Source organism: Pseudomonas marginalis (assembly GCF_001645105.1).
Taxonomy (GTDB): Bacteria; Pseudomonadota; Gammaproteobacteria; order Pseudomonadales; family Pseudomonadaceae; genus Aquipseudomonas; species Aquipseudomonas petroselini.
In genome coordinates this window covers 1-56,247 of record NZ_LKEG01000034.1, presented here as the reverse complement: position 1 = coordinate 56,247, position 56,247 = coordinate 1, and the positions used below count along the sequence as shown (strand labels likewise).

Sequence of the window (56,247 nt, the reverse complement as noted above, 5' to 3'; positions counted from 1 at the left end):
TTGCGCACATGCTGTGGCCGAATTTCGAATTTGCGTGGCCGTTGCTGAACAACCCCGATCCGAAAATGTACCCCGCGCCGGAAGGCACCATCAGCCCTTGGGGCCTGCCGCTGGTCAATACCATCCTGCTGGTGAGTTCCAGCGTGACCATCACCATCGCCCACCATGCGCTGCGCAAAGGCCATCGCGGTGCGCTGAAGATCTGGCTGGCGATCACGGTGCTGCTGGGCCTGGCATTCCTGGGGTTCCAGGCTGAGGAATACATCCACGCTTATAAAGAGCTGGGCCTGACCTTGGGCTCGGGCGTCTACGGCGCGACCTTCTTCATGCTCACCGGATTTCACGGCGCCCACGTCACCATCGGCACGATCATTCTGTTCGTGATGCTGATGCGCATCCTCAAGGGGCATTTCAATGCCGAGCACCAGTTCGGCTTCGAGGCGGCCAGTTGGTATTGGCACTTTGTGGACGTGGTGTGGATCGGGCTGTTTTTCTTCGTCTATGTGCTGTGAGGCGGTTTACCACGGCGCATGAGAAACCAGTTGGCCGCTGAAAAAGCCCCAGGTGATCAACGCCAGGGTAATCACGGCCAGTACGACACGCACGGTCAGGGCGGTGACGAGGCGATTGGAGTTGCCCTCGTCCTTGACCAGAAAGAACAAGCCACTGAACAGACTCACAACGGTCGCGATCAGCATCAGGGCAATGGTGGCTTTGAGCATGGTCGGGCTCCAATGGGATGGGCGGGCAATGAAAACAAGTATAGCCAGCGCCGCAAAACGCTTTCGTCCGGGGATCGCACCCACCTTAGTGGTGCTGGTGTTGCTGCCGTTGATGGTGGGGCTGGGGTTCTGGCAGCTGTCTCGCGGCCATGAAAAGCAGCGGCTGGTGGACAGTTACACCGAGCGCCGCGCGGCGGAACCGATCAGCAGTGCGCAACTCAACGATATGCCTGACCCGGCCTTTCGCCGTGTGCGGCTGCGCGGACAATTCGATGCCGAACACAGCGTTTTCCTCGATAACCGCATGCGCGACGGCAAGGCCGGCGTTGAGCTGCTGCAACCCTTCCACGACCAGGCCAGCGGCCTGTGGCTGTTGCTCAATCGTGGTTGGCTGCCCTGGCCGGATCGGCGCACGCCACCGGTCTTCAGCACCCCTGAGCAACCTGTGAACCTGGATGCCTGGGTCTACGTCGCACCCGGCGAAACCTTCCAGCTGCACGCCGACCCGGCGGGCGCGCAATGGCCGCGCCTGCTGACGGCGCTGCACCCGGCCGCGTTGTGGGCGGAGCTGGGACGCAGCGGTTTCGCCTACGAGCTGCGGGCCGAAGCCGGCCCCGGCACCTACGAAACCACTTGGCCGATCGTGGCCATGGGGCCGGAAAAACACCTGGCGTACGCCGTGCAGTGGTTCGCCATGTCGCTGGCCCTGCTGGCGCTTTACCTCTACCTCGGATGGCACAACAAAAAGGAGAAGCCCCATGGGAGCGGCCATGAATCCACTCAACATGTCTGAAGTGCCTGATCGGCGCAAAGGCCGTTGGCAGTTGATCCTGATCCTGATGATGGTGATCGGTCCGATGGCGCTGGCGACCTTCATGTACAAGCTGCAGTTCTGGGTGCCGGACAGCCGCAGTTACCATGGCGAAATGATCGGCAACGGCCAGACCCGCGCCGACATCGGCGTGCAGGCTGATGAACAGCGTTGGCAACTGCTGGTGACCGCGCCCGCCGCTTGCGCCGCGGATTGCCAGCAACTGGTGTACCTCGCGCGGCAATTGCAGATTGGCCTGGGGCGCGATGCTTCCCGCGCGAGCCATGCCTTGGCCAGTGCTCAGCCCCTGGGCAGCGACTATGACGCCAAGCTCAAGGCGGAGTACCCGCAACTGCAGCGTTACCCACTGGACCTCACGACCTTCAGCAAAAATGCCGGTGCGGCGGGTGATGCGCAGCTATGGATCGTCGATCCCCACGGCAACCTGGTGTTGCGCTACGACGCCAAGGTCAAGGGCAAGGACTTGCTCAACGACCTGCGCCACCTGCTGAAACTGTCCAACATCGGATAAGGGCATCGTCATGGCCAAACCTGGATTTCGCCTCGCGCTGTTTGCCACCTTGCTGGCGCTGATTGTCGTGCTGCTCGGCGCCTATACCCGCCTGACTCACGCCGGACTTGGCTGCCCGGACTGGCCCGGCTGCTACGGCTTTATCAGCGTGCCCAAGACCGAAGCCCAATTGGCCCATGCCGAGCTGCACTTCCCTGATACGCCGGTGGAGGCGGACAAGGGCTGGGCCGAGATGACGCATCGCTACTTTGCCGGCACCTTGGGCTTGCTGATCGTATTGCTGGCCGCGCGCTCGTGGGGCCATCGGCGCGATCCGGGGCAGCCGGTGAAATTGCCGCTGTTCGTGCTGGCGGTGGTGTTCGCGCAGGCGGCGTTTGGCATGTGGACGGTGACGCTGAAGCTGTGGCCGCAGGTGGTGACGGGGCATTTACTCGGCGGGTTTGCGACCTTGAGCCTGCTGTTCCTGCTGACCCTGCGCCTGTCCGGGGTGTTGCCCGCCTTGATCGTGCCCAAGCGCCTGCAGTATTGGGCAACCGCCGGCCTGGTGCTGGTGATCGGCCAGATTGCGTTGGGCGGCTGGGTCAGTTCGAACTACGCGGCGGTGGCCTGTATCGATTTGCCGACCTGTCATGGCGAGTGGTGGCCGGCAGCGGATTTTGCCAATGGCTTTCATCTCACCCAGCACATCGGCCCCAACTACCTGGGCGGACAGCTGGACAGCGAGGCGCGCACCGCCATCCACCTCACCCATCGTATGGGCGCCGTCATCGTCAGCCTGGTGCTGTTCGGCCTGGCCTGGCAATTACGCGCGGTCGGCATGACGCGATTGGCCGGCTTGCTGCTGATCGCCTTGGCGGCGCAAATCTGCCTGGGCCTGAGCAACGTGTACTTCCGTCTGCCGCTGCCGGTTGCGGTGGGGCATAACGCCGGCGGCGCGGCCTTGCTGCTGACGCTGGTACTGGTCAACTACCACGCCCGCACCAGCCTGGTCCGGGTGCGCAACCAGCTGCCGTTCGGCTGGCGCTTTATCCCGCGCAAACACGTATCGGGCCTCATCACCCTTAAAGGAGAGACGCCATGGCGACCTTGATCGGCGCGCGCCACCGCCAGGCGATCTGGCGAGACTATTTGGAGCTGACCAAGCCGAAGGTGGTGGTGCTGATGCTCATCACTTCGCTGGTGGGGATGTTCCTGGCGACCCGCGCCGGCGTGCCGTGGACGGTGCTGGTGTTTGGCAACCTGGGGATCGCCCTGTGTGCGGGGGGTGCGGCGGCGGTCAACCATGTGGTGGATCGGCGCATCGACGCGGTGATGGCGCGCACTCACAAGCGGCCGTTGGCGGAGGGCCGTGTGTCGCCGCTGGCGGCATTGGCGTTTGCATTGTTTCTGGCGGTTGCAGGATTGGCGCTGCTGCTGGCGTTCACCAACCCGCTGGCGGCCTGGTTGACGCTGGCCTCGTTGCTGGGTTATGCGGTGATCTACACCGGCTTTCTCAAGCGTGCCACGCCGCAAAACATCGTGATCGGTGGGCTGGCCGGAGCCGCGCCGCCGCTGTTGGGCTGGGTTGCCGTCACCGGCCACATCAGCGCCGAACCCTTGCTGCTGGTGCTGATCATCTTCGCCTGGACCCCGCCGCACTTCTGGGCCCTGGCCATTCACCGCAAGGAGGAATACGCCAAGGCCGATATCCCGATGCTGCCGGTCACCCATGGCGAGCATTACACCAAGGTGCATATCCTGCTTTATACCTTCGCCCTGCTGGCGGTGAGCCTGATGCCCTATGTTATTCATATGAGCGGCCTGCTGTACCTCGCGTGTGCGCTGGTATTGGGCGGGCGCTTTCTGCAATGGGCCTGGGTGCTGTACCGTGGTGCTCAGCCGCACGCGGCGATCAACACCTTCAAGTACTCTATCTGGTACTTGCTGCTGCTGTTCATCGCCCTGCTCGTAGACCACTACCTACTGTTGAACCTATGACTCGAACTCAAAAAACTGTCTTTATCCTGGTGGCCATTGTCGCGTTGATCATGGGCCTGACCGTCAACAAAGTGCTGAGTGGCAAAGGCCAGGGCGATCCCACCGCCTTGATCGACGCCGGCATCATCCTGCTGCCGCAAAGTCGCCAGCTGCCGCCGGTAACCATGACCAATCAGGAAGGGCAGCCGGTGGTGGTCAATGAGTTGAAAGGCAAGTGGAGCTTGTTGTTCTTCGGCTACACCTTCTGCCCGGACATCTGCCCGACCACCCTCGCCCAACTGCGCCAGATCAAGAGCGAACTGCCCAAGGACGTTGTGGATAAGTTGCAGGTGATCCTGGTCAGCGTCGACCCGAACCGCGATACGCCGACCCAGCTCAAGCAGTACCTGGGCTACTTCGACCCGCAGTTCCAGGGCCTGACTGGCGCGAATGTGGAGGATGTGCAGAAGGTCTCGAATGCCGTGAGCATTCCGTTCATACCTGCCGATACCAGCAAGCCGAACTACACCGTCGACCACAGCGGCAACCTGGCGCTGATCGGGCCGGATGGGACGCAGCGCGGGTTTATTCGTGCGCCGTTGAATAACCAGAAGCTGGTGGCGCAGTTGCCTGGGTTGTTGAAGCGCAACTAACCAGGCGACACATAACAAATGTGGGAGGGGGCTTGCCCCCGATTGCTGAGTGTCAGTCATTGCTTTGGTGGCTGACCCACTGCTATCGGGGGCAAGCCCCCTCCCACATTTTTTGATCTCCAGTGGTTGGGAGATCGGGTTACATCAGAACGCCGGCAGGATCGCGCCTTTGTACTTCTCGAGGATGAAGGCTTTCACTTCAGGGGTGTGCAGGGCTGCTACCAGCTTCTTCACCGCGTCGGAATCCTTGTTGTCTTCGCGGGTCACCAGAATGTTCACGTAAGGCGAGTCGTTGCCTTCGATCACCAGGGCGTCCTTGGACGGATCCAGCTTGGCTTCCAGCGCGTAGTTGGTGTTGATCAGCGCCAGGTCGACCTGGGTCAGCACGCGCGGCAGGGTGGCGGCTTCCAGTTCGCGGAATTTGAGCTTCTTCTCGTTGCCAGTGATGTCCTTGATGGTCGACAGGATGTTGGTCGGGTCCTTCAGGGTGATCAGGCCGTTCTTGGCCAGCAGCAGCAGCGCGCGGCCGCCGTTGGTGGCGTCGTTCGGGATCACCACGTTGGCACCGTCAGGCAGGTCGGCCAGCTTCTTGTACTTGCTGGAGTAGGCGCCCAGGGGTTCCAGGTGCACAGCGCCGACGCTCACCAGGTGAGTGCCCTTGGCTTTGTTGAACTCATCCAGGTACGGCTGGTGCTGGAAGAAGTTGGCGTCCAGGCGTTTTTCCGCGACTTGTACGTTGGGCTGCACGTAGTCGGTGAAGACTTTGACCTGCAGATCTACGCCTTCTTTAGCGAGGGCAGGTTTCACGAACTCCAGGATTTCCGCGTGAGGAACCGGCGAAGCGGCGACCGTGATGGTCTCGGCGTGGGCGGAAAACGCGGCAACGGCGGCGAAAGCAACCAGTAGTTTTTTCATCCAACAAGCTCCTTGTTCGGGCATGGGCCGGCGGGGGCCGGCCATGGCCGTTATTTTCGAGAAAAGTGCACCACCAGCTTGTCGCCGACGGTTTGCAGAATTTGCACCAGGATCAACAGCATCACCACCGTGACCACCATCACATCGGTCTGGAAGCGCTGGTAACCGAAACGGATTGCCAAGTCGCCCAGGCCACCGGCACCGACCACACCGGCCATGGCCGTGTAGGACACCAGTGTAATCGCCGTCACCGTAATCGCTGCGAAAATGCCCGGACGGGCTTCGGGCAGCAAGGCATTGGTGATGATCTGGCGCGTGCTGGCGCCCATGGATTGGGTGGCTTCGATGATGCCGCGGTCCACTTCACGCAAGGCGGTTTCCACCAACCGCGCAAAGAACGGCGTCGCGCCCACGACCAGCGGCGGAATCGCACCCGCCACACCCAGCGAAGTGCCCGTGAGCAGTACGGTGAACGGGATCATCACGATCAACAGAATGATGAACGGCAGCGAGCGCAGAATGTTCACAATCAGCGACAGCAGCGCGTACAGGCCCTTTTGCTCGAACAGTTGGCGCGGGCTGGTCAGGAACAGCAGCACACCTAGCGGCAGGCCGAGCACCACGGTGAAGAACAGCGAGCCGAACAGCATGGTCATGGTGTCGCCCGTGGCCAGCCAGATTTCAGACCAGTCGATATTGGCGAAGAAACTCATCAGGACTTCCATTAGCGCAGGACCTCCATGTGGACGTCGGCGGCGGTGAAACGTGCAAATGCGGCTTCCATGTCACCACCGGTGACGGCAAGGGTCAGTTGCCCGTAAGGGATGTCTTTGATGCGGTCGATACGACCGGCCAGGATGCTGTAGTCCACGCCCGTTTCTCGGGCAACGGTACCCAGCAGCGGCGCGTAGGTCGCTTCGCCCTGGAATGTCAGGCGCACGATGCGGCCCGGCACGTGGGCGAAGTCATCGTGTTGCTCGCCTTCGTCGACCTGCTCGGCTTCTTGCACGAAGCGTTTGGTGGTCGGGTGCTTGGGGTGCAGGAACACATCGGCCACCGAGCCTTGCTCGACGATCACGCCGGCGTCCATCACGGCCACTTGGTCGCAGACGCGGCGGATCACGTCCATTTCATGGGTGATCAGCACGATGGTCAGCTTCAACTCGCGGTTGATCTCGGCCAGCAGTTGCAGCACCGAAGCGGTGGTCTGCGGGTCAAGGGCACTGGTCGCTTCGTCGCACAGCAAAATCTTTGGCTTGGTCGCCAGGGCGCGGGCGATGCCGACGCGTTGCTTCTGGCCACCGGACAACTGCGCCGGGTATTTCTTGGCGTGGTCGGACAGGCCGACGCGGGCGAGCAATTCGGCCACTCGCAGGTCGATGTCCTTGCGCGACAATTCGCCGGCCAGGGTCAGCGGCAGCGCCACGTTGTCGGCGACGGTCTTGGAGGCCAGCAGGTTGAAGTGCTGGAAGATCATCCCAACCTGCTGGCGGAAACGGCGCAGGCCGTTGGCATCCAGGGCGGTGACTTCTTCGCCATCCACCGTGATCTTGCCGCCGCTCGGTTCTTCGAGGCGGTTGATCAGGCGCAGCAGGGTGCTTTTACCCGCACCAGAGTGGCCGATCAGGCCGAATACCTGGCCGTTTTCGACACTCAAGCTGGTGGAGTGCAGCGCGGGAATATCCTTACCGGCGACGCGGTAGGTTTTATGGACGTTTTGAAACTCGATCACGTAGCGAACCTTGTGGGGCGCATGGAAAAGGGATCAGCGGTTAGCCGGGCGCGCATTTTAGCCTGTCCGTATAGCGTTTCTTAGCATTTATTTCGCATTCAACCTTTGATTTGGCAATAACGCGATCAAAGGTCATAAAAAAGGAACGGCCCAAAACCCCATCAGTCACTACTTAAGCAACTCGATTTCCCAGGTGCCGTGCCTGGGGTTTTGCTCAAACGAGCCGGGGACCGCTCTGGCCACTTTGAATAAGGAGTTTTGTCTGATGAGTACCAAGAAGCCAGCCACCCCGCCGAAGAGTGAACTCGCGGGCACCGATACCCTGGACCGTGGCAACACCAACGCCAAGCTGCAGGCCCTGGAGGAATTCCGTTCCGATGCGACCGGCCAGGCCCTGCGTACCAACCAAGGCGTCAAGATTTCCGACAACCAGAACACGTTGAAAGTCGGCTCCCGTGGCCCATCGCTGCTGGAAGACTTCATCATGCGTGAAAAAATCACGCACTTTGACCATGAGCGCATCCCGGAGCGCATCGTGCATGCCCGTGGTACGGGTGCCCATGGCTATTTCCAGACGTATGAGAACCATTCGGCGCTGACCAAGGCCGGGTTCCTGCGTGATCCTGGGCATAAAACGCCGGTATTCACACGCTTTTCCACCGTGCAGGGCCCGCGTGGCTCGGGTGATACGGTGCGCGACGTACGGGGCTTTGCCGTGAAGTTTTTCACCGAAGAAGGCAACTTCGACCTGGTGGGCAACAACATGCCGGTGTTTTTCATTCAGGACGCGATCAAGTTTCCTGACTTCGTGCACGCCGTTAAGCCTGAACCGCACAACGAAATTCCTACCGGCGGATCGGCACACGATACGTTCTGGGACTTCGTTTCGTTGCAGCCCGAATCTGCCCACATGGTGATCTGGGCAATGTCTGACCGCGCCATTCCAAAAAGCCTGCGCAGCATGCAGGGCTTTGGCGTGCACACCTTCCGCCTGGTGAATGCCGAGGGTCAATCCAACTTCGTCAAATTCCACTGGCGCCCTACGGCGGGTACTTGCTCGCTGGTGTGGGACGAGGCGCAGAAGCTGGCCGGCAAAGACACTGACTACCATCGCCGCGATCTGTGGGAAGCCATTGAGATGGGAGACTACCCTGAGTGGGAATTGGGCGTGCAGGTTATTCCTGAGGACAAGGAGCATGCCTTCGACTTCGACATTCTCGACCCGACCAAGCTGATTCCCGAAGAGCTGGTGCCCATCACCCCATTGGGCAAGATGGTGCTCAACCGCAACCCGGATAACTTCTTTGCTGAAGTCGAACAGGTGGCATTCTGCCCAGGGCATATCGTGCCGGGTATCGACTTCTCCAATGACCCACTGCTGCAAGGTCGACTGTTTTCCTACACCGATACGCAGATCAGCCGACTGGGTGGCCCGAATTTTCACCAGCTGCCGATCAACCAGCCTGTGACGCCGCTGCATAACAACCAGCGCGACGCCATGCACCGCAGCACCATCGACAAAGGACGTGCGGCTTACGAGCCAAATTCCATCGATGGTGGCTGGCCGAAAGAAACCCCGCCGGCGGCGCAGGATGGCGGTTTTGAGTCTTACCCTGAGCGTATTGATGCGCACAAGATCCGTGAGCGCAGCGAGTCGTTCGGCGATCACTTCTCCCAGGCGCGCCTGTTCTTCCGCAGCATGAGCAAGCACGAGCAAGAGCACATCATCGCGGCTTATAGCTTTGAGTTGGGCAAGGTGGAGCGTGAGTTCATTCGCGCGCGCCAGGTCAACGAGATCCTGGCCAATATCGACCTCGAACTGGCCAAGCGCGTGGCCCAGAACCTGGGGCTGCCAGCACCGACCAAAGGCACTGTACCGGAGCGCAAAACCCAGCCGGAGCGCTCGCCAGCATTGAGCCAGGCGAACCTGCTGCCGGGCGATATCAAGACGCGTAAGGTGGCGATACTGGCTGCCAATGGTGTGGACGGCGTGGCGATTGCCGCGTTGAAGAAGGCGCTGGAAGCGGAAGGTGCTCACGCCAAACTGCTGGGGCCGACCTCGGCACCGGTGAAGACGGCCGATGGCAAGAGCCTGCCGGTGGATGCGTCGATGGAAGGCATGCCGTCCATTGCGTTTGATGCGGTGTTCGTGCCCGGCGGGAAAGAGTCGATCAAGGCGTTGAGCGGTGACGGTGTGGCGCTGCATTTCGTGCTGGAGGCGTACAAGCACCTGAAGGCGATTACCGTCGCCAATGATGCGAAGCCATTGCTGGATCTGTTGAAGCTTGAGGCGGATGCAGGGCTGATCGTCGGGTCGGATGCCAAGGCGTTCAAGGCGTTTTTTGCCGCGATCGGCCAGCATCGGGTCTGGGATCGGGAGCCTAAGGCCAAGGCGATTCCGGCTTAAGTCTTTGGTTGTTTGTTAGATCGTCATCGGGGGCAAGCCCCCTCCCACATTTGAGCGGTGAATACCTTCAACGTGTGGGAGGGAGCTTGCCCCCGATGTTTTTACTCCGCTTTGCGCGGAATCAACACAACCTGCGCCGGAATATTCTTCAGAATCTGCCGGTGAATCTTCAGGTCATACCCCGAATCGATATGCTTCACCCGTTTGGTCAGCAAGGTGGCCAGCCACGGGTAATCCTCTGTGCGCGGCGCCTGGATGCTCACATCGCACTGGTAATTCACCACATCGGTGGCAATTGCATCCAGCTGGTGGCGCAGTTCTTCGATATTGGTGAGGTTCAGCGCCACGGTCGTGCTCGGTGCCGCCGGGTCGATGACCTTGGCGGCGGGCTTGGCTTCGGCGGCTTTCAGGGCGGCCTCGGCTTTGTCCAGCTCGGCTTTGCGGGCGTGGGTGATGGCGCTGTTTACGCCGCCGGTGAGTGCGGGTGCCTTGGGCATCAGGGCGCGGGCACGGCTGAGGGCGGTGGCGGCGGCGTTTACGTCACCTTTTTGCAGCACGATCTGACTGCGCTGCAGATAGGCTTCGGCCAATTGACGCTGGTAGGTTTCCAACGCCGGGTCGTTGGGCGACTGGGCCTGTAGCGCGGCTAACTGGTCTTCGGCGGTGGCCAACTCGCTGCTGGCCAGGTTTTGCTCCAGCTGTGCAATGGCCACAGCGCGTGCGTCCGGGGCCTCGGGGGCAGCGGGCGGTGTGCTTTGACAGGCGCCCAGCAGCAGGGAAAATGCGGCAAGGAGCAGATAACGGGAGGTGAACAGCTTCATTCCTGCGACTCTCTATTTGCGCAAAAAGCGAGCAAGTCTACACCCCTCGACGGGGCAGGACAAAACTCAGCAAAAACAGGGCGGCGGCCGTGACCACAATCGATGGCCCGGCGGGCGTATCCTTGAACCAGGACAGCGCCAAGCCCCCGCACACTGCGAGCATCCCCAACAGGCTGGCGCCGATCGCCATTTGCTCCGGCGAACGGGCATGGCGCTGGGCAGCGGCTGCAGGAATGATCAACAGCGACGTGATCAACAATACGCCCACTATCTTCATCGCGACAGCGATCACCACGGCGATCAGCAACATCAGGGCCATGCGCAGGCTCGGCACCGGCAAGCCCTCGACCGTGGCCAGCTCTTCGTGCACGGTAATCGCCAGCAATGGGCGCCACAGGGCGACCAGCAATACCAGGACGGCCGCGCTGCCGCCGAGGATCCACGCAAGGTCGGTGGGGCTGATCGCCAACAAATCGCCGAACAGGTAGGCCATCAAGTCGATGCGCACTTCGTGCATGAAGCTCAGCACCACCAGGCCCAACGACAGGGTGCTCGGCGCCAGGATGCCGAGCAAGGTGTCGGAAGCCAGCGGCTGGCGCTGCTGCAGCGTCACCAGCAGCACCGCCAGGAGCAGGCAGCCCACGGTCACGGCGATGGTGGGGCTGACATCCAGCAAGAAGCCCATGGCCACACCCAGCAGCGCAGCGTGGGACAACGTGTCGCCGAAGTAAGCCATGCGCCGCCAGACCACGAACGAGCCCAGTGGGCCCGCCACCAGCGCCAAAGCCAAGCCTGCCAGCAGGGCGTAGAGCAGAAAATCAGCCATGCTTGCAGCTATCTCCATGAACGTGGGTGTGAGGGGCGACGGGATCGTCGACCACGGCGCCATGCAGATCGTGGGCGTGGTCGTGATGGTGGTGGTAGATCGCCAGGCTTTGGGCATTCTTGCCGAACAGCTCGACGAAGGCCGGGTCGCCGCTGACCTGTTCCGGATGACCGGAGCAGCACACGTGGCGGTTGAGGCACACCACTTGGTCGGTGGTGCTCATCACCAAGTGCAGATCGTGGGACACCATCAGCACGCCGCAGCCATGACGGTCGCGCAGCCGGGTGATCAGGCTGTATAGCTCGGCCTGGCCGGCGACGTCGACGCCTTGCACAGGCTCATCCAGCACCAACAGTTCCGGCTCGCGCAACAGGGCGCGGGCCAGTAGCACGCGCTGCATTTCGCCGCCGGAGATGCTTTGCACCGGGCTGTCGATCACCTGTTCAGCGCCGACTTCCTTGAGCGCAGCCTGGGCGCGGGCGCGATCCACGCCTGGCACCAGGCGCAGGAAGCGCAACACGGAGAGTGGCAGTGTGGGGTCGACGTGCAGCTTCTGCGGCATATAACCGACGCGCAGCTTGGGTTTGCGCCACACGCTGCCGGTGTCGGGCTTGAGCAGTCCGAGCACGGCGCGTACCAGGGTGGTCTTGCCGGCGCCGTTGGGGCCGATCAGGGTGACGATCTGCCCAGGCTCAACGCTGAGTGCGATGTTATCCAGCACGGTTTGCCCGGCGAACGTGACCCCGACCTGCTCCAGGCGGATTAACGCGTTGCTCATCAAGCCCCCTGGCAGCCCGAGCACAGGCCGACCACTTCGACCGTTTGCCCTTCGACCCGGAAGCCGACATCGGCGGAGCTTTTGATGATGGCGTCGCTGATGCTTTTTTGTTCAAGCTCGATGGCGGCGTGGCACTCGCGGCAGATCAGGAACTGGCCCTGGTGCGTGTGTTCCGGGTGGCTGCAGCCGACGAAGGCGTTGAGCGAGGCGATGCGGTGCACCAGGCCGTTTTCCAGCAGGAAGTCCAGCGCGCGGTACACGGTCGGCGGTGCGGCGCGGCGGCCATCCTGCTCGCTGAGCACGCCGAGAATGTCGTAGGCGCCCAGCGGCTTGTGGCTCTGCCACACCAGTTCCAGCACGCGGCGCCGCAAGGCGGTCAGGCGCAACCCCTTCTGTGTGCACAGGGTGTCGGCCTCCGACAGCGCGGTATGCACGCAGTGAGAGTGGTCGTGGGGACGGCTGGCAAGCGGTGTTTTAGGCATGAGCGGCGACAGATATTTGATAGAGACGTTATTATGTTACCCGTTCCTACGCCATTGAGTGGTCATCGTGTCCCGACTTTTTCCCGTTTTTGTCGTATTTGTCACCAGTTTGTTCATTACTGGCGCCGCTCAGGCCGAGGTCAAGGTGCTGACCAGCATCAAGCCATTGCAGTTGATTGCCGCTGCTGTGCAGGACGGCGTAGCGGTTCCCGAGGTGTTGTTGCCGCCGGGTGCATCGCCTCATAACTACGCATTGCGACCATCCGACGTACGGCGCGTGCAGTCGGTGGACCTGTTGTACTGGATCGGTCCGGATATGGAGAGTTTCCTACCGCGCGTGCTTAAAGGTCGTACGGCCGCAACGGTGGCGGTGCAGGACCTTCCGGGCATGAAGCTGCGTCGATTCGCCGAAGATAGCCACTCCCACGCCGACGATGCTGACGAACACGACCACGATCACCGACCAGGCAGCCTGGATGCGCACTTGTGGCTATCGACCGTAAACGCTCGGGTGATTGCCGCGCGTATGGCGGCTGACCTGGCGACAGCCGACCCGGCCAATGCCACGCGTTACCAGAGCAACGTGAAGGCCTTCGATGAGCGCCTGGATGCCCTGGACGCGCGCTTGAAAGCCCGCCTGGCGCCAATTGATGGCAAACCTTACTTCGTGTTCCACGAAGCCTTCGATTACTTCGAAGACGCTTATGGGCTCAAGCATGCCGGTGTGTTCAGCGTTGCCGCAGAGGTACAGCCTGGCGCCCAGCACGTGGCGGCGATGCGTACGCGTTTGCAGGAAGTGGGCAAGACGTGCGTGTTCAGCGAGCCGCCGTTGCGCCCGCGTCTGGCTGAAACGCTGGTGGCCGGGTTGCCGGTGAAGCTGGCGGAGTTGGATGCGCTCGGCGGGTATACCCCGGCGACGGCTCAAGGTTATGAGCAGGTGCTGGAGAAACTGGGGAATGACTTGGCGGGTTGCCTGGAATCGTTGTAAGACGTAGCGCAGATCTAAGGTGGGAGGGATGCAAGCCCCCTCCCACATTTTTAGAGCGCGAACGGCAGTTGGATCGTGACCTGCTGGCGCTGCGCCAACCGGTGTTCGAACTCGGCAGGATCGTGAATCAACACATCCTGACCGGCAAACGACTCAGCGGCGATCAGGCGCGACAACCAGAACCGCACGCAGGCCACGCGCAACATCATCGGCCACCATTCAGCTTCCTTCGCGGTAAACGGCCGCAGCCCGGCGTAGGCGCCCAGCATTGCCCGAGCGCGTTGCGCGTCAATCACGCCATCCGCGTCCGAGCACCAGTCATTCAGGGCGATTGCCACGTCGTAGAGCATCGGGCCCGAGCAGGCGTTGTAGAAGTCGATCAGGCCGGTGAGGTGCGTGCCTTCGAACATCGCGTTATCGCGGAACAGGTCGGCGTGCACATTGGCGCGCGGCAGGGCGAGGATCTGGGCCTTGTGCGCTTCGATCTCAGTCAGCGCGTCTTGCAGCAGGCGCTGCTGTGCGTCGTTCAAGTGCGAAATCAACTGCGCGCCTTCGTTGAGCATCCAGTCCAGGCCGCGATCGGTCTTGCGTTCCAGCACCTTCTCGCCTTGTGTCGCCAAGTGCAGGTGGCCAAGCAGGTCGCCGACCTGGGCGCAGTGCTGGGCGTTGGCGTCCTTGATGTGCTTGCCGGCCAGGCGCGGTTGCAGCAGGGCCGGTTTGCCTTTCAGCTCGCGCAGGGCCACACCGTCGGTGGTGCGCAGGGCGTAGGGCACGGGCAGGTCGGCGTCGTGGAGCACGTCGAGCAGTTCGATGAAGAACGGCATTTCCGCGACCGGGCCGCGTTCAACCAGGGTCAGGACGAATTCGCCCTGCTCCAGGCTGATAAAGAAATTGGTGTTTTCGCTACCGGCGGCAATCCCCTGGAAGTCGATCAGGCGGCCGAGCCCGTAAGGGGCGAGAAAGGTTTCCAGCTCGGGCCGAGCCAGGGGGGTGAACACAGACATGGTTAAAACTGCCAGTACGGGCGCCGCGGTGTGCGACGCCAATTGAAGTTAAGAAATCATTTCCATTCGAAGATCTTCCATGACGGGATCAGCATATCCGGCTGGTCAGAGCGGATGAAGTTCGCGTCGGTTCCGTCCGCGCGTACCAGGAAATACGGAGGTGCACCCTTCGGGGTGACCTTGATTGCGTACAGGAAACCGTTCTGACGGTATTCCTGGATGGTCTTGTCGCCTTCCGTGCGGATCGTAACTTCCGGATCACCCCCAGGGGCATCGTCTGCCGCCATGGCAGCCATCGGAGCGAGTGCAATCAAGCCGGTCAACAGCAGGCGATTGAATGTACGCATGATAACCTTGTCCCTTTGTCGTCATTGGTCCGGCTATTCTAGCGCCTGACCCGCCGAAAAGGTTGATTCTGCTCATGAGCCAAGCACCCCTCGTCCTGGTGGACGGTTCTTCTTATCTGTACCGCGCGTTCCATGCGCTGCCACCGCTGACCACCTCCAAAGGCCTGCCCACCGGCGCGGTCAAGGGGGTGTTGAACATGCTCAAAAGCCTGCGCAAACAATACCCGGACAGCCCGTTCGCGGTGGTGTTCGACGCCAAGGGTGGGACCTTTCGCGATGATATGTACGCTGAATACAAGGCCAACCGCCCGAGCATGCCCGATGACATGCGCCTGCAGATCGAGCCGCTGCACCAGAGCGTGATCGCCCTGGGCTTCCCGTTGTTGTGCGTCGAAGGCGTTGAGGCCGATGACGTGATCGGCACCCTGGCCCGCAGCAGTGCGGCCGCTGACCGTCCGGTGGTGATCTCCACCGGGGACAAGGACATGGCACAGCTGGTCGACGGGCACATTACCTTGGTCAATACCATGACCGGTAGCGCGATGGACATCGAGGGCGTGAAGGAGAAATTCGGTGTCGCTCCCGAGCAGATCATCGACTATCTGGCCTTGATGGGCGATTCGTCCGACAACATCCCAGGCGTCCCGGGCATTGGTCCGAAGACGGCTTCCGGCTTGCTGGTCGGTGTGAATGGTGGCCTTAAAGAGCTGTATGAACAGCTGGATATCGTGCCGACCCTGCCTATTCGGGGCGCGAAGACGCTGCCGGCCAAGCTGGAAGAGCATAAGGAGATGGCGTTCCTTTCCTACCAGTTGGCGACGATCAAGATTGATGTGCCGCTGGATGTGGGCCTGGATGACCTGCACCTGATTGAGCCGGACCGTGAAAAACTGCTGGAGCTGTACACGCTGCTGGAGTTCAAGAGCTGGTTTGATGAGATCCAGCGCGACGCCAAGCGGGTGGAGCTCAAGGCTGCGCCGGTTGTTGAGGACGTCGTTGAGGTAGTGGCGCCGGCGGAGGCGACTTACACCACGATCCTTGATCAGGCCACCTTCGACATCTGGTTGAAGAAGCTCAACGACGCGAAGCTGTTCGCCTTCGACACCGAAACCACCGGGATCGATGCCCAGCAGGCGCAGTTGGTGGGTGTTTCCTTCGCGGTGCAGCCCCACGAAGCGGCCTATATCCCGCTGACCCACGCCTACATCGGCGCGCCGGAGCAGTTGGATCGCGATACCGTGCTGCTGGCCCTCAAACCGCTGTTGGAAGACCCGACCAAGCTCAAGGTCGGCCAGCACGCCAAGTTCGACATGAACATCCTGGCCAATTGCGCCATCGGCGGCGACCCGGCGCACGGCATTACCGTGCGGGGCATCGCCTTCGACACCATGCTCGAATCCTATGTGTTGAACGCCACCGCAACGCGGCATGACATGGACAGCCTGGCCAAGAAGTACCTGGACTACGACACCGTCGCCTTTCAGGACATTGCCGGCAAGGGTGCCAAGCAGCTGACTTTCGATCAGATCGCGCTGGAGCAGGCTGGCCCTTATGCGGCGGAAGACGCCGATGTGACCTTGCGCCTGCACCAGGCGCTGTTTGCGCAACTTTCAGCCATTCCGAGCCTGGCGAGTGTGCTCACGGATATCGAGATTCCGTTGGTGCCGGTGTTGGCGCGTATTGAGCGCCAGGGTGCGCTGGTCGACAAGGACCTGCTGGGTATCCAGAGCATCGAACTGGGCAACAAGATGGTCGAGCTGGAGCGCCAGGCGTTCGAGATCGCTGGTGAAGAATTCAACCTGGGTTCGCCCAAGCAACTCGGGGCGATTCTTTACGAAAAGCTCGGCCTGCCGGTACTGAAGAAAACCGGTAAGGGCCAGGCTTCAACCGCCGAAGAAGTGCTGGCAAAGCTGGCCGAAGATGACTACCCGCTGCCCAAGGTGCTGATGCAGTACCGCAGCATGAGCAAGCTGAAAAGCACCTACACCGACCGTCTGCCGGAACAGATCAACCCGCGCACCGGGCGTATCCACACGTCCTATCACCAGGCGGTGGCGGCGACCGGGCGTTTATCGTCCAGTGATCCGAACCTGCAGAATATCCCGGTGCGTACCGCTGAAGGGCGGCGGATTCGCCAGGCCTTCATCGCGCCCAAAGGCTACAAAATGCTGGCGGCGGACTATTCGCAAATTGAGCTGCGGATCATGGCTCACCTGTCGAAGGACGAAGGTTTGATGAACGCCTTCCGTCACAACCTCGACGTGCACACCGCCACGGCGGCCGAGGTGTTCAAGGTTGAGCTGGGTGACGTCACGTCTGATCAGCGCCGCAGCGCCAAGGCGATCAACTTTGGTTTGATCTATGGCATGGGCGCACAGAAGCTGGGCAAGGATATTGGCGTCGATACCAAGACGGCCAAGGCGTACATCGATGTGTATTTCGCCCGTTATCCCGGGGTTCGTGAGTACATGGAACGCACCCGCGCCCAGGCGTCCGATCAGGGCTACGTAGAGACCTTCTTCGGTCGCCGCCTCTACTTGCCGGATATCCATTCCAACAAGCCCCAGGAGCGCGCGGCGGCTGAACGCACTGCGATCAACGCGCCCATGCAGGGCACAGCGGCAGACATCATCAAGAAAGCCATGGTGCTGGTGGATAACTGGCTGACGGATTCAGGCCTGGATGCCAAGGTGATCCTGCAGGTGCACGATGAATTGGTGCTGGAAGTACGTGAGGATCTGGTCGCGGAAGTCAGCGAGAAGATTCGCGAGCACATGAGTGCCGCTGCTCAGCTGGATGTGCCGCTGCTGGTGGAAGTGGGCGTCGGCGATAACTGGGACCAGGCGCACTGATCTCGGGGCTCTGCTGCCACCGAGGGGTGGTGGCAGAGTGCTTTAGTCCGGAAATCGCCGTCAGTTATTTCAAATAGTTTTTCGAACCTGCCGGAACTTAACCCGTGAATTGCCACTCAGAGTTACTGAATGGGTGGTGAAGCCCTTCAATGCTCCTATGTTGTGTTAAGTGTTGGCAGATATCTGGACCCCGCCCTAGCGGTCCGGAACTTGAACCCCGAACTTCCCCTCCCCATACGAAGTCCGGGGTTTTTTTTGCCTGCGCAAAAGTTACTCCGCGATTTCCGCGCCCTTGTCCGCCAATTCCATCCAGCCGGCCAGTACGGTGTAGGCGTCTTCCAGGCCCATGCGCTTGGGCGCCGAGAACAGTTGGATGGTGATCGCATCACCCCAGCCTTTACGGATTTCAGACTGCACTTTAAGCAGCGTGTTTTTGGCGGCGCCGTAGGTCAGCTTGTCGGCTTTGGTCAGCAGGATATGCATCGGCATGCCGCTGGCAACTGCCCAGTCGAGCATCAGCAGGTCGAAATCGGTCATCGGATGGCGGATGTCCATCATCAGAATCAAACCCTTCAAACTCTCCCGGCCACCCAGGTAGGCCTCCAGGTGACGCTGCCAGTGCAGCTTCAGCGGGATAGGTACTTTTGCATAACCGTAGCCCGGCAGGTCGACCAGACGCCGATCATCGTCTAGCTTGAAGAAATTGAGAAGTTGCGTACGGCCTGGAGTTTTCGAGGTGCGTGCCAGGCTGGCGTGAGTCAGGGTGTTCAGCGCGCTGGACTTACCGGCGTTGGAGCGCCCGGCAAAGGCGACTTCAAAGCCCTCGTCATCGGGGCATTGGTCAACTTTGGCGGCGCTGAGCATAAACGTGGACTGTTGGCACAGGCCAAGGATGGGATTCTTGAGTTGCATGAGATTTCCGATGTGGGCGATGCCGAGAAAGGGTGCGGCAAGCGGTGTCGTTTCCGTTTCAGTAGCGCCAGTATATAATGCCGCAGATTTTGTGTGTGCTTTGTCCCAGCGAAGGATGAAGTTCACGGGAGCGAAAGACCTTTATTGCGCATTAGAACGCAAAACGCTCTCAAACCCTGAAATGGTCGACGTATGACCAAGTGGTTGCTCGCTATCGGTGTCCTGCTCCCGCTTTATGGCGCTCAGGCTACACAGGATCCGGAAGCGGTGTACAACCGAGTTTGCGTGGCTTGCCATGCCGGCCAGTTGCCGAATGCCCCGAAGCGGGGTGATCAGGCAGCTTGGGCGCCAAGACTGGCGCAGGGCATGGACACGTTGGTGCAACACGTGACCCAGGGTTTCAAGGCAATGCCGCCGCGTGGTTTGTGCATGGACTGCAGTACTGAGGATTACCAGGCCGTCATTGAGTTGATGGTGAGTAAACCCGGTAGATAACTCTTAAACCCCTTAGCCGTAGTTGGATTAGCTGATGAACAAACTGATCGTGAGTCTGCTGTTGACCTTGGGCATCACAGGCGCTGCCGTCGCTGCAGAGGGCCCCCTTAAAGGTGATGCCACTGCCGGTCAAGCGAAGGCCGCTGTATGTGGTGCTTGCCATGGACCGGATGGTAACAGCCCGGCGCCGAACTTCCCCAAACTGGCCGGCCAGGGTGAACGTTACCTGACCAAGCAACTGCACGACATCAAGGACGGCAAGCGAACGGTGTTGGAAATGACCGGCTTGCTGACCAACCTCAGCGATCAGGAACTCGCGGACCTCGCAGCGTATTTTGCCAGCCAGAAAGGCAGTGTGGGAGCTGCTGATCCGAAACTGGTGGCCCGTGGTGAGAAACTGTTCCGCGGCGGCGACCTGGAAAAAGGCCTGCCAGCCTGCACCGGCTGCCATTCGCCCAATGGCGCGGGCATAGCCGCCGCCGGCTTCCCGCACCTGAGTGGCCAGCACGCGACCTACATCGCCAAACAGTTGACCGATTTCCGTAAGGAAGAGGCAGGCCGAGCTAACGATGGCGACGCAGCGATCATGCGTACCATTGCGCGCAAGCTGAGCGATGAAGACATTGCAGCGGTCTCCAGCTATATCCAGGGCCTGCACTAACATGCCTGCAACGTTAACACTCGATTAATCCAGCGATGCAAGCATAAAAAGGGTGGCTTAGGCCGCCCTTTTTTGTGGCCGGTGCCGTTACACTAACGAACTCATGCCCGCGCAGACCTGTCACAACAAAGGTCGCGTGAGGCGACTTTATTTGTCCAGGAGTAAAGCATGCGTAATCTGATCCTCAGCGCCGCTCTCGTCACTGCCAGCCTCTTCGGCATGACCGCACAAGCTGCCGACGTGCCGCTTGAAGCCGGTAAAACCTACGTTGAATTGGCTAATCCGGTTCCGGTCTCGGCGCCAGGCAAGATCGAAGTGGTGGAGCTGTTCTGGTACGGCTGCCCGCATTGCTACGCCTTTGAGCCGACCATCAACCCATGGGTCGAGAAGCTGCCTAAAGACGTGAACTTCAGACGTATCCCTGCCATGTTTGGTGGCCCGTGGGATGCCCACGGCCAGCTGTTCCTGACACTGGAAGCCATGGGCGTGGAGCATAAGGTCCACAACGCGGTATTCGACGCGATCCAGAAACAAGGCAAACGCCTGACCAAACCAGACGAAATGGCTGACTTCGTGGCCACCCAAGGTGTCGACAAGGACAAGTTCCTGGCCACCTTCAACTCCTTCGCGATCCAGGGCCAGATCAAACAGGCCAAGGAACTGGCGCAGAAGTACGGCGTGCAGGGCGTTCCAACCATGATCGTCAACGGCAAATACCGTTTCGACCTGGGCACCTCCGGTGGTCCTGAGCAGACCCTCAATGTTGCCGACCAGCTGATCGCCAAAGAGCGCGCAGCCAGGTAAGGGGCTCGTCATGCGCCGCTGGGGTACCGAACGCGTGGTTGGCCTGCATGATCCGCAGGTCAACGAACATCACCTGGAGTCCACGGGGTTGCCTCCGGACAGCCGCTTGCGGCTGCTCAGCTTCAATATCCAAGTGGGGATCAGTACCGAGAAATACCGTCACTACCTCACCCGTGGCTGGCAGCACCTGCTGCCCCACAACGGGCGGGCCGGCAACCTGCAAAAGATTGGCAACCTATTGAATGACTTCGATCTGGTTGCGCTGCAGGAAGCCGACGGCGGCAGCATGCGTTCCGGTTACATCAATCAGGTGGAGCACCTGGCCCAGCTCGGCGCGTTCCCCTATTGGTACCAGCAACTCAATCGCAACCTCGGGCGCCTGGCGCAGCACAGCAATGGTGTGCTCAGTCGCCTGAAGCCCACCGCCATCGAAGACCATCCGCTGCCAGGCCCCAAGGGCCGGGGGGCGATCCTTGTGCGTTTTGGCGAAGGCCCAGAGGCGCTGGTGGTGGTGATGATGCACCTGGCGTTGGGTGCGCGCACCCGCACGATGCAACTGGCCTACATCCGCGAGCTGATTGGCGGTTACAAACACCAGGTACTGATGGGTGACATGAACACCCATGCCAATGACCTGTTGTTGAATTCTCCGTTGCGCGACCTCGGGCTACTGGCTCCGCAAGCCGAAGCCACATTCCCCAGCTGGCGCCCGCAACGCTGTCTTGACCATATCCTGCTCAGCCCTACCCTCACACTCGAGAGTGTGCAGGTGCTGGCGCAGCCCATCTCCGATCACCTGCCGGTCGCGGTAGAGATTCGTCTGCCGGGTTCGCTCACGGCTGATGCATTACCCGCGTTGAGCCCCGGCCCTCGCGGACCCCTTGCATGAGCGACGACGCCCAGCGCTGGAAAGAGAAATACCTCAAAAGCATCGAGCAACAAGAAAAGCTCGAACGCCGTTGGGCAGCCCGTCTCGACCTGCTACGCCGTGGGCTGGTGCGCAGCACGCTGGCCGCTGAAGGCACCGACCGCGCCGTCGACCAGTGCATGAAGGAAATGCGTGACGTTGTCCGTACTGATGATATGGACGCCGCCCTCGCCGCCTTGCTGCCGCGCCTGGAAAAAGCCGTGCTGGATTCGGAGCAGCGCCGTGAAACCCGGGTCGACCAGATCAGCACCGCGCTGACGTCCCTGGTTACCCAGCTGCAAAAGTTGCCATTACCGCGTGAGGTTGCCCGGCCGCTTAAGACGTTCGCCAAGCAGTTGGACGGCCGAGTCAGCCAGGCACGTGAGATCCCCTTGCTGCTCAGCGAGTTGAGTGGCCTGCAGGGCCAGGCGCTGAACAACCTGGAGCCGGACGGCGAAACCACACGCCCAGGGCCGGGGCTTTTGCAGCGCCTGTTTGGTTCCAAAGACGTCGCGACCGAGCCGGAGGCCAGCGAATCGACAGCCCGCCCGGCACCGCAACCCATTGTGGCCAAGCCTGTCGCCGAGCCCCAACCGCCTGAACAGTCCGAGGAACTGACGCAAGCCTTGCGCGCCTTTGCGCCGCCGTCTCAGGAAAAGGTTAACCCCGCAGTTGAGTCGGCCGTGCCGGCCAAGGTGGCGGACGCTGTCAGTGAAACGTTTGTGTACGAGGCTCCGCCTCAAGCTGAGCCCGTCGAAGCGTCCGTAGCGCCCGTAGCGCATGTCGAGCGGGAGCTTCCGACAGAAGAGCCGGCACCGGAAAGCGCCCTCGCCGCCTTTATCGAAACGCCTGCCGTTCAGGTCGAAACGCCGGGTGAGACCACCATCGGCAGCCTGTCGCTCCCTCCTGTGCTGGAGGTCGAGGAGTCCGACCCCGACGAGCTGCAAGCGGACGGCACGTATGCCTTACCTGATTCGCCGGAGCCGTCCTACAGCTCCGTAGCCAAGCATATTGAAGACACTCTGCTCGGGCTGTTGGAGGAGTTGTCGCTACCCGAGCGTCACCGGCCCCAGGCCGAGGCCATGCGTGAGCGTCTGGCGCACGGCCTGAACTGGTACGAACTGCTACCGATCCTCGACGACCTGGCCGTCTTGATGCTGGCAATCACCGACAGCGGCCAGCACGAATTCGAGGCTTACCTCAAGCAGCTCAACGAGCGTCTCGAAGCGTTCCAGGGGCATTTGCAGGTCGCCAGCGACGGCCATGCCGATAGCCGTTCGGCCGCCCGGGAGCTGGATTCGCAGATCCGTGAACAGGTCGATGGCCTGCAAAGCAGCGTGCAGGAGGCCGCCGATCTGGAAAGCCTCAAGCACGTATTGGAAAGCCACCTCGAAGGTCTTCTCGGCACCATGGACGAGCACCAGCAGCAGCGTGACCAGCGCGAGCAGGAAACGGCAGCGCGACTGAAAGGCTTGGCCGAGCGGGTTGCCAATATGGAGCAGGAAGCCCAGGGCTATCGCGAGCATTTGGAGGTGCAGCGCCAGAAGGCCTTGATCGATCCGCTCACTGGCCTGCCCAACCGCGCCGCCTGGAGTGAGCGGCTCGATCACGAGGTCAACGCCTGGCATCAACGGGGTAACAGCCTGTCGCTGGCGATGCTGGACTTGGATCACTTCAAGCGCATTAACGACGGCTACGGCCACCTGGCTGGCGACAGGGTGCTGAAAATCATCGCCAACGTGCTGCGCAAGCGCCTGCGGCCGACCGACTTTATCGCGCGTTTCGGCGGTGAAGAGTTCGTGTTGCTGATGCCCGACTCATCCCTCGCGGATGCCCTGGCGGCAGGTGAAGTGTTACGCGCTGCGATTGAAGCCTGCCCGTTTCACTTCAAAGGCGAGCCGGTGACGATCACTGTGTCCATGGGTGTGGCGCAGTTCCAGCCGGGAGAGCGCAGTGACCTGGCGCTCAAACGCGCGGATGCGGCCTTGTACCGGGCCAAGGCCGCAGGCCGAAACCAAGTGCAGGCCGCCTAAAAGATGTTCCATTTTGTAATTTGACGGTTGGGTCACAAGCGGTACGTTACACTGTTGCATTATCGTCTTCAGCGTAACGTCTTCCGCCATGAAATTTTTGTACATTGCTTTTGTGTTTCTTTTCCTTGCGGGCTGCGCCAGCGGCCCTCGCCTGGACACCAACCACCCCTCGGTGAACCACGACAACCGCGTGCAGTTCGTGGTGGTGCATTACACCTCGACCAACCTTGAACGCTCCCTGGCATTGCTCACCCACGGCCAGGTGAGCAGCCATTATCTGATCGGCGACGATGCCTCAGGCACTATCTACAAGCTGGTGGATGAGAGCCAGCGCGCCTGGCATGCCGGGGAAAGCGAATGGATGGGCCGCACCTGGCTCAACTCCAGCTCCATTGGTATTGAGATCGTGAACCCTGGCTACAAGGACACGCCGACAGGCCGCCTGTGGTATCCGTACTCCGAAGCCCAAGTGAAATCGCTGGTGGTGCTGCTCAAGGACATCAGCAAGCGCAATGGCATCGACCCCAAGAACATCATCGGCCACAGCGATATCGCACCGCTGCGCAAGCTGGACCCGGGCCCCTTGTTCCCCTGGAAGCGCCTGGCCGCTGAGGGGCTGGGTGTTTGGCCGGATGCACAGGCCGTCGCGGGGTTCCAAGTGCAGTACGCCACAGAACTGCCGAGCATTACCTGGTTCCAGGAACAATTGGCCCACTTGGGTTACCAGACGCCACAGACTGGAGAGCTGGATGTGGCTACACGTCATGTGATCGCGGCGTTCCAGATGCATTTCCGGCCATCGCTGTTCGACGGTACGCCTGACGCGCAAAGCGCTGCGATCCTGCGAGCGTTGAACTGTGGCGAGCAAGCGTGCTTACGCTCGGGTGCGGAGCGCCCTTAAGAGGCAGGCGGAGCGGCGCGACGTTTCAACAAGCGCCGTTGCTACAACAAGCGGGGGTTCCTACAAAGGCAACGCCATATAGAACTGAGTGCCCTGCCCCGGCCGCGAGTACACACCCATGCGGCCGCCGTGCAATTGCACAATCTCTTTGCACAGCGCCAGCCCCAGGCCGGCGCCGCCTTTCTTGCGACCCACCTGCACAAAGGGCTCGAAGATCCGCCCCTGCTGCCCATAGGCGATGCCTTCGCCGTTATCTTCGACGCTGATAATCACGCGCTCGCCGTGGCGGCGTGCCTGCAGACGAATCTGCCCCCCCTCAGGTGTGTGGCGTAGGGCATTGCCCAGCAGGTTGTCGAGCACCCGTTCCAACTGTGCTTGGTCCGCATATAACCGGGGCAGGTCGGATTGGGCTTCTACCATCAGCTCGACGTTTTGCACGTTGGCCGGCTCGACGAAGCGTGCTCGTGCGTGTTCAAGCAGATCGGTCACGTCGCACGGGCCTAAGGTGAGCTTCTGCAGGCCGTTCTGGTAGCGCGAGAAGTTGAGCAGGTCGTTGATCAATTGCATCAGCCGCTGCATCTCTTCATTGACTGTATCCAGCAGGTCCGCTTCACGGGAGTCCGGCGGAAATTTCGCCCGCTCGCGGAATAGCCCGAATGCCATGTGCATGCCGGTCACCGGTGTTCGCAGCTCATGAGAGGCGCGCAGTACGAACTCGCTGCGTACCCGCTCGAAGGCGCGTTGTTCGGTGACGTCATGCAGCACCATCACCGCCCCGAGGATATGCCCCTGGGTATGGCTGACGGGGGTCAAGCTGTAGGTCAGCAGGCGCAATTCGCCTTCGACTTCCACTTCCAGATCCTCCGGCGCCCGCTCCAGGCTGCCGCCACGCAGTACCAATTGCAGCTGTTCATCCAGTTCCGGTCGCACCAGGGCCTCGCCCAGGCCCTGGCCAAGGCGCTCCTCGTCCCAGCCCAGTTGGCGTTGGGCCACCGGGTTGAGGTGTTCCAGGCGGCCTTGCTGGTCAATCATCAGCAGACCATCGTCTATGCTGTCGAGCACCGCTTGCAGGCGCTGCTGGCCAGCCAGGAGTTCATCGACATTGGTCGCCTGATGCTGGCGCAACGCCTCGGCCATGATGCCGAAGCGGCGGGTGAGCTGGTTCATCTCTGCTGCCGACGAGATCGGCAGTGTCACTTCGAAATCGCCCTGCCCTATCTTGTCCGCCGCCTTGGCCAGCGCTTCGATCGGTCCGCCAAAACGCCGGGCGATGCCATGCGCCGTCACAAACCCGATGATCAGCACCGCGAGCCCAACCAGCCCCAGTAGCCCGGCGATCAGCAGGGCACGTTCGCGGGATTTGTGTTCGCTGTTGCTGATGTTCTCCAAGGCCTGCTTGTGCTCGTTGATCAAGCCATTGCGCAGCGCATTGAAGGTGTCGGTGAGTTTTTCCTTGGCCCCAGGTGGAGGGGTCGGTTGCTGGGACTCGTCAAAAGCGTTCAGCAGTTCCTGATACTGGCCCTTGGCCTGGCTGAACCCCGTCCCGCGACCGTCGCGTTGTTCATGGGCGATACCTTGGTCCAGCAGGTCGACGTAGCGCTGCTTGGAGGTTTGCAAGGCCTCGGGGTCGGGGCGCTCTTCCAGCATCATGATCAACTGATCACCCAGGCTCTGACGCAGCTTGAGGCCCAGGTCCAGGGTGATGAAGTTGCTGCGAATCAGGGATTCCTGAGTCTTGGCCATTTGCATGACGCTGACCAGGCCGAGGATCAAACCCAGCAGGGCAACGGTGATCAGCGCTGAGATGCTCAGGAATAGCCGAGTGCGCAGCTTCATCGCGAACTTCATAGGGTACAGCTCACAGGTTGTACTGTTTGCGTTTGCGGTACAGGGTCGACGCGTCGATACCCAGGGTGCGAGCCGCCTGGTCCAGGGTGTCGCTGGTGGCGAGCACGGCTCCGATGTGAGCTTTCTCCAGCTCGTCCAGGCTCAGCGCCGCGCCGATCCGCGGAGCGTTGTTGGTCGGCTGCTCGGCCATCCCCAGGTGGCTGATTTCTACCTTCTCTTGCGGGCAAATGATGCTGGCGCGCTCTACTACGTTGCGCAGCTCGCGGATATTTCCCGGCCAGCGGTAGTTGAGGAGGGCCTCGCGCGCTTCGTCGCTGAAACCGCGCGCCGGTCGGGCGTACTCCTTGACGAAACGTGCCAGGAAGCGGTCGGCCAGGGTCAGGATGTCCTCGCTACGTTCGCGCAGTGGGGGCAGGTGCAGGGTGATCACGTTGAGGCGGTAGAGCAGATCCTCGCGGAAGCGGCCATCACGCACCATGTCTTCCAGGTTCAGGTTGGTGGCGGCGAGGATGCGCACATCCGCACGTCGGGTAACTGGGTCACCGACGCGCTCGTATTCTTTGTCTTGGATAAAGCGCAATAACTTGGGTTGCAACGTGAGCGGAAAATCGCCGATTTCGTCGAGAAACAGCGTGCCGCCGTCCGCCTGGTTGACACGGCCCAATGTGCTTTCACTGGCGCCGGTAAAGGCACCACGACTATGGCCGAACAGCTCGCTCTCCATCAGTTCCGCCGTCAGCGACGGGCAGTTGATGGTCACACAGGATTTCTTCGAGCGCTTGCTCCAGCCGTGAATGGCTCGGGCCAGTTCACCTTTACCCGTGCCGGATTCACCCAGGATCAGAATGTTGGCGTCTGTGCCAGCCACCTGACGTGCGGTTTCCAGCACTACCATCATCGACGGGCTGTGGGAATCAAGGCCGTCTTTCGGTTGGCGCACTGCGCCTTCCAAGGCTTCGAGGCGCGCAGAGAGTTGGCGTACTTCCAGTTGCTTGGCAGTGGCAAGGCGCAGTTGGTCTGGGCTGCAAGGCTTTACCAAATAGTCAGCGGCACCGGCCTGGATCGCATCAACGGCAGTGTCGACCGCCGAATGGGCGGTGACAATGACCACACGCATCCATGGCGCCTGGATGCGCATCTGGGCCAGTACGTCCAAGCCGTTGTCTTCACCCAGGCGCAGGTCCAGGAAGCACAAATCGAACACTTGGCGCTGCATCAAGGTGTCCGCTTGGGCAGCGCTGTTCGCCGTGGCGACGGTGTAGCCCTCATCTTCCAGGCAATAACGGAAGGTGCGGAGGATCGCGGATTCGTCATCCACTAAAAGAATGCGGCCTTGAAGTTCCTTGGCTGATTCCATCTGTCCCGCGCTCCTTAACTCTATGAATGATGGTGTTTAGTCCCGGAATAATCGGGCAAGTTGCATGGTTTATTCTGATCGATAAAAGACAACGTCGTGCAGGTATCTGCATCACTTCCTACAAGGCGCCGATTGCTGGCGTTTTCATGCCGTCTTGCCACTTCGGCAACACACCCTCCGTGTTCTATCCCTTGATCCGACCGCTGGCTATCGTGCATTTCGCACGGCCCTCAAGGGGGCATCGTGCAGGATGCTGGGAGCTTGTTGGTTTATAAATATTTAACTCATTGATTTTATTAGTATTTATTTTGTAAAAAAGCTGGCATGCGCTCTGCAATACCTCTCCTAACGAATAATCAGAATGCGGGAGAACGTCAGCATGACTCGCCAAAGCTTCAGCCCACTGCGTGTATCGCCACTGCGCTTGCAGCAAGGTCTGTTTGCCAGCCTGGCCTTGATGGTCACGTTGATTGGCGGCCAGCAGTTGCAGCATTGGCAGCAGAGTCAGCAGCAGATCCCGCAATTTGAACGTCCGAGCATGACCCAGACCCATTTCCGTTCCGTTGGCAGTGTTGCTGCCGATGCAACAGCCCCGCAATTGCAGATGGTTGACCAGGAATCTTCCCTGAGTGAACTGCCGTCGCAAGAGCGTTGGGTGTTCTAGGCACCAAAAGCCGCTCGTGTTGAGCGGCAGTACGGCACTACCGCTGTTACCTCTAAAAGAAGCATAAGGAGAATCACCATGTTGAGTTGGGCAATCACATTTCTGATCATCGCCATTGTGGCTGCAGTCCTGGGCTTCGGTGGTATCGCGGGCACCGCCACGGGTATCGCAAAAATTCTGTTTGTGGTCTTCTTGGTGATGTTCATCGCTTCCTTCTTCTTTGGTCGTCGCGGCCGAGGCTGAAAATGACCACTTTGTCCTTCAAAGCCATTACTGCCGCCCTATTGTTGGGCGGCAGCGGCTTGGTGATGGCCGCCAATGACGGCCAATCCCGAGCCAACGAATTGCTCAGCGCGGACCCGCAATACCGTGAGACCTGGCAAAGCGTGGTGAAGAAAGAAGAGCGCCTCCCGGAATGGGTGATGAACCTGTCGGGTACGGCCGAGCAAATGAATGCCGTGGAAGAAGATGGCGACAAGTACTTGGTCGGGCCGCTCTGCGAAACCGCAGACACCTGCCGGAACAAGCGTCTGATCGTTGCCTTCAGCCTCGACAAAGAAGATGCCTACGCCATGTTGGTGGAAGTCCCGGCCGGCCTGCCGGCGGACAAGTCCCCAACGCGCCACGCCGATTACCGTTTTATCGGTAAACCGGATGAAGGCATGCAGAAGTTGCTGATGGAACAGCTGAAGAAAGATCCGAATTGGTACTAGGTTCCGTCCGGCGCGTCTGTCGTCAGCGGGACCAGCGTCCATAGAAAGAAGCCCCCTCGCTTCTTTCTGTTTGCACTGCTCGCCAAGGGTGGTGCATGACCAGGGGGCCGGGTTGCTCTGATCAAATGGGATCGGCGTGACCTACGGGTACAGGGAGTGCCTGCGCAAGGGCCGGGTCAGGAGAAAAGCTGCGACGCAGGTTCACAAGCCCATCGCTTGCTGAACTTGCGGCGGGCTTGTGACTTTCATTCATCGCCCCGCCTCTCATATCGCTCTGTCATACCTCTCGCTCTGTTATACCTCCCATAGCCGCAAATTTTGTTATCGCTCTCCTTTAACCATTTCTTGGTGTGTCGAGACGACCATCTATCGATAAAATTTTCGTCGCGCTATAGGACGTATTTGACGTCAGGTCGCGGATTCCCCAGGCATTTCTGCCAGCGCCGCAAAGACGTGCTGCATCTCTAGGCGAGCCGGGTTTGGCAGGTTAACGGCATATTTGCCGGACAATCTGTCGCATTTGAACTGACCGTTCGGACAGTTATTATGAAAAAAGGCCATGCCGATTCGGCATAGGGTAGGCGTTTACGGCATTAGACGTCGCTCCCTTGCATGGGAATAGTTGCGCCTTTTTTCGCCTGCCAGTAAGCCATTTCGGCCACGCTGCGGTGACCTTCCATGGAGGCAGATGCACACACTTTTTCGCTCTCGAGCGTTCCAGCTGGCGCATTTGCCTTAAGTTCACTTGAAGTAAGGGTAATGACATGAAGAAGGCAAAGCTAAGCCTCGCCTGGCAGATCCTCATCGGTTTGGTGCTGGGGATCGCAATCGGTGCAGTGCTCAACCATTTCAGTGCTGAAAAGGCCTGGTGGATCAGCAATGTGTTGCAGCCAGCGGGCGATATCTTTATCCGCCTGATCAAGATGATCGTGATCCCGATCGTGATCTCCTCGCTGATCGTCGGCATTGCCGGTGTCGGTGACGCGAAGAAGCTCGGGCGTATCGGTGTCAAAACCATCCTTTACTTCGAAATCGTCACCACCATTGCCATTGTGGTCGGCCTGCTGCTGGCCAACGTGTTCCACCCAGGCGCTGGCATCGACATGAGTACCCTGGGTACCGTCGACATCTCCAAGTACACCGCCACCGCCGCTGAAGTGCAGCACGAGCATGCGTTTATCCAGACCATCCTCAACCTGATCCCTTCGAACATCTTTGCCGCTGTTGCCCGTGGCGAGATGCTGCCGATCATCTTCTTCTCGGTACTGTTCGGCCTCGGCCTGTCGAGCCTCAAGCCCGAGCTGCGCGAGCCGCTGGTGACCATGTTCCAAGGCGTGTCCGAGAGCATGTTCAAAGTCACCCACATGATCATGAAGTACGCCCCGATCGGCGTATTCGCCTTGATCGCCGTGACCGTCGCCAACTTCGGCTTCGCCTCGCTGTTGCCGTTGGCCAAGCTGGTGATCCTGGTTTACGTCGCCATCCTGTTCTTCGCTTTCGTGATCCTCGGCCTGATCGCCCGCCTGTTCGGCTTCTCGGTGATCAAGCTGATGCGCATCTTCAAGGATGAGCTGGTACTGGCCTATTCCACCGCCAGCTCCGAAACCGTGCTGCCACGCGTGATCGAGAAGATGGAAGCCTATGGCGCGCCGAAGGCGATCTGCAGCTTCGTGGTGCCGACCGGCTACTCGTTCAACCTCGACGGTTCGACCCTCTACCAGAGCATTGCGGCGATCTTCATCGCCCAGCTGTATGGCATCGACCTGTCGATCGGCCAGCAACTGATGCTGGTGCTGACCCTCATGGTCACCTCCAAAGGCATCGCCGGTGTGCCGGGCGTGTCCTTCGTGGTGTTGCTGGCCACGCTGGGCAGCGTGGGCATTCCGCTGGAAGGCCTGGCGTTTATCGCCGGTGTCGACCGCATCATGGACATGGCACGTACCGCCCTGAACGTAATCGGCAATGCCCTTGCAGTGCTGGTGATCTCCCGTTGGGAAGGCATGTACGACGATGCCAAGGGCGAGCGCTATTGGAATTCGCTGCCGCACTGGCGCAGCAAGGAAGCCTCGCCGCTGGGCCAAGCCACCCGCAGCTGATAATACGACTGCTCTGACACAAACCCCGGAAAATTCCGGGGTTTGTCGTTTCTGCCAGCCCCGCTATCATTCGCTCCATTCTTCGGGGGATTTAACTGATGCTCAATGGCCTGTGGCTTGGCTTCTTTGTCGTGGCAATGGTGTCGGCACTGGCGCAATGGCTGGTCGGCGGTAACGCCGGGATTTTCGCGGCGATGGTCGAAAGCATTTTCGCCATGGCCAAACTGTCGGTGGAAGTGATGGTGCTGCTGTTCGGCACTCTGACGTTATGGCTGGGCTTTTTGCGCATCGCCGAAAAGGCCGGGATCGTCGACTGGCTGGCCAAGGCCCTCGGCCCGCTGTTCCGCCGCCTGATGCCGGAAGTGCCCGCCGGCCATCCGGCCATCGGCTTGATCACCCTCAACTTCGCTGCCAACGGCCTGGGCCTGGATAACGCCGCCACGCCTATCGGTTTGAAAGCGATGAAGGCGCTGCAGGAACTCAACCCAATCCCCAACACGGCGAGTAACGCGCAGATCCTGTTCCTGGTGCTCAACGCCTCATCGCTGACGTTGTTGCCGGTCACCATCTTCATGTACCGCGCCCAGCAAGGCGCTGCGGACCCAACACTGGTGTTCCTGCCAATCCTGCTGGCGACCAGCGCGTCCACCTTGGTGGGCCTGCTGTCGGTGGCGGTGATGCAGCGCCTGCGGCTGTGGGATCCGGTGGTGCTGGCCTATCTGATTCCAGGCGCATTGGTGCTGGGCGGCTTCATGGCGCTGCTGGCGACCCTCTCCGCCACCGCTCTGGCCGGGTTGTCGTCGATCCTGGGCAACCTCACGCTGTTTGGCCTGATCATGTTGTTCCTGGTGATCGGTGCGTTGCGCAAGGTCAAGGTGTATGAGGCGTTCGTCGAAGGGGCCAAAGAAGGCTTCGATGTGGCCAAGAACCTGCTGCCCTACCTGGTGGCGATGCTGTGTGCCGTGGGTGTATTGCGTGCCTCAGGGGCGCTGGATTTTGGCCTTGAAGGCATTCGCCATGTGGTCGCCTGGACGGGCATGGACACGCGCTTTGTGGATGCCTTGCCGACCGCGATGGTCAAGCCGTTCTCCGGCAGCGCTGCGCGAGCGATGCTGATCGAGACCATGCAGACCCAGGGCGTGGACAGCTTCCCGGCGTTGGTGGCGGCGACGATTCAGGGCAGTACCGAGACCACTTTCTATGTGTTGGCGGTGTACTTTGGTTCGGTGGGGATCCAGCGGGCACGGCATGCCGTGGGTTGTGCGTTGCTGGCGGAGTTTGCCGGTGTGGTGGCGGCGATTTCGGTGTGCTACTGGTTCTTCGGTTAAGGCTTGGATTGCTATCGGGGGCAAGCCCCCTCCCACATTTGAATGTGTTCACAGATCAACCTGTGGGAGGGGGCTTGCCCCCGATGAGGCCCTCAGTGTTTAGCTGCGTTATTGCCTTGCTGAACCACCCAATCCACCACCTGCTTATTCAACTGATCCCCCGCCTGTCCAAACCCGGCGACCACCGCCGGCACCTTGGTATCGCTCACCGGTTGCCTCACTTCAAACCGCCGACTGGCAACAATCCGCTGATCACTGCCGCGTACCAGGCGCGCGTCCAGGCGAATCACCACCTCCACCGCACTGCCGCGGTACTCACTCTGGAACGCCTGCAATTGCCCGCCCAGTTCATAGTCGGACTGCAGGTTGGTGTCATCGGTACTCAGCAGCGTCACCCGACCATCGCGTTGAAAGCCATCCATGAGGCGGTTGCGCAACAGTACCGGCGACGGATCGCTCCAGCGCGAGTTGGCATAGCTGCTGATCAGGTCGCCATTGGGCACCACGGCAATACGTGGGCTGTCGAGAAATTCGCTGGTCTGCGGCTTATTCACACGCAGCGACCAGCTGACCGGAGCACCCTGGCCGGTGGTCTGGGCCGAGGCCAGGCGATACACATCAGAAGGGTCGGCCTTGGGAAGAATCGAGCACGCGCTCACGAGTGCCAGCGCCACAGGGGCGATCATTTGGTAAGCACGCTTCATGGCGTGAACTCCTTGTTCTTGTCGCTGCCCAGCAGGTAACCGCTGGGGTTGGCTTCCAGGCGGCGGGAGATGGCGCGCAGCGAACCGAGGGTTTCGCGCAGTTCGCGCACGGCCGGCGCCAGTTCGTTGAGGCCTTGCATGCCGCTGTTCACCGAGTCCTTGTTGTTGGTCAGCAAGGTGTTGATGGTCGCGGTGCTGTGTTCCAGGGACTTCATGGCCTGCTCGGCGCTGCCAAAGGCCTGCTTGCCTTGTTCGTTGAGCAAGCCGTTGGCGTTGCGCATCAGCACACTGGTCTGCTCCAGGGCGGCGCTGGCCTGTTTGCTCACTTGCATCAGTTGCTGCATCACCACCTTGATATCGCCGCGCTGGTCGGCGATGACGCCGGTCGTTTTTTGCAGGTTATCCAGGGTGTTGCTCAGGCGCTCGACGTTCTCGCGGGAAAACAGGTCGTTGGCGTTATGCAACAGCAGGTTGATGCTCGTCATCAGGTCGTTGCTGTTGTTCAGCAGGCGCGCGATAGGTGAGGGTGAGGCGATGATTTCCGGCAAGTTACCGTCTTTGCCCTTGAGTTCGGGGCTTTGCGGCGTACCGCCGCTGAGTTGGATAATCGAGGTGCCGGTGATGCCGGTCAGCGCCAGCTTGGCCTGGGTGTCTTCCTTGATAGGCGTCTCACCGGCCAGGCGGATACGTGCCAGTACGCGACGCGGATCTTTGGGGTCCAGGCGCAGGCTGATCACATCGCCCACTTTAATCCCGCTGTACTGCACCGAACTGCCCTGTGACAGGCCGCTGACCGCCTCGTTGAAAATCACTTCGTAATCCTGGAAGGCGCTGTCGACGCTGGACTTGGCCAGCCACAGGCCGAACAACATCGCGCCGACCACCACGATCACGCTGAACAAACCGATCATCACATGATGGGCTCGGGTTTCCATGTCATACCTCGTTGAGCGATTGAGCGGCATCCAATGCCGCGCGGCCTCGGGGGCCGTGGAAATATTCGTGAATCCACGCGTCGTCCGTTTCCGAAACGACATCGATGGCGTCGGCCACCAGCACCTTTTTCTGGGCCAGCACCGCCACGCGGTCGGTGATGGTGTACAGCGTGTCCAGGTCGTGGGTGACCAGGAACACGCTCAGGCCCAGCGCATCGCGCAGGGTCAGGATCAGTTGATCGAATTGCGCCGCGCCAATCGGGTCGAGGCCGGCGGTGGGTTCGTCGAGAAACAGGATGTCGGGGTCCAGGGCCAGCGCGCGGGCCAGCGCGGCGCGCTTGATCATGCCACCCGACAGTGACGCCGGGTATTTGTCGGCTGCCGACAGTGGCAACCCGGCCAGGGCCAGTTTGACCGCGGCCAGGTGCTCGGCGTCGCGGCGGCTGAGGCCTGCGTGTTCGATCAATGGCAGCGCTACGTTTTCGGTCACGGTCAGCGAGGAAAACAGCGCGCCCTTCTGGAACAGCACGCCAAAGCGTCGCTCCACCAGGGATCGCTCATGCTCCGCCAGGCTCGGCAGGTTCTTGCCAAACACCCGGACTTCGCCTGCGCTGGGCCGGCGCAGGCCGACGATGCTGCGCAACAACACCGACTTGCCGCTGCCGGAGCCGCCGACCACGGCAAGGATCTCGCCTTTGTACAAGTCCAGGTCGAGGTTCTCGTGCACGCGTTGGGTGCCAAAGCGATTGCACAGGCCGCGCACTTCAATCACCGCCTCGGCGGTCGCACGGTGTAAGCGACTCACCAGCCCATCTCCATAAAGAACAGCGCGGCGACCGCGTCCAGCACGATCACCACAAAAATCGATTGCACCACGCTGGAGGTGGTGTGGGCACCGACGGACTCGGCGCTGCCGCTCACCTTGAAGCCTTCCAGGCAGCCGATGGCGGCGATCAGGAAGGCGAAGATCGGCGCTTTCACCAGGCCCACCAGGAAATGCTGCACGCCAATGTCCGATTGCAGCAGTGAGAGGAACATCGCCGGCGAAATATCCAGGGCCACGGCGCACACCACGCCACCGCCGACAATGCCCGAGAGCATTGCCAGGAAGGTCAGCATCGGCAGCGCCACCAGCAGCGCCAGTACGCGCGGCAATACCAGCAGTTCCATCGGGTCCAGGCCCAGGGTGCGGATCGCGTCGATCTCTTCGTTGGCCTTCATCGAGCCGATTTGTGCGGTAAAGGCACTGGCGGTGCGACCGGCGATCAGGATCGCGGTCAGCAACACACCGAATTCGCGCAGGAAGGAGAACGCCACCAGGTCGACGGTGAAAATCGTCGCGCCAAAACTCTTGAGTACGGTGGCGCCGAGGAACGCCACCACGGCACCGACCAGAAAGGTCAGCAGGGCCACGATGGGCGCGGCGTCGAGGCCGACCTGTTCCAGGTGCGCGACCATCGGCGTGAGGCGCCAACGCCTGGGCCGGAAAATTCCGCGGGCGAAGGTTTCGAGGATCAGGCCGATAAAGCCCAGCAGTTGCTTGCTGTCTTGCCAGACGGTGTCTACCGCCCGGCCGATGCGAGCCAGCACTTGAATACCGGCGGCTTCTTCCGGGGCTTTCTCCGGTACGCAAAAATCATTCAGGGAGCGGTAGACGGTCTTGAGCAGTGCGCGGTCAGCGGCAGACAAGCTGCAATCGGTCTGCTCGGCGGATTGCTCGATGCGGGTCGGTCCCAGCAACTCCACCAGCAGCGAGGCGCCGGCGGTATCGAGGGCGCCCAGGCCATTGAGGTCGATACGCGCGCCCGCATCGTATTGGCCGTCGAGCTTGTCCGACAGCTTCTTCAGGCTGGCATAGTGGGCAAGCGTCCAGTCTCCCGTAATCCTCAGCTGTGGCGGGGTGATGGACGTATCGAGGTGGGCTGCACCGGCCGAGGTACTGGTGGTCATAAGCTCCGAGCTTGTTGGCTATCCACAATTCCTACGTAATAGCACGATCCTGCCTACTTTGGGTTGTCCGTTTGTGCTGAGTCCGTCACTTTGAAACGCAGTACGCCGATCACCTGCCCGTCTTCGGTCAGCACCTGTACCTGCCAGCGACCCACGGCGTCGGCGGGGAAGTTCTGCTTGTGGGTCCAGGCGCGATAGCCCTCTTTGCGCCCGCCGTGGATATCCAGGGCGATGCGGTCAACCTCTTTGCCATTGAATTTCCACACGTGGTAAATCCGCTCATCCAGCCCACGCGGGGCGTTGATCGCGGTGTAGGCGTAGAGCCCGCCGCTGCGCAGTTGAGCGGCGGTGACTTCCTTGAGGTCGTCGCCCGGCGTGCGGTCTTGCAGTTGGGTGCTGATGGCCACTTCGGTCATCCACAGCGTGGCTGGCGGCACCCAGCTGCGCAGGAACCAACCGGCGCAGCCAATCGCAGCGGTGACCCCCAGTAGCATCGCCCAGCCTTTGAGGCTGCGCAGCGGCAGGCTTACCGCCAGGCTCGGGATCGACAGTGCCATGGCTACGCCGAGGGCCAGCTTGTAACTCTCAGCCGTGGTCAGGTGCAGGATGATCGGCAGTGCGGTGAGCAGCGCCGCGAACAGCGTGAAGGTGTGCAGTGCGAGGAACAGCGAGCGTTTGGGCGCCAGCCATTTGTAGTACAGCGGGTCGATTATCGATACCAGCGCTGCGGCGCCGAGCAGGCCGGTGAACACCGACTGGCCGCTGTTCCAGGCGGTGGTGATGAAAAAAAACGGCAGCACAAAGAACAGGCTTTCCTGGTGAATCATCTGGGTCGCATAGCGCAGCAGCGGCTCGGGGATTTCGCGCTTGAAGACTTTGGTGAACAGCTGGGTAAAGCTGTTTTCCAGCATCAGCCACAGCCAGCTCACCAGCATGATCACGGCGATCCAACTGGCCATGCCCTGCTGGCGATCCACCAGAATGAAGCTGCCCACACCCGAGACAAAACCGCCAAGTGCTATCACCCCGGGGTAGCGCTTCATCAGTTCGAGGATGCGGGTGATCAAGCGGGTCAGGTTTTGCATTCGGCGGTTCGCAGTCTTTGTAGGAAAAAATCCCAGACAGAATAACGTCTTAGCCCTTTGTCCGGTGCCTCATTACGCAAACCGTTTGCGATAAACCCGCACGCCGATCAACACAAAGGTGATCAAGCCGAGCACGCCGGCACCGATCCAACTCAGGCCGTCATAGCTGAGCAGCGGTTTCTCGATACGCCAGTAGCCGGGCTGCTGGAACACTTGGCGCATGGCCTGGTTGGTCTGGTCCAGGCTTACAGCCTTGATGCGCTTGACCGGGTCGCTGAAGTGGCCGTTGTTGTAGTCACCGGAAGCGCTCCAGTAGTAGTCGGCCAACGCGCTGTTGCCCTGCACTGCCCAGGCCTGGCGCGCGATGGCGGCTTGTTGCAAGCGAGCGAATACCGCCGGATCGAGGCCATCCTTGAGCAGTTGGGCCTTGAGGTCCTGGAGAACCTGCTCTGCCTCGGGGAGGTTTTCGCGCTCAAGGTCGGCATTCAAGCTGAGGAAACCGACGCCGCCGAGGACTTCACGTTCGCTCCAGGGGCCGTAGGACAAACCGTGCTTGAGGCGCAGTTGGCGGTACAGCGCCCAATCGAGGTAATCCTTGAGCAGGTCGTAGGTCTCATCATGCTGGTCGTCCAGCACCGGCTCGGGGAACAGCCAGTGCAGCTTGGCGCTGTCGCCGACCCAGCCATGGATCAGTTCGCGATGGCTGGCGGCGGCGTGCTGGATCTCCGGCAGCGCTGGGTGTTCAGTGGGGTCAACCGGGTCGAGTTGCCCGAAGGTGCGCTCCAGATAGGCCGGCAGCAGCTTGTCGAGGTCGCCGACGATGATCAAGGTCATGTTGTTGGGCGCGTACCAGTGTTTGCGCAGGTGCTCCAACTGGTCGCGGGTCAGGTGGTCGACCTCGGCGCGCTCGGCGCATTTGAGCCCCAGTTCGACCGCCAATTGGTTGCTGGCGGTGTGGCCCAGGTCCTGGCGGTCCAACAGGCGTTGCAGGTGTGAGTAGTGGCCGCCGTCTTCGCGTTCGACGACCTGCTTGGCGGCGTTGATATTGGCGTCGGTCAGTTCGGTGCGGGTGAGGATCGCCAGTAGCAGGTCCAGCACTTTGCGCTGGTTTTGTGCGGGCGCCTCGATCACAAAGGTGGTGTCGGCGTTGCTGGTGTAGGCGTTCCACTCGCCGCCCAGCGCTTGCATGCGGTCTTCCAGCTCACCTTCGCCGCCGCCGTCGATGCCGCTGAACAGCAAGTGTTCCAGCAGGTGCGGCAATTCCTTGTCTTCGCAGCTGAAGTCATCCAGGCCCACGCCCACCACTAGGCGGATCGCCACATGCCCGCGCTCGGTGCCCGGTTTGAGCAACAGTTGCAAGCCGTTGGGCAAGGTGTAGCCCTCGACTTGCAGGCGGTCAAAGGCGAAGACGTGGGCAGAGCCCATGAGCAGACAAGCGAACAACAGGCGACGCATAACAAGCTTCCTGGCGAGTGAGGTCAGTGTTAACTGACTTCACGGGCCATCGTACGTTCAGGGCGAATGTGTGATGTCGGCAATATCTTCGGCAGAGAGCGCGCCGGTGTCGGACGTTTCCAAGACTACATAAGCACTGCTGCAAAACAACGAGTTCAGTCGTTTCATGTCGGCAATCAGTTCCAGGTGCAGGGAGCTGGTCTCCAGGCTTTGCACGATTTTGCGCTGTAGCCGGCTGACGTGGGCGTGGGCCAGGCGGCGTTCCTGGGCGCGGAAACGGCGTTTTTCGCGCAGCAATTGGCGGGCGCTTTCCGGGTCGGCGCTGAGGAACACCGACAGGCCCAGGCGCAGATTGGCGATCAGTTGGCTGTGCAGGCCAGTGAGTTCTTCCAGGCCGACTTCGGAGAACTGGCGACGCTGTGAGGTTTTTTGCTGCTGGACTTTGCGCAGCATGCGTTCGATCAGGTCGCCGGCCAGTTTGAGGTTGATGGAAAGCTCGATGATTTCCGCCCAGCGGCGGCTGTCGTGCTCGCTGAGGTCTTCTCGGGGCATCTGCGCCAGGTAGAGTTTGATCGCGCTGTAGAGCGACTCGACGTCATCGCTGAGGCTGCGCATTTCCTGGGTGATGGCGGTCTGTTTGCCACGCAGGACTTCCTGCATGGCGGTGAGCATATTGTCGATCAGGTCGCCCAGGCGCAGGGTTTCACGGGCGGCGTTGGCCAGCGCCAGGCTCGGTGTGGCCAGGGCGGCCAGGTCAAGGTGGCGTGGTTTGGCCTTGCCATTGGTTTCTTCGCGCTCGGGCAGCAACCAGGCACATAGCCGGGCCATCGGGCCGATGGTCGGCAACAGGATCAGGCAGCGGCTGACGTTATAGAGCAGGTGGAAGGTGATGACCATGCCTTGGGCGCTGTAGTCCAAGCCGTCCATCCACAGCACCAGCGGGTCGAGTACCGGGATGATCAGCAGCAAGCCGATCAACTTGTACAGCAAGCTGCCCAGCGCCACTTGGCGTCCGGCGGCGTTTTGCATGCTCGTGCTGAGGAAAGCCAGGACGCCGCTGCCGATGTTTGCGCCGATCACCAGGCCGATCGCCACGTGCAAGCCGATCACGCCGGCGCCGGCGAGGGTGGCGGTCAGCAGGACGGCGGCCAGGCTGGAGTAGGAAATCATCGCGAACAAAGCGCCGACCAGGGCGTCGAGCAAAATGTCGCCGGTCAACGAAGCGAACAGCACTTTCACACCTTGGGCGTGGGTGATGGGGCCGGCGGCTTCGACGATCAATTGCAGGGCGAGGATGATCAGCCCGAGGCCGATGCCGACCCTGCCCAACTGCCCTGCCCGCGTTTGTTTGCGCGACAGAAAGAAAATCACCCCGAGAAAGATCAGCAGCGGTGACAGCCAGGACAAGTCAAACGTCAGCACCCGCGCCATCAGCGCGGTACCGACGTCGGCACCGAGCATGGTCGCCAAGGCGGGCATCAGCCCCATCAGGCCCTGGCCGACAAAGGAGGTCACCAGCATCGCCGTGGCGTTGCTGCTCTGCACCATGGCGGTCACCAGGATACCGGCGATAAACGCCAGCCAGCGCTTGGACATGTTCTGCCCGATGACTTGGCGCAAGTTGGAACCGTAGACCCGCAGGATGCCGGTACGGACGATGTGCGTGCCCCAGATAAGCAGGGTCACGGCGGAAAGCAGATTGAGCAGGGTCAGCATGCTCGGCCCCCCGTGTAGGTGCGCTCTAAAATGAGCGAAGGAAAGTTACCGCGTGCCGCTCTACGTCTTTTACTTAAGCTGTAGTTGGCGAATGGGCTCTGCGCCAGCATCGCATAGCTAAAGTGGGGATTGAAACAAAACTGTCATGAAATCAGCTTTTTGCAGATGAGAAAAAGGGGCTCGAAAGCTAATGCCAGTCAGTTAAGGGTGAGCACCGTACCTGTGGCGAGGGAGCAAGCTCCCTCGCCACAGTTTTGTACCCTTTCTACGTCTTAACTGACTGGCATTAGGCTCGAAAGCCCCTTTCAGCAGCGGGTCAGCTTTATTGACCCGGAATGTCTTTGCGCAGTTTCACCGGATCCTGCTGTTTGCGCTTTTTCGCGATGGCCGTACGCATCTTGATGTTCACCGCTTCCACCGCCAGCGAGAACGCCATGGCGAAGTAAACGTAGCCTTTTGGCACGTGCACATCGAAGGATTCGGCGATCAGTACGGTACCTACCACCAGCAGGAACGACAGGGCCAGCATCTTCAGCGACGGGTGCTTGTCGATGAATTCGCTGATGGTGCCTGCGGCCAGCATCATCACCAGTACCGCAACAACAATCGCCGCGACCATGACCGGCACGTGGGAGACCATGCCGACAGCGGTGATCACCGAGTCCAGGGAGAATACGATGTCGATGATTGCGATCTGGATGATGGTGTAGATGAACTTACCACCCTTGCCGCCTGGCTCGTCGTGGGTTTCGTCTTCACCTTCCAGTGCGTGGTACATCTCCTGGGAGCTTTTCCACAGCAGGAACAGGCCACCGAAGAACAGGATCAGGTCGCGGCCGGAAATGCCTTGGCCGAAGACCACGAACAGGTCGGCGGTCAGTTGCATCACCCAGGTGATCGACAGCAGCAACAGGATGCGCGTGACCATGGCCAGGGCCAGGCCGAAGATCCGGGTGCGCGCCTGCATATGCTTGGGCATGCGGCTGACCAGGATCGAAATCATGATGATGTTATCGATGCCCAGGACGATCTCGAGGGCCGTCAGGGTGAAGAAGGCAATCCAGATTTCCGGATTGGTCAGCCATTCCATGTGTATTCCTTTGAGCAAGTGTTAAACCGCGCAAGCTGCAGCGCCGCGCGGTGAGTGAGTCGGTACGATTATAGAGTGCTGAACAGCGGAAAAATCCCCATCAGCAATGCGGCGAACATTATGCACAGGCACACCAGTACTGCCCACTTCAGGGTGAAGCGCTGGTGATCGCCAAATTCGATACCGGCCAGGGCTACCAGCAGGTAGGTCGACGGTACCAGCGGGCTGAGCAAGTGCACAGGCTGGCCAACGATGGAGGCGCGGGCCATTTCCACGGCGGTGATGCCGTAGTGGCTGGCGGCTTCGGCGAGCACTGGCAGAACGCCATAGTAGAACGCGTCGTTGGACATGAAGAAGGTAAACGGCATGCTCACCAGTGCGGTGATCACGGCCAGGTACGGGCCCATGGCCTCTGGGATGACCGCCAGCAGGCTCTTGGACATGGCGTCGACCATGCCGGTACCGGACAGGATGCCGGTGAAGATACCCGCGGCGAAGATCAGCCCCACCACCGCCAGTACGCTGCCGGCGTGGGCGGCGACGCGGTCTTTCTGCTGTTGCAGGCAGGGGTAGTTGACGATCATCGCGATACTGAATGCCACCATGAACAGCACCGGCAACGGCAACAGACCGGCGATCAGGGTGCACATCAGGGCCAGGGTCAACGCGCCGTTGAACCAGATCAGCTTGGGACGACGAGCGTCGGGGTATTGCGACACGCTGATTTCGCTGTGGTCGATCTCATCGCCTTGCAGGTGCAGTTCACCCAGGCGCGCACGTTCGCGTTTGCCGTACATGTAGGCAATCACCAGGATCGCCACCACGCCGGCGGCCATCGCCGGGATCATCGGTACGAAAATATCCGATGGGTCCACATGCAGCGCACTGGCGGCACGGGCGGTCGGGCCGCCCCAAGGGGTCATGTTCATCACGCCACCGGCGAGGATGATCAAGCCTGCCATGATCCGCGGGCTCATGCCGATGCGCTGGTACAGCGGCAGCATCGCGGCCACGCAGATCATGTAAGTGGTAGCGCCATCACCGTCGAGGGACACGACCAGGGCCAGCACGGCGGTACCGACGGAGACCTTCAGCGGGTCGCCCTTGACCATCTTGAGGATCTTGCGCACGGCCGGGTCGAACAGGCCGGAGTCGATCATCAGGGCAAAGTACAGAATGGCGAACATCAGCATCACGCCGGTCGGCGCGAGCTTGGTGATGCCTTCGAGCATCATCGGGCCGATCTTCGGGGCGAAACCGCCGAACAGCGCAAACAGGATCGGCACGATGATCAGGGCGATCAGCGCGGACAGGCGCTTGGTCATGATCAAGAACATGAACGTGATGACCATGGCAAAGCCAAGGAAAGTCAGCATAGGAATACTCCAGGCGTAGCGCGGCTAGGGAATGGCGAACCGGGTGGGGTCAGCGCAGAACGAAAGGCACGAGGCGTACGGGTGGAGTTGGGGCGAACAGGCGGGTACGGACGGACATCGGGAATCACCATTGTTGTTGTTAACAGCCGGTCTGTTGCCGGCAGTGGAGGCGATCCTAGACGGGTAAGCTTTCAGCCAGCTTTCGCCGGAAAAACAGGTGACGAAGGGAATGCACGCAGTCTCTGGTTTTATGTAGATCAAAATGTGGGAGGGGGCTTGCCCCCGTTAACGGTGTGTCAGCCTGTGCATGCAGTGACTGGCACGCTGCAATCGGGGGCAAGCCCCCTCCCACATTTGTGTGTGTTTGGCTTGAGGTTTTTAGGGCAGTTCCAGACCGCCCGCTGCTTTGTGCAACGTCCGCAGATGTTCGCCCACCAGCTTGAGGTTGGCTTCGCAGGCGGCAATTTCGGCGGAACGGGAAGGATCCAGCAGCGCCCTCACCTCTTTATCCAATTCGCCGGTCAGGGATTGCAGCTGCTTCTGGCGCTCGGCGCTTTCCGATTCAAGACGCTTTGCTTCCGACGGTTGCGGCAGGCCATAACCACCGCTGCCCAGCAGCTCCGCCGGGCGACTGAGGAAGCCGCTGTTGGCGAGGATCTGCTGCAGCGTGGCGTTGGCTTTCTCCATGCCACCGTTTTTCAGCTCGCGGGCACCGAGGTAGCGTTGTTTGACTTCGTCCTGGGCCAGCATCAACTGCTTGCGAAAGCTTGCCTGCTCAAGCAGTAGCAGCGCGGCGCTGGTGCGCAGATCGGCCTGGCCGAACCACTGGCGGCGCTCCTCTGCACTGAGGGACAGCCAGTCTTCAACCTGAGTCTGTTTGATCGGCAGGCGTTTGCGCAGCACATCGAACATGGCCTGGTAGCGTTCGCGGAAGGAGTCGAAGTGATAACCCAGGCGCAGTGCCCGGCGTTTGTCATCCAGCACGCTGGTATCGGCCAGGCCGCGGGCGTTCAGGACTTCGAGCAGACCGTTGGGAGTGATGTTGTCCAGGCCGGTCAGCTGCGGGTTGGCGCTGCCGCTGCGTAGCAGTTTCAGGCTCTCCACCGCGCAGTTGTTGGAGATGAAGAAGTAGTTGCCGTCGTAGCTCCAATGCATCTCGGCGGCGTGCTCGACGGTGTCGTTGATTTCCTGGCGGGTCAACTTCAACGGTACGGAAGCCAGGCCGCGCAATTCTGTCTTGGTGTATTCGTCGATCACTTGCGCCAGCGGCAGTACAAACAACCGCGATGGGTACTTGCCGACCAGGCCATCCCAGCTCGATAGCTGTACGTCACCGACGAACGCGCGGTAGGACAACACCAGATGCTGGTCCAGGTCGAGCCGACAATCCGGCCCGCGTGGACGCCCCGGCGCACAGATCACCAGGCGTAGCATGCTGTGGCCCCAGCGGCTGACCAGGTTCTGGTTGGCTTCGGCCAGCAGGTAGTCGATTTCGTAGACGCGCTCGGGGTCCACATGACCCAGCGGCGTCTTGGCGAAATCGTTACCGGCGTTCAGGAAGGCGTAGGTGCTGGCGCAGGTGTCTTGTTCCGGCGGGGCCCAGCCGAAGTGTTCCTGGTAATAGCGGAACAATGCCGGGCGCCGGCAGGCGTAGCTGGGGTCGAGGAGGAAGTACTCCATGTTGACCGCGACGAATTCCAGCGGGCTGGTGGTTTCGTAGATGTCCGGGCTGCGGGCGACCTGATGGTTGTGCTGCTCACGCTCGCCGCGACGGCCGACGTATTGCGGCCAGCCGGCAAGGTCCAGCAGGCGCGGGTCGTCACTGAGGGTAAAGCGACGGCCATTCTGGCCACGGCATTGATCAGGCAGGCCGATCAGGCCGGTGAGGTTGTTTTGGCGGCTGCAACGATTGATCAGCGCGCGGTCCTCTTTGGACCACAGGCGCGCACGGTCATAGATGTGGGTCAGTTCGTGCAGCACCGTGGCGAGCATTTCGCGACGCACGGTGCCGTGGGGGCGATTGGTTTTCTGCGTGGCGGCGCTGCCGTCGGTCAGGCTGGCGAGCAGGTTACGGTTGAGGTCCAGCTCGGACACGAGGGAGGCTTGCCCGTAGGCATTCTCGGGCATTTTGTCGGTCCAGCCGACATCGATGCGCCGGTCCAACTGCTCGATAAAGCGCGGCGGTAAAGAGCGCATGGCTTCGTCGAGCAACGCCTGGCTGGCCTGCTGTTCAGCCGGGCTCAGACCCTCGGTCTTGAGCCGCAGTTGCAGGCTGGCCTGGGCTGCGGTGGCACACAGCAGCACAGTCCCGGCCAGGAGCCAGGCGGCAATTCGCCTCACAGTGCGAGGATAGCTTCTGCGAGGGTCTGGTCACTGGCGTCGCGGGCTTCCGGCAGGCGTGTGCGCAGGGTGTCGAAGGCCGCCTCCAAGTGCGCGCCACGGATCTCGCCGTTGGTAGCGACGAAACTGGCGGCGTCATCGTGGGCTTCGCGCACCACTTTGGAGTCGCGGATGGAGGTGGTGGTGTCCGAAGTGAAATCAATGGTGCGGCCTGAGGCGCGAACAATGATGTTACTGGTGGCCACCAGGGTATGCGCCTGGGCAACGTCGGCCAACAACAGCAGGCCAAGGGTGGCGGCGATCAGCGGGCTACGCATGGAATTACTCCGAATACAAAGATGGAATACAAAGATGATTATTGGACGAGAATTGCTTGCGCCAGTTCAAGGTCGCTGGCGTTAAGTTTTGGTTGGCTGCGGCGCAGATAATCCAGCGCTGACTCCAGCCGTGCGCCCCGCCATTCGCCGTCAGTGGCGATAAACGCGGCAGCGTCATCCTGCGCGGCCATTAGCACTTTTTTGTCGAAGGGTGCGGAGGTCACCTTGCTGGTGGCATACGCGCTCACGACCGTGCTCTGGGTGGTGAGGTCGAAGGCCGAAGCCAATGGCGACCAGCCGCAGAAAAACACCACAGGGACTATTAAAAGGCGGTATGAAAAAGCCATGGGACTCAACAACTGAAAGCGAGCGCCAAGGCTAGCGCAATGCCCAGGCGAGAGCCAGTGCATCGGTATCAGGGAGCGGCAGACGCTCCCTTTGTGCTCCGAATCAGATAGCCAGGATCGCTTGGGCCAGTTGCGCGTCAGTCGCGGTATTCAATTGCGGCGCTTGTTGGCGGATCTGTGCCAGGGCGCTCTCCAGTTTCACACCACGAATGGCACCTTCGCTGGCGACAAAGCTGGCAGCGTCGTCACGAGCGGCACGCACGACCTTGTTGTCGCGCAGCGAAGAAGTGGCATCGGAGCTGGCGTCGGAGGTGGCCTTGAGCGCGCCGACGATGGAGTCGGTGGTCACGATGAAGCTGGTCGCGCTGGCGTTGGCAGTCAGGGCCAATAGGGCAGCAGCACTCAGCAAGCGAAGACGGGACATGGGAAGACTCCTGTAGATGGACGGATAAGGTGGCGCAGGGCAGCCATTGGGGATCAGACGCCTGTACGACGCGGTTCGCCACGTGGTGGCTGGATATTAAGCCGCCGCTTATCCGTTCGGGAAGCTTCTTGACTGCCTAGTCACGCCAGAACGGCTTGGACAGCTCGGCGATTCGGTCGCCATGGCTGATGCCCAGGTCTGACAGTTCCCGAGCATCAAGCTGTGACAGTTGACGCCGTTCATAAGCCAGGCGTGCCCATCTAACGAAGGCAAAGGCCACCTGGCGTGGCAGCCGCTTATAAAGAGGGGAAGTCGTATCCATGGCGAGTACCTTTCATGAGGTCTTGGATCACCATGTTGGATGGGGCGGGGTCACCGATACAGATACACCAGAGTTAAATTGTACTGCTTAACTGTTGTGTCTTATTAACTGTACCTGTCATTGAGAACGGCTTCTGTTTTTACGCTCAAAACCCCAAACCCGGAAACAACAAAGCCCGCCTCCGGTTTCCCGGGGCGGGCTCTGTTTTGACAAATCAGGTTGCTGGCAGTGGACCCGTCAGGTCAGGGCCAGCGAGCGCTAAATCAGCGCCAGAACGGCTTGCTCAGCTCTTCGTAACGTTGAGCTTCGCTGATGCCTGCGTCAGCCAGCAGACGCGAATCCAGGCGAGCCAGTTGGTGGCGGCTGGAGATGCGGCGCTGCCACAACATCAGGTTGGCGATAACGCGCAGAGGCAGGGAAGCCTGGGTGTTTACAGCTTTTTCTTCAAAGAACAGTTCGGAACTGAGTGTACGTTCCATGATGACATCCTTCCGCTTGTGGCGGGATTAGGTAGTGGTTTAACTGATGCCAATGATCCTCTCCCGGCGCAAGACTCTCTAGATACAGTTCACCTGTATTGTGAGGGGCCAGTTAACTGTTTATAGACGCTGTACTGTACGAAAATAGGGCAACTGTACCTGTCTGCACTTAAGTGGTGCGAAATGGTCATTTTCGAAGAGGGGTGTGGGATATTTCGGTAGGAAATGACCGGTACAGCAGTACAGTTTTTTTAAGAAGTGGCAGCGACAAGGCCGAGCTGATGAAACTGTATTTGCATCAGCTCGGATCTGTATCAATCAGGCCTTGAGCATGTGCCCGGTTTCTTCCAGGTTAATGTGCCAGCTCAGTGCTTCGCGCAGGATGTGCGGGGTATGCCCGCCGATCGCGCAGGCAGCATCGAAGTAACTGTTCAGCGCATCGCGGTACGCCGGGTGCACACAGTTGTCGATGATCACCCGCGCTCGTTCCCGTGGCGCCAGGCCACGCAGGTCAGCCAGCCCGACTTCGGTCACCAGGATGTCGACGTCATGCTCGGTGTGGTCCACATGACTGACCATCGGCACTACGCTGGAAATTGCCCCGCCCTTGGCAATCGACTTGGTCACGAAGATCGCCAAGTGCGCGTTGCGCGCGAAATCCCCGGAGCCGCCAATGCCGTTCATCATGCGCGTGCCGCAGATATGGGTGGAATTGACGTTGCCGTAGATGTCGAACTCCAGTGCGGTGTTGATACCGATGATGCCCAACCGACGCACCACCTCAGGGTGATTGGAGATTTCCTGCGGGCGCAGTACCAGCTTGTCTTTGTAGTGTTCCAGGTTGCCGAACACATCGGCATTGCGTCGCTCTGACAACGTGATCGAGCTGCCCGAAGCGAAGCTCAATTTGCCTGCATCGATCAGGTCGAAGGTCGAGTCCTGCAACACTTCCGAATACATGGTGAGGTCTTCGAACGGCGAGTCGATCAATCCGCACATCACTGCGTTGGCGATGTTGCCGATCCCTGCCTGCAGCGGGCCGAGCTTGTTGGTCATGCGTCCCGCATCGACTTCCTGTTTGAGGAAGTTGATCAGGTGATTGGCGATGCCTTGTGTGTCGCTGTCGGGCGGCGTCACGGTAGAGGCCGAGTCAGCCTGGTTGGTGATCACGATGGCGACGATTTTTTCCGGTGGGATCGGGATGGCGGTGCTGCCAATGCGATCATCGACTTTCACCAACGGGATCGGCGTGCGCGTCGGCCGGTAGGTCGGGATATAGATGTCGTGCAGCCCTTCCAGGTTGGGGTTGTGCGCCATGTTGATCTCGACAATCACCTGCTTGGCGAAAATCGCGAAGCTGGCCGAGTTACCCACAGACGTGGTGGGCACAATATGCCCCTGTTCCGTGATTGCGACCGCTTCAATCACTGCAATGTCAGGCAGCTTGAGTTGGTTGTTACGCAATTGCTCGACGGTTTCCGACAAGTGCTGGTCGATAAACATCACTTCGCCGGCGTTGATCGCTTTGCGCAAGGTACTGTCGACCTGAAACGGCATGCGTCGGGACAGCACGCCGGCTTCGGTCAATTGCTTATCCAGGTCATTGCCCAGGCTGGCGCCGGTCATCAGGGTGATTTTCAGCGGAGAAGTCTTGGCGCGCTCGGCCAAGGCGTGGGGGACGGCCTTGGCTTCACCGGCACGGGTGAAGCCGCTCATGCCGACGGTCATGCCGTCTTCGATCAGTGCGGCGGCGTCTGCCGCGCTCATGACCTTGTTCAACAACGAAGGCAAGCGGATGCGATCACGGTACATGGATTCTTATCTCGGGCTACGGAAGCAAGGTGCGCAGTTTAGTGATTTCAAAAAAAATCGGCCCGCTACCATGGTCGAATGCCAGGTAGCGATTTAGAGCCTTTGGTCGGGTTTCATGCAGTAATAAAAAACCCCAGCCTACAAGAGGCCGGGGTTTCGAGTATTGCGCTGAAGCAGTGTTACTCGACGGCTTTGACCATGTCTTCAATGACCTTCTTGGCATCTCCGAAGACCATCATGGTCTTGTCCAGATAGAACAGCTCGTTATCCAAACCGGCATAACCGCTGGCCATCGAGCGCTTATTGACGATGATGGTTTTGGCCTTGAACGCCTCGAGGATCGGCATGCCGGCAATCGGCGAGTTCGGGTCGTTTTTGGCGGCCGGGTTGACCACGTCGTTCGCGCCAAGCACCAGCACCACATCGGCCTGGCCGAACTCGGAGTTGATGTCTTCCATTTCGAACACTTGGTCGTAAGGCACCTCCGCCTCGGCGAGCAGTACGTTCATGTGCCCTGGCATACGGCCCGCCACTGGGTGAATCGCGTATTTCACGGTGACGCCGCGATGAGTCAGCTTCTCGGTCAGTTCCTTGAGTGCGTGTTGCGCTCGCGCCACTGCTAGGCCGTAGCCCGGCACAATGATCACGGTGTCGGCGTTGGTCAGCAGGAAGGTCGCGTCGTCGGCCGAACCGGATTTCACCGGGCGCGCTTCTTTCGAGCCCGCCGTCGCGCCGGCATCCGGCGCATTGCCGAAACCGCCGAGCAGTACGTTAAAGAAGGAACGGTTCATCGCCTTGCACATAATGTACGAGAGGATTGCGCCGCTGGAGCCCACCAGGGAGCCGGCGATGATCAGCATCGAGTTGTTCAGCGAGAAGCCGATGCCCGCCGCTGCCCAGCCGGAGTAGCTGTTGAGCATCGACACCACCACCGGCATGTCCGCGCCGCCGATCGGGATGATGATCAGCACGCCAAGCACGAAGGCCAGGGCCAACATCAGGGCAAAGGCGGTGAGGTTGCCGGTGAACATGAACGCCAGGCCGAGGCCAAGTGTTGCGAGGCCGAGCACCAGGTTCAGCTTGTGCTGGCCTCCGAACTGTACCGGTGCGCCTTGGAACAGACGGAACTTGTACTTGCCCGACAGCTTGCCGAACGCGATCACCGAGCCGGAGAACGTAATTGCGCCGATGGCCGCGCCGAGAAACAGCTCCAGGCGGTTACCGGCTGGAATCGAGTCGCCCAGGTGTTTGACGATGCCCAGGGATTGCGGCTCGACCACCGCGGCAATCGCAATAAACACGGCGGCGAGACCGATCATGCTGTGCATGAACGCCACCAGCTCCGGCATCTTGGTCATTTCTACGCGCTTGGCCATGATCGAACCGGCGGTGCCGCCGATCAGCAGGCCGACGATCACATAGCCGATGCCGGCGGTGGCGAGCTCAGCGCCCAGCTTATAGATGAGGCCCACCGTGGTAAGTACCGCCAGCGCCATGCCGAGCATCCCGAACAGGTTGCCGCGCCGCGACGTGGTCGGATGTGACAGGCCTTTGAGGGCCTGGATGAAGCAGATCGACGCGATCAGGTAGAGCGTCGTTACCAGATTCATGCTCATTACTTCGGCGCCTCTTCTTTTGCTTTCGGGGCTTTCTTCTTGAACATCTCAAGCATGCGGCGGGTGACCAGGAAGCCACCGAATACGTTCACTGCTGCCAGTGCCACGGCCAGCGTGCCCATGGTCTTGCCCAGTGGTGTGACGGTGAGGGCTGCGGCGAGCATGGCGCCGACGATCACGATCGCGGAAATGGCGTTGGTCACCGCCATCAATGGCGTGTGCAGCGCGGGCGTTACGTTCCAGACCACGTGGTAACCGACATAAATCGCCAGCACAAAGATGATCAGGTTGTAGATACCGGGGGAGATAAGCTCTTCCATCGTCTGAATCCCTGCTTAGGCGTTTTTGCGGATGACTTGGCCGTCGCGGCACATCAGGCACGCAGCGACGATGTCGTCTTCGAGGTTGATTTCAAACTGCCCTTCCTTGGTGAAGACCAGTTTCAGGAAGTCCAGCAGGTTGCGCGCATACAAAGCTGAGGCGTCGGCAGCGACGGCACCGGCCAGGTTGGTCGGGCCGCAGATGATCACGCCATTTTCCACCACCACCTGGTCGGCGACGGTCAGCGGGCAGTTGCCGCCTTGGGCGGCGGCGAGGTCGATGACCACTGAGCCGGGCTTCATCTGTGCGACGGTTTCGGCGCTGAGCAGGGTCGGCGCTTTTCGGCCGGGGATCAGGGCGGTGGTAATGACGATGTCGGCCTGCTTGGCGCGCTCGTGCACGGCCAGGGCCTGGCGCTGCATCCAGCTGGTCGGCATTGGGCGTGCATAGCCACCGACCCCGACGGCGCATTCGCGTTCTTCATCGGTTTCGTAAGGCACGTCGACGAATTTGGCACCCAGGGATTCGATCTGCTCTTTAACGGCCGGGCGCACGTCAGACGCTTCGATCACTGCACCCAGGCGTTTCGCTGTGGCAATGGCTTGCAGGCCTGCGACACCGGCGCCCAGGATCAGTACGCGCGCGGCTTTCACGGTGCCTGCGGCCGTCATCAGCATCGGCATGAAGCGCGGGTAATGATGCGCAGCCAGCAACACGGCTTTATAGCCGGCGATGTTGGCCTGGGATGACAGCACGTCGAGGCTCTGGGCCCGTGAGGTGCGTGGCGCTGCTTCAAGGGCAAAGGCCGTGATGCCGCGTTCGGCGAGCTTGGCAATGGTTTCATTGCTGAACGGATTGAGCATGCCCACCAACACGGTGCCGCTTTTGATCAGCGCCAGCTCGCTGTCGCTGGGGGCCACCACCTTGAGAATCAGCTCGGCGCCAAACGCATCGTTGGCACTGCCAATGGTTGCGCCTGCCGCTTCATAGGCATTGTCCACGACGCTGGCCTTTAGGCCTGCCCCGCTTTGTACAGTGACCTTATGGCCCTGGCCGATCAGCTTCTTGATGGTTTCCGGGGTGGCAGCCACCCGCGTTTCACCGGTCTGGGTTTCGAGAGGAACACCAATGTGCACGTCAAATCTCCTGCATGATCTTTTTGCTTTTGATCTTTTTGTAAAAAGGCCAGTGCACCGCGAGTGGCGCAACTGGGGCGGCCGATCAGCACGATCCCGCTGAAATGACAGCGGGGCGCGGCATTTTGCAGGCGAACTTTACGGCCTTCAAGGGATTATGACGGGTGACGAAAAATTAACTACAAGTCACCCTGTGACTGATTGTCGCAATACGCTGAAATAACCTCTTCAAATACATGGGCTTAAAGGGCTGCAGGCAGTTTTGCACTCTTTTGCCATCGCCGGTGTGAATAGTCGGCTATTGGCTTGTGACAGTCGCTATAAGCCAAGTAGATCATGGCTTTGAGCCTTTTCTTGGACTGACAGATACAGTCTGCTGAAATGCGACATATACGTATATCTGTAGGATTAAAAAGTTACTGACTACAAAGTCAGTAACACGGTTGTGGCCTTTAAATGCTGGGGCTGTAGCGCTGGGACTGGTCGATAAGCCAATCCCTGAAGGCGTGCAATGAGGCAGATTCGACCTTTTTGTCAGGAATCATCAGGTAATAAGCCTTTGAGCTGCTCAGCGCCTCTGGGCTGGCGATCAGCAATTGTCCCTCCTCAAGCTCGCGCTGGATGAGGAACGGTGGAATCAGCGCGATCCCCATATCGTGCATGGCGGCCTGGGACAACATCGAGAATAGCTCGTATCGGGGGCCTGTCATGTCGCGGGGTATGTTCAGTTGTTGGGCGTTGAACCATTGGCGCCACGCGTAGGGGCGTGTGGTCTGCTGCAGAAGCGGCAGTTCTGCGATCTCCTGGGGACTGAACCGCGTGCGGCTACCCAATAGCCGAGGGCTGCACACTGGGACAGGGTTTTCCCCCATCAGTCGGTGGGATTCTGTGCCGGACCAGTCGGCATCGCCGAAGTAGATCGCGGCGTCGAATTCAGTGTCGGCAAACAGGAAGGGCCGTGTTCGGTTCGTGAGGTTAACGGTGACTTCGGGGTGCTGGCGTTGGAAGTCCTTGAGGCGAGGAATCAGCCATTGAGTACCGAATGTCGGGACCACGGCCAGTTCGATGGTGTTAGCGCCCTGCTGACCCATGACGGAAAGCGTATCGCGTTCCACCGCATCCAATTGCGTGGCCACGCGACGACTGTAGGACAGCCCCGCTTCTGTAAGCTTTACCCCACGCCGTGAGCGGCGAAACAGCTCGACACTTAAAAACTCTTCAAGGCTGGCGATCTGTCGACAGATGGCACCTTGCGTGATCGAAAGCTCCTGCGCCGCCTTGGTAAAGCTCTCGTGGCGGGCTGCCGCTTCAAAACTGACAAGGGCGGTGGTGCTGGGAATTTTTCTGCGCATATACCGTGTCCTCACTTACTAAAGCGCATATGCGCCTTTCTCGGCTACTTCGAAGTGAGAAATTAGCACAACCCTATGCGGAAACCTCGTTTGCCCTCTGCGCGTGTCGGGCCTAGGCTGCTTCCACGACTTCCGATTCTTTCCGCGAGGACTTATTCATGGCTGGCAAGGCAAGCTTCAACTGGATCGATCCACTGCTGCTCGATCAACAGCTCACCGAAGAAGAGCGCATGGTGCGCGACAGTGCTGAGCAGTTCGCCCAAGACAAGTTGGCCCCGCGTGTGCTCGAAGCCTTTCGCCATGAAAAGACCGACCCTGCTATTTTTCGCGAGATGGGCGAGACCGGTTTGCTCGGTGCGATGATCCCTGAGCAGTACGGTGGCAGCGGCTTGAATTACGTCAGCTATGGGTTGATCGCGCGCGAAGTGGAGCGTGTCGACTCCGGCTATCGCTCGATGATGAGTGTGCAGTCGTCACTGGTCATGGTGCCGATCAACGAGTTCGGCACTGAGGCACAGAAACAGAAGTACCTGCCGAAGCTGGCTTCTGGCGAATGGATCGGTTGTTTCGGCTTGACTGAGCCCAATCATGGCTCCGATCCGGGTGCGATGATCACTCGTGCTCGCAAGGTCGAGGGGGGTTATAGCCTGACGGGCGCGAAGATGTGGATCACCAATAGTCCGATCGCGGATGTGTTTGTGGTCTGGGGTAAGGACGATGCTGGCGATATTCGTGGGTTTGTCCTGGAGAAAGGCTGGAAGGGCCTGAGCGCTCCGGCGATTCATGGCAAGGTCGGGCTGCGCGCCTCCATCACCGGTGAAATCGTCATGGATAACGTGTTTGTTCCGGAAGAGAACATCTTTCCGGATGTGCGCGGTTTGAAGGGGCCCTTCACCTGCCTTAACTCGGCGCGCTATGGCATCTCCTGGGGGGCGTTGGGGGCCGCCGAGTTCTGCTGGCATACCGCTCGCCAATACACGCTTGATCGCCATCAATTCGGGCGCCCATTGGCGGCGACCCAGTTGATCCAGAAGAAGCTGGCCGATATGCAGACTGAGATCACCCTGGCCCTGCAAGGTTGCCTGCGTTTGGGGCGGATGAAGGACGAAGGTACGGCGGCGGTTGAAATCACGTCGATCATGAAGCGCAACTCGTGTGGCAAGTCCCTGGATATCGCACGCATGGCGCGTGACATGCTGGGTGGCAACGGTATTTCCGACGAGTTCGGGGTGGCACGTCATCTGGTCAACCTGGAGGTGGTGAATACCTATGAAGGTACTCATGACGTGCATGCGTTGATTCTGGGGCGCGCGCAAACCGGTCTTCAGGCGTTCTATTAATAGGAGCACGGCATGGGCGCGCTTTCGCATCTGCGGGTACTGGACTTATCGCGAGTACTGGCGGGCCCCTGGTCCGGGCAGATCCTCGCGGACCTTGGGGCTGAGGTGATCAAGGTTGAACGGCCGGGCAGTGGTGATGACACACGCGCCTGGGGGCCGCCATTCCTCAAGGATGCTTATGGTGAGAACACCAGTGAGGCGGCTTATTACCTGTCGGCCAATCGCAATAAGCAGTCGGTGACTATCGATTTCACGCGGCCGGAGGGGCAGGCGCTGGTCCGTGAGCTGGCGGCCAAGTCAGACATCCTGATCGAGAACTTCAAGGTGGGTGGTCTCGCTGCGTATGGGCTGGACTATGAGTCGCTCAAGGAGATCAACCCGGAGTTGATCTACTGCTCGATCACTGGCTTCGGTCAGACGGGGCCATATGCTACGCGTGCGGGTTATGACTTCATGATCCAGGGGCTCGGCGGGCTTATGAGCCTGACTGGTCGCCCCGAGGGTGATGAGGGGGCTGGGCCGGTGAAAGTGGGCGTCGCGCTGACTGACATCCTGACGGGGCTCTACTCGACCGTTGCCATCTTGGCGGCACTGGCTCATCGGGATCATGACGGTGGTGGGCAGCACATCGATATGGCGTTACTGGACGTGCAGGTGGCATGCCTGGCGAACCAAGCGATGAATTATCTGACGACAGGAGCGTCGCCCAAGCGCCTGGGGAATGCTCACCCGAACATCGTGCCTTATCAGGACTTTCCCACGGCCGACGGTGATTTCATCCTGACGGTGGGTAATGACGGGCAGTTTCGTAAGTTTGCTGAAGTGGCCGGGCGGTCACAGTGGGCGGATGATCCGCGCTTCTCTACTAATAAGGTGCGGGTGGCCAATCGGGCGGAGCTGATTCCGTTGATTCGCCAGGCTACGGTGTTCAAGACGACGGCTGAGTGGGTATCGCAGTTGGAGCGGGTGGGTGTGCCTTGTGGGCCGATCAATGACCTGGCCCAGGTGTTTGATGATCCGCAGGTCAAGGCGCGCGGCTTGGCGATGGCGTTGCCTCATGCGTTGGCAGGGATGGTGCCCCAGGTTGCCAGCCCAATACGGTTGTCGAAGACGCCTGTGGAGTATCGGAGCGCGCCTCCTCTGCTGGGTGAGCATACGGCCGAGGTGCTTCAGGAAGTACTGGGGCTGGGCATGGCGAATATAGTTGCTTTAAAGGCGGCGGGGGTTATTTGACTGCTTCCTTCTATATAGAGGGTATTGGCGGCTCTTTGTTGGTGGTTTTTTAATCAATGCTAACTAATTGATAGAAAAGCAAAATTAAGGGTTGACGGCAGATTCTGGAAGTCTATAATTCGCCCCACTTNCTTCCGGCGCAGTCGAAACGGAAAACTCCTTGGTAAACAAAGAGTTACGCAGAATTCGACAGCGAGTTGCTTCAGTTCATCGAGGCCCAGAAGGAGTTGGTAGGGCAGTGTTGTTTGGCTCTATTAACGTTTCGATCTTCTCGGTCGAAAGCGGAGAAAAAGAGGTGTTGACAGCAGCGTGTAACGCTGTAGAATTCGCCTCCCGCTAACGAGAGATCGGA

The 56,247-nt window shown here is 60.3% G+C and carries 55 protein-coding genes (1 of these 55 only partly in view); 22 read left to right on the top strand and 33 right to left on the bottom strand.

Annotated elements, in window-relative coordinates; all coding sequences use genetic code 11:
* On the top strand, positions 1-512 hold the 3' portion of the coding sequence (locus tag AO064_RS09615; protein ID WP_064053148.1) for a cytochrome c oxidase subunit 3. 376 nt of this gene lie to the left of the window's left edge; only the last 512 of its 888 coding nucleotides appear in the window; its start codon lies beyond the left edge, outside the window; it ends in the stop codon at positions 510-512.
* 6 nt (positions 513-518) lie between these two features.
* Here AO064_RS09615 and AO064_RS09610 read toward each other — a convergent pair whose 3' ends face one another.
* Entirely contained in the window at positions 519-722 is a 204-nt protein-coding gene (locus AO064_RS09610) for a twin transmembrane helix small protein (RefSeq protein ID WP_064053147.1), read from the bottom strand.
* Positions 723-750: 28 nt separating this feature from the next.
* On the opposite strand from AO064_RS09610, the gene AO064_RS09605 reads away from it, so the two are divergent.
* The 5 genes from AO064_RS09605 to AO064_RS09585 are packed head-to-tail and all read left to right on the top strand — an operon-like array spanning position 751 to position 4,674.
* Positions 751-1,515 carry an SURF1 family protein gene (locus AO064_RS09605; protein WP_064053146.1) on the top strand — a complete coding sequence of 255 codons (765 nt, stop codon included), beginning with the start codon at positions 751-753 and terminating at the stop codon, positions 1,513-1,515.
* Positions 1,481-2,065: a hypothetical protein gene (locus tag AO064_RS09600; protein ID WP_064053145.1), complete on the top strand. Its 585-nt coding sequence runs from the start codon at positions 1,481-1,483 to the stop codon at positions 2,063-2,065. Before AO064_RS09605 ends, AO064_RS09600 begins: the two co-directional genes overlap by 35 nt.
* A 10-nt stretch (positions 2,066-2,075) precedes the next feature.
* Positions 2,076-3,155, top strand: coding sequence for a COX15/CtaA family protein (locus tag AO064_RS09595; protein ID WP_064053144.1), 1,080 nt, complete (start codon positions 2,076-2,078; stop codon positions 3,153-3,155).
* Positions 3,143-4,042, top strand: a complete 900-nt coding sequence (gene cyoE / locus AO064_RS09590) for a heme o synthase (protein WP_012721511.1) — start codon at positions 3,143-3,145, stop codon at positions 4,040-4,042. The genes AO064_RS09595 and cyoE overlap by 13 nt, the downstream gene beginning before the upstream one ends.
* A complete protein-coding gene (locus tag AO064_RS09585) occupies positions 4,039-4,674 on the top strand; it encodes an SCO family protein (protein WP_012721512.1) in 636 nt (211 codons plus the stop codon). Before cyoE ends, AO064_RS09585 begins: the two co-directional genes overlap by 4 nt.
* A gap of 144 nt (positions 4,675-4,818) precedes the next feature.
* On the opposite strand, the gene AO064_RS09580 is transcribed toward AO064_RS09585, so the two are convergent.
* From AO064_RS09580 to AO064_RS09570, 3 genes are read right to left on the bottom strand one after another with little or no spacing between them, the layout of a single operon-like run.
* A complete protein-coding gene (locus tag AO064_RS09580; protein WP_064053143.1) occupies positions 4,819-5,589 on the bottom strand; it encodes a MetQ/NlpA family ABC transporter substrate-binding protein in 771 nt (256 codons plus the stop codon).
* A 50-nt stretch (positions 5,590-5,639) separates the two neighbouring features.
* Positions 5,640-6,314, bottom strand: a complete 675-nt coding sequence (locus tag AO064_RS09575; protein ID WP_012721514.1) for a methionine ABC transporter permease — start codon at positions 6,312-6,314, stop codon at positions 5,640-5,642.
* Positions 6,314-7,321: a methionine ABC transporter ATP-binding protein gene (locus AO064_RS09570; RefSeq protein WP_012721515.1), complete on the bottom strand. Its 1,008-nt coding sequence runs from the start codon at positions 7,319-7,321 to the stop codon at positions 6,314-6,316. The genes AO064_RS09575 and AO064_RS09570 overlap by 1 nt, the downstream gene beginning before the upstream one ends.
* A 244-nt stretch (positions 7,322-7,565) precedes the next feature.
* Here AO064_RS09570 and katE point away from each other — a divergent pair, with 244 nt between their 5' ends.
* The gene (katE, locus tag AO064_RS09565) at positions 7,566-9,728 is read left to right on the top strand and encodes a catalase HPII (RefSeq protein ID WP_259640947.1); all 2,163 of its coding nucleotides are present in this window, start codon (positions 7,566-7,568) and stop codon (positions 9,726-9,728) included.
* 101 nt (positions 9,729-9,829) lie between these two features.
* Here katE and AO064_RS09560 read toward each other — a convergent pair whose 3' ends face one another.
* The 4 genes from AO064_RS09560 to AO064_RS09545 are packed head-to-tail and all read right to left on the bottom strand — an operon-like array spanning position 9,830 to position 12,635.
* Entirely contained in the window at positions 9,830-10,549 is a 720-nt protein-coding gene (locus AO064_RS09560; protein ID WP_064053141.1) for a PA5502 family lipoprotein, read from the bottom strand.
* Between the two features lie 37 nt (positions 10,550-10,586).
* A complete protein-coding gene (gene znuB / locus AO064_RS09555) occupies positions 10,587-11,375 on the bottom strand; it encodes a zinc ABC transporter permease subunit ZnuB (RefSeq protein WP_012721518.1) in 789 nt (262 codons plus the stop codon).
* Positions 11,368-12,153: a zinc ABC transporter ATP-binding protein ZnuC gene (znuC, locus tag AO064_RS09550; protein ID WP_012721519.1), complete on the bottom strand. Its 786-nt coding sequence runs from the start codon at positions 12,151-12,153 to the stop codon at positions 11,368-11,370. The genes znuB and znuC overlap by 8 nt, the downstream gene beginning before the upstream one ends.
* Positions 12,153-12,635 carry a Fur family transcriptional regulator gene (locus tag AO064_RS09545; RefSeq protein WP_064053140.1) on the bottom strand — a complete coding sequence of 161 codons (483 nt, stop codon included), beginning with the start codon at positions 12,633-12,635 and terminating at the stop codon, positions 12,153-12,155. Before AO064_RS09545 ends, znuC begins: the two co-directional genes overlap by 1 nt.
* 58 nt (positions 12,636-12,693) lie before the next feature.
* On the opposite strand from AO064_RS09545, the gene AO064_RS09540 reads away from it, so the two are divergent.
* Positions 12,694-13,623 (top strand): zinc ABC transporter substrate-binding protein ZnuA, encoded by a 930-nt coding sequence (locus AO064_RS09540; protein ID WP_064053139.1) that lies wholly within the window; start codon positions 12,694-12,696, stop codon positions 13,621-13,623.
* A 50-nt stretch (positions 13,624-13,673) separates the two neighbouring features.
* On the opposite strand, the gene AO064_RS09535 is transcribed toward AO064_RS09540, so the two are convergent.
* Together AO064_RS09535 and AO064_RS09530 are read right to left on the bottom strand one after the other, a co-directional pair.
* On the bottom strand, positions 13,674-14,627 hold the full coding sequence (locus AO064_RS09535) for a homoserine kinase (RefSeq protein WP_064053138.1): 954 nt from the start codon (positions 14,625-14,627) through the stop codon (positions 13,674-13,676).
* Positions 14,628-14,683: 56 nt separating this feature from the next.
* Positions 14,684-14,974: a DUF2782 domain-containing protein gene (locus tag AO064_RS09530; protein ID WP_012721523.1), complete on the bottom strand. Its 291-nt coding sequence runs from the start codon at positions 14,972-14,974 to the stop codon at positions 14,684-14,686.
* 74 nt (positions 14,975-15,048) lie between these two features.
* Here AO064_RS09530 and polA point away from each other — a divergent pair, with 74 nt between their 5' ends.
* Positions 15,049-17,826: a DNA polymerase I gene (gene polA / locus AO064_RS09525; RefSeq protein ID WP_064053137.1), complete on the top strand. Its 2,778-nt coding sequence runs from the start codon at positions 15,049-15,051 to the stop codon at positions 17,824-17,826.
* A 270-nt stretch (positions 17,827-18,096) separates the two neighbouring features.
* Here polA and yihA read toward each other — a convergent pair whose 3' ends face one another.
* Positions 18,097-18,738 (bottom strand): ribosome biogenesis GTP-binding protein YihA/YsxC, encoded by a 642-nt coding sequence (gene yihA, locus AO064_RS09520; protein ID WP_042943980.1) that lies wholly within the window; start codon positions 18,736-18,738, stop codon positions 18,097-18,099.
* 192 nt (positions 18,739-18,930) lie between these two features.
* Between yihA and AO064_RS09515 the strand changes: the two genes are divergently transcribed.
* The 6 genes from AO064_RS09515 (at position 18,931) to AO064_RS09490 (ending at position 24,539) form a co-directional block, all read left to right on the top strand.
* The gene (locus AO064_RS09515; protein WP_012721526.1) at positions 18,931-19,233 is read left to right on the top strand and encodes a c-type cytochrome; all 303 of its coding nucleotides are present in this window, start codon (positions 18,931-18,933) and stop codon (positions 19,231-19,233) included.
* A 34-nt stretch (positions 19,234-19,267) separates the two neighbouring features.
* Positions 19,268-19,894, top strand: a complete 627-nt coding sequence (locus AO064_RS09510; RefSeq protein WP_064053136.1) for a c-type cytochrome — start codon at positions 19,268-19,270, stop codon at positions 19,892-19,894.
* 168 nt (positions 19,895-20,062) lie between these two features.
* A complete protein-coding gene (gene dsbA, locus AO064_RS09505; RefSeq protein ID WP_064053135.1) occupies positions 20,063-20,698 on the top strand; it encodes a thiol:disulfide interchange protein DsbA in 636 nt (211 codons plus the stop codon).
* A gap of 10 nt (positions 20,699-20,708) precedes the next feature.
* Positions 20,709-21,587: an endonuclease/exonuclease/phosphatase family protein gene (locus AO064_RS09500; protein WP_012721528.1), complete on the top strand. Its 879-nt coding sequence runs from the start codon at positions 20,709-20,711 to the stop codon at positions 21,585-21,587.
* The gene (locus AO064_RS09495; RefSeq protein ID WP_064053134.1) at positions 21,584-23,638 is read left to right on the top strand and encodes a GGDEF domain-containing protein; all 2,055 of its coding nucleotides are present in this window, start codon (positions 21,584-21,586) and stop codon (positions 23,636-23,638) included. Before AO064_RS09500 ends, AO064_RS09495 begins: the two co-directional genes overlap by 4 nt.
* Before the next feature lie 88 nt (positions 23,639-23,726).
* On the top strand, positions 23,727-24,539 hold the full coding sequence (locus AO064_RS09490) for an N-acetylmuramoyl-L-alanine amidase (RefSeq protein ID WP_064053133.1): 813 nt from the start codon (positions 23,727-23,729) through the stop codon (positions 24,537-24,539).
* A 60-nt stretch (positions 24,540-24,599) separates the two neighbouring features.
* Here the strand turns inward: AO064_RS09490 and AO064_RS09485 are convergent, their stop codons facing one another.
* A complete protein-coding gene (locus tag AO064_RS09485) occupies positions 24,600-26,387 on the bottom strand; it encodes an ATP-binding protein (RefSeq protein WP_064053132.1) in 1,788 nt (595 codons plus the stop codon).
* Between the two features lie 10 nt (positions 26,388-26,397).
* The gene (gene algB, locus AO064_RS09480; RefSeq protein ID WP_064053131.1) at positions 26,398-27,744 is read right to left on the bottom strand and encodes a sigma-54-dependent response regulator transcription factor AlgB; all 1,347 of its coding nucleotides are present in this window, start codon (positions 27,742-27,744) and stop codon (positions 26,398-26,400) included.
* Between the two features lie 379 nt (positions 27,745-28,123).
* On the opposite strand from algB, the gene AO064_RS09475 reads away from it, so the two are divergent.
* The 5 genes from AO064_RS09475 (at position 28,124) to AO064_RS09460 (ending at position 32,545) form a co-directional block, all read left to right on the top strand.
* On the top strand, positions 28,124-28,408 hold the full coding sequence (locus tag AO064_RS09475) for a hypothetical protein (protein WP_046035913.1): 285 nt from the start codon (positions 28,124-28,126) through the stop codon (positions 28,406-28,408).
* A gap of 78 nt (positions 28,409-28,486) precedes the next feature.
* The gene (locus AO064_RS29885) at positions 28,487-28,651 is read left to right on the top strand and encodes a DUF1328 domain-containing protein (protein ID WP_003170804.1); all 165 of its coding nucleotides are present in this window, start codon (positions 28,487-28,489) and stop codon (positions 28,649-28,651) included.
* 2 nt (positions 28,652-28,653) lie between these two features.
* The gene (locus AO064_RS09470) at positions 28,654-29,121 is read left to right on the top strand and encodes an inhibitor of vertebrate lysozyme family protein (RefSeq protein ID WP_012721534.1); all 468 of its coding nucleotides are present in this window, start codon (positions 28,654-28,656) and stop codon (positions 29,119-29,121) included.
* Between the two features lie 764 nt (positions 29,122-29,885).
* On the top strand, positions 29,886-31,217 hold the full coding sequence (gltP, locus tag AO064_RS09465) for a glutamate/aspartate:proton symporter GltP (RefSeq protein ID WP_012721535.1): 1,332 nt from the start codon (positions 29,886-29,888) through the stop codon (positions 31,215-31,217).
* Positions 31,218-31,315: 98 nt separating this feature from the next.
* Positions 31,316-32,545, top strand: coding sequence for a nucleoside recognition domain-containing protein (locus AO064_RS09460; protein ID WP_012721536.1), 1,230 nt, complete (start codon positions 31,316-31,318; stop codon positions 32,543-32,545).
* A 92-nt stretch (positions 32,546-32,637) separates the two neighbouring features.
* On the opposite strand, the gene AO064_RS09455 is transcribed toward AO064_RS09460, so the two are convergent.
* The 20 genes from AO064_RS09455 to AO064_RS09360 all read right to left on the bottom strand — a co-directional run bounded on the left by AO064_RS09455 (position 32,638) and on the right by AO064_RS09360 (position 53,322).
* Complete coding sequence (locus AO064_RS09455) at positions 32,638-33,249, bottom strand: ABC-type transport auxiliary lipoprotein family protein (protein ID WP_064053130.1); 612 nt, start codon at positions 33,247-33,249, stop codon at positions 32,638-32,640.
* On the bottom strand, positions 33,246-34,184 hold the full coding sequence (locus AO064_RS09450; protein ID WP_064053129.1) for an MlaD family protein: 939 nt from the start codon (positions 34,182-34,184) through the stop codon (positions 33,246-33,248). The genes AO064_RS09455 and AO064_RS09450 overlap by 4 nt, the downstream gene beginning before the upstream one ends.
* A gap of 1 nt (position 34,185) precedes the next feature.
* Positions 34,186-34,989 (bottom strand): ABC transporter ATP-binding protein, encoded by an 804-nt coding sequence (locus AO064_RS09445; RefSeq protein WP_012721539.1) that lies wholly within the window; start codon positions 34,987-34,989, stop codon positions 34,186-34,188.
* Complete coding sequence (locus AO064_RS09440; protein ID WP_064053128.1) at positions 34,986-36,134, bottom strand: ABC transporter permease; 1,149 nt, start codon at positions 36,132-36,134, stop codon at positions 34,986-34,988. Before AO064_RS09440 ends, AO064_RS09445 begins: the two co-directional genes overlap by 4 nt.
* Positions 36,135-36,187: 53 nt before the next feature.
* Positions 36,188-37,219: a DUF5924 family protein gene (locus AO064_RS09435; protein ID WP_012721541.1), complete on the bottom strand. Its 1,032-nt coding sequence runs from the start codon at positions 37,217-37,219 to the stop codon at positions 36,188-36,190.
* Between the two features lie 72 nt (positions 37,220-37,291).
* Positions 37,292-38,674, bottom strand: coding sequence for a M16 family metallopeptidase (locus AO064_RS09430; protein WP_064053127.1), 1,383 nt, complete (start codon positions 38,672-38,674; stop codon positions 37,292-37,294).
* Positions 38,675-38,731: 57 nt separating this feature from the next.
* On the bottom strand, positions 38,732-40,390 hold the full coding sequence (locus AO064_RS09425; RefSeq protein ID WP_046035891.1) for a Na/Pi cotransporter family protein: 1,659 nt from the start codon (positions 40,388-40,390) through the stop codon (positions 38,732-38,734).
* A 322-nt stretch (positions 40,391-40,712) separates the two neighbouring features.
* Positions 40,713-41,480, bottom strand: coding sequence for a TerC family protein (locus AO064_RS09420; RefSeq protein WP_064053126.1), 768 nt, complete (start codon positions 41,478-41,480; stop codon positions 40,713-40,715).
* A 68-nt stretch (positions 41,481-41,548) separates the two neighbouring features.
* Complete coding sequence (locus AO064_RS09415) at positions 41,549-42,856, bottom strand: CitMHS family transporter (protein WP_003170826.1); 1,308 nt, start codon at positions 42,854-42,856, stop codon at positions 41,549-41,551.
* A 378-nt stretch (positions 42,857-43,234) separates the two neighbouring features.
* On the bottom strand, positions 43,235-45,196 hold the full coding sequence (locus AO064_RS09410) for a DUF7844 domain-containing protein (RefSeq protein ID WP_064053125.1): 1,962 nt from the start codon (positions 45,194-45,196) through the stop codon (positions 43,235-43,237).
* Positions 45,193-45,513, bottom strand: coding sequence for a DUF2388 domain-containing protein (locus AO064_RS09405; protein WP_012721546.1), 321 nt, complete (start codon positions 45,511-45,513; stop codon positions 45,193-45,195). Before AO064_RS09405 ends, AO064_RS09410 begins: the two co-directional genes overlap by 4 nt.
* 38 nt (positions 45,514-45,551) lie before the next feature.
* Positions 45,552-45,860, bottom strand: coding sequence for a DUF2388 domain-containing protein (locus AO064_RS09400; RefSeq protein ID WP_064053124.1), 309 nt, complete (start codon positions 45,858-45,860; stop codon positions 45,552-45,554).
* A 103-nt stretch (positions 45,861-45,963) separates the two neighbouring features.
* Positions 45,964-46,284 carry a DUF2388 domain-containing protein gene (locus AO064_RS09395; protein WP_012721548.1) on the bottom strand — a complete coding sequence of 107 codons (321 nt, stop codon included), beginning with the start codon at positions 46,282-46,284 and terminating at the stop codon, positions 45,964-45,966.
* Positions 46,285-46,420: 136 nt separating this feature from the next.
* Entirely contained in the window at positions 46,421-46,606 is a 186-nt protein-coding gene (locus tag AO064_RS09390) for a DUF1127 domain-containing protein (RefSeq protein ID WP_064053123.1), read from the bottom strand.
* Positions 46,607-46,869: 263 nt separating this feature from the next.
* Positions 46,870-47,085 carry a DUF1127 domain-containing protein gene (locus AO064_RS09385; protein WP_012721550.1) on the bottom strand — a complete coding sequence of 72 codons (216 nt, stop codon included), beginning with the start codon at positions 47,083-47,085 and terminating at the stop codon, positions 46,870-46,872.
* Between the two features lie 318 nt (positions 47,086-47,403).
* Entirely contained in the window at positions 47,404-48,897 is a 1,494-nt protein-coding gene (locus AO064_RS09380; RefSeq protein WP_012721551.1) for an acetyl-CoA hydrolase/transferase family protein, read from the bottom strand.
* Between the two features lie 179 nt (positions 48,898-49,076).
* Positions 49,077-50,513, bottom strand: a complete 1,437-nt coding sequence (locus AO064_RS09375) for an NAD(P)(+) transhydrogenase (Re/Si-specific) subunit beta (RefSeq protein WP_064053122.1) — start codon at positions 50,511-50,513, stop codon at positions 49,077-49,079.
* Positions 50,513-50,833: an NAD(P) transhydrogenase subunit alpha part 2 gene (locus AO064_RS09370; RefSeq protein WP_003220416.1), complete on the bottom strand. Its 321-nt coding sequence runs from the start codon at positions 50,831-50,833 to the stop codon at positions 50,513-50,515. Before AO064_RS09370 ends, AO064_RS09375 begins: the two co-directional genes overlap by 1 nt.
* Before the next feature lie 15 nt (positions 50,834-50,848).
* Positions 50,849-51,970, bottom strand: a complete 1,122-nt coding sequence (locus AO064_RS09365; RefSeq protein WP_012721553.1) for a Re/Si-specific NAD(P)(+) transhydrogenase subunit alpha — start codon at positions 51,968-51,970, stop codon at positions 50,849-50,851.
* Between the two features lie 452 nt (positions 51,971-52,422).
* Positions 52,423-53,322, bottom strand: coding sequence for a LysR family transcriptional regulator (locus AO064_RS09360; RefSeq protein WP_046035894.1), 900 nt, complete (start codon positions 53,320-53,322; stop codon positions 52,423-52,425).
* A 158-nt stretch (positions 53,323-53,480) separates the two neighbouring features.
* Between AO064_RS09360 and AO064_RS09355 the strand changes: the two genes are divergently transcribed.
* On the top strand, positions 53,481-54,662 hold the full coding sequence (locus AO064_RS09355; protein WP_003170842.1) for an acyl-CoA dehydrogenase: 1,182 nt from the start codon (positions 53,481-53,483) through the stop codon (positions 54,660-54,662).
* Between the two features lie 12 nt (positions 54,663-54,674).
* Positions 54,675-55,895, top strand: a complete 1,221-nt coding sequence (locus AO064_RS09350; RefSeq protein WP_064053121.1) for a CaiB/BaiF CoA transferase family protein — start codon at positions 54,675-54,677, stop codon at positions 55,893-55,895.
* The last annotated feature ends 352 nt before the right edge of the window (positions 55,896-56,247 follow it).

What these genes read in the sequence shown, in the direction of transcription:
- AO064_RS09610 (WP_064053147.1), bottom strand. Translation starts at nt 722, where the DNA reads ATGCTCAAAGCCACCATTGCCCTGATGCTGATCGCGACCGTTGTGAGT.
- AO064_RS09605 (WP_064053146.1), top strand. Translation starts at nt 751, where the DNA reads ATGAAAACAAGTATAGCCAGCGCCGCAAAACGCTTTCGTCCGGGGATC.
- AO064_RS09600 (WP_064053145.1), top strand. Translation starts at nt 1,481, where the DNA reads ATGGGAGCGGCCATGAATCCACTCAACATGTCTGAAGTGCCTGATCGG.
- AO064_RS09595 (WP_064053144.1), top strand. Translation starts at nt 2,076, where the DNA reads ATGGCCAAACCTGGATTTCGCCTCGCGCTGTTTGCCACCTTGCTGGCG.
- cyoE (WP_012721511.1), top strand. Translation starts at nt 3,143, where the DNA reads ATGGCGACCTTGATCGGCGCGCGCCACCGCCAGGCGATCTGGCGAGAC.
- AO064_RS09585 (WP_012721512.1), top strand. Translation starts at nt 4,039, where the DNA reads ATGACTCGAACTCAAAAAACTGTCTTTATCCTGGTGGCCATTGTCGCG.
- AO064_RS09580 (WP_064053143.1), bottom strand. Translation starts at nt 5,589, where the DNA reads ATGAAAAAACTACTGGTTGCTTTCGCCGCCGTTGCCGCGTTTTCCGCC.
- AO064_RS09575 (WP_012721514.1), bottom strand. Translation starts at nt 6,314, where the DNA reads ATGGAAGTCCTGATGAGTTTCTTCGCCAATATCGACTGGTCTGAAATC.
- AO064_RS09560 (WP_064053141.1), bottom strand. Translation starts at nt 10,549, where the DNA reads ATGAAGCTGTTCACCTCCCGTTATCTGCTCCTTGCCGCATTTTCCCTG.
- znuB (WP_012721518.1), bottom strand. Translation starts at nt 11,375, where the DNA reads ATGGCTGATTTTCTGCTCTACGCCCTGCTGGCAGGCTTGGCTTTGGCG.
- znuC (WP_012721519.1), bottom strand. Translation starts at nt 12,153, where the DNA reads ATGAGCAACGCGTTAATCCGCCTGGAGCAGGTCGGGGTCACGTTCGCC.
- AO064_RS09545 (WP_064053140.1), bottom strand. Translation starts at nt 12,635, where the DNA reads ATGCCTAAAACACCGCTTGCCAGCCGTCCCCACGACCACTCTCACTGC.
- AO064_RS09535 (WP_064053138.1), bottom strand. Translation starts at nt 14,627, where the DNA reads ATGTCTGTGTTCACCCCCCTGGCTCGGCCCGAGCTGGAAACCTTTCTC.
- AO064_RS09530 (WP_012721523.1), bottom strand. Translation starts at nt 14,974, where the DNA reads ATGCGTACATTCAATCGCCTGCTGTTGACCGGCTTGATTGCACTCGCT.
- polA (WP_064053137.1), top strand. Translation starts at nt 15,049, where the DNA reads ATGAGCCAAGCACCCCTCGTCCTGGTGGACGGTTCTTCTTATCTGTAC.
- yihA (WP_042943980.1), bottom strand. Translation starts at nt 18,738, where the DNA reads ATGCAACTCAAGAATCCCATCCTTGGCCTGTGCCAACAGTCCACGTTT.
- AO064_RS09515 (WP_012721526.1), top strand. Translation starts at nt 18,931, where the DNA reads ATGACCAAGTGGTTGCTCGCTATCGGTGTCCTGCTCCCGCTTTATGGC.
- AO064_RS09510 (WP_064053136.1), top strand. Translation starts at nt 19,268, where the DNA reads ATGAACAAACTGATCGTGAGTCTGCTGTTGACCTTGGGCATCACAGGC.
- dsbA (WP_064053135.1), top strand. Translation starts at nt 20,063, where the DNA reads ATGCGTAATCTGATCCTCAGCGCCGCTCTCGTCACTGCCAGCCTCTTC.
- AO064_RS09500 (WP_012721528.1), top strand. Translation starts at nt 20,709, where the DNA reads ATGCGCCGCTGGGGTACCGAACGCGTGGTTGGCCTGCATGATCCGCAG.
- AO064_RS09495 (WP_064053134.1), top strand. Translation starts at nt 21,584, where the DNA reads ATGAGCGACGACGCCCAGCGCTGGAAAGAGAAATACCTCAAAAGCATC.
- AO064_RS09490 (WP_064053133.1), top strand. Translation starts at nt 23,727, where the DNA reads ATGAAATTTTTGTACATTGCTTTTGTGTTTCTTTTCCTTGCGGGCTGC.
- AO064_RS09485 (WP_064053132.1), bottom strand. Translation starts at nt 26,387, where the DNA reads ATGAAGTTCGCGATGAAGCTGCGCACTCGGCTATTCCTGAGCATCTCA.
- algB (WP_064053131.1), bottom strand. Translation starts at nt 27,744, where the DNA reads ATGGAATCAGCCAAGGAACTTCAAGGCCGCATTCTTTTAGTGGATGAC.
- AO064_RS09475 (WP_046035913.1), top strand. Translation starts at nt 28,124, where the DNA reads ATGACTCGCCAAAGCTTCAGCCCACTGCGTGTATCGCCACTGCGCTTG.
- AO064_RS29885 (WP_003170804.1), top strand. Translation starts at nt 28,487, where the DNA reads ATGTTGAGTTGGGCAATCACATTTCTGATCATCGCCATTGTGGCTGCA.
- AO064_RS09470 (WP_012721534.1), top strand. Translation starts at nt 28,654, where the DNA reads ATGACCACTTTGTCCTTCAAAGCCATTACTGCCGCCCTATTGTTGGGC.
- gltP (WP_012721535.1), top strand. Translation starts at nt 29,886, where the DNA reads ATGAAGAAGGCAAAGCTAAGCCTCGCCTGGCAGATCCTCATCGGTTTG.
- AO064_RS09460 (WP_012721536.1), top strand. Translation starts at nt 31,316, where the DNA reads ATGCTCAATGGCCTGTGGCTTGGCTTCTTTGTCGTGGCAATGGTGTCG.
- AO064_RS09455 (WP_064053130.1), bottom strand. Translation starts at nt 33,249, where the DNA reads ATGAAGCGTGCTTACCAAATGATCGCCCCTGTGGCGCTGGCACTCGTG.
- AO064_RS09450 (WP_064053129.1), bottom strand. Translation starts at nt 34,184, where the DNA reads ATGGAAACCCGAGCCCATCATGTGATGATCGGTTTGTTCAGCGTGATC.
- AO064_RS09440 (WP_064053128.1), bottom strand. Translation starts at nt 36,134, where the DNA reads ATGACCACCAGTACCTCGGCCGGTGCAGCCCACCTCGATACGTCCATC.
- AO064_RS09435 (WP_012721541.1), bottom strand. Translation starts at nt 37,219, where the DNA reads ATGCAAAACCTGACCCGCTTGATCACCCGCATCCTCGAACTGATGAAG.
- AO064_RS09430 (WP_064053127.1), bottom strand. Translation starts at nt 38,674, where the DNA reads ATGCGTCGCCTGTTGTTCGCTTGTCTGCTCATGGGCTCTGCCCACGTC.
- AO064_RS09425 (WP_046035891.1), bottom strand. Translation starts at nt 40,390, where the DNA reads ATGCTGACCCTGCTCAATCTGCTTTCCGCCGTGACCCTGCTTATCTGG.
- AO064_RS09420 (WP_064053126.1), bottom strand. Translation starts at nt 41,480, where the DNA reads ATGGAATGGCTGACCAATCCGGAAATCTGGATTGCCTTCTTCACCCTG.
- AO064_RS09415 (WP_003170826.1), bottom strand. Translation starts at nt 42,856, where the DNA reads ATGCTGACTTTCCTTGGCTTTGCCATGGTCATCACGTTCATGTTCTTG.
- AO064_RS09405 (WP_012721546.1), bottom strand. Translation starts at nt 45,513, where the DNA reads ATGCGTAGCCCGCTGATCGCCGCCACCCTTGGCCTGCTGTTGTTGGCC.
- AO064_RS09400 (WP_064053124.1), bottom strand. Translation starts at nt 45,860, where the DNA reads ATGGCTTTTTCATACCGCCTTTTAATAGTCCCTGTGGTGTTTTTCTGC.
- AO064_RS09395 (WP_012721548.1), bottom strand. Translation starts at nt 46,284, where the DNA reads ATGTCCCGTCTTCGCTTGCTGAGTGCTGCTGCCCTATTGGCCCTGACT.
- AO064_RS09390 (WP_064053123.1), bottom strand. Translation starts at nt 46,606, where the DNA reads ATGGATACGACTTCCCCTCTTTATAAGCGGCTGCCACGCCAGGTGGCC.
- AO064_RS09385 (WP_012721550.1), bottom strand. Translation starts at nt 47,085, where the DNA reads ATGGAACGTACACTCAGTTCCGAACTGTTCTTTGAAGAAAAAGCTGTA.
- AO064_RS09380 (WP_012721551.1), bottom strand. Translation starts at nt 48,897, where the DNA reads ATGTACCGTGATCGCATCCGCTTGCCTTCGTTGTTGAACAAGGTCATG.
- AO064_RS09375 (WP_064053122.1), bottom strand. Translation starts at nt 50,513, where the DNA reads ATGAGCATGAATCTGGTAACGACGCTCTACCTGATCGCGTCGATCTGC.
- AO064_RS09370 (WP_003220416.1), bottom strand. Translation starts at nt 50,833, where the DNA reads ATGGAAGAGCTTATCTCCCCCGGTATCTACAACCTGATCATCTTTGTG.
- AO064_RS09360 (WP_046035894.1), bottom strand. Translation starts at nt 53,322, where the DNA reads ATGCGCAGAAAAATTCCCAGCACCACCGCCCTTGTCAGTTTTGAAGCG.
- AO064_RS09355 (WP_003170842.1), top strand. Translation starts at nt 53,481, where the DNA reads ATGGCTGGCAAGGCAAGCTTCAACTGGATCGATCCACTGCTGCTCGAT.
- AO064_RS09350 (WP_064053121.1), top strand. Translation starts at nt 54,675, where the DNA reads ATGGGCGCGCTTTCGCATCTGCGGGTACTGGACTTATCGCGAGTACTG.